Annotated in this window: 37 protein-coding genes (2 of these 37 cut by a window edge); 31 read left to right on the forward strand and 6 right to left on the reverse strand. The window is 44.4% G+C overall.

The window, feature by feature from the left end; all coding sequences use genetic code 11:
• On the forward strand, nucleotides 1–598 hold the 3' portion of the coding sequence (gene tsaD / locus ACTHPG_RS02005; protein ID WP_440387409.1) for a tRNA (adenosine(37)-N6)-threonylcarbamoyltransferase complex transferase subunit TsaD. The gene continues 458 nt to the left of window position 1, outside the view; 598 of the gene's 1,056 nt are visible here — the last part of the coding sequence; its start codon lies beyond the left edge, outside the window; it ends in the stop codon at nucleotides 596–598.
• A gap of 1,418 nt (nucleotides 599–2,016) precedes the next feature.
• Complete coding sequence (locus ACTHPG_RS02010) at nucleotides 2,017–3,573, forward strand: 2-isopropylmalate synthase (protein WP_440387410.1); 1,557 nt, start codon at nucleotides 2,017–2,019, stop codon at nucleotides 3,571–3,573.
• A 567-nt stretch (nucleotides 3,574–4,140) separates the two neighbouring features.
• Here ACTHPG_RS02010 and abc-f read toward each other — a convergent pair.
• A complete protein-coding gene (abc-f, locus tag ACTHPG_RS02015; RefSeq protein ID WP_440387411.1) occupies nucleotides 4,141–6,099 on the reverse strand; it encodes a ribosomal protection-like ABC-F family protein in 1,959 nt (652 codons plus the stop codon).
• A gap of 279 nt (nucleotides 6,100–6,378) precedes the next feature.
• Between abc-f and ACTHPG_RS02020 the strand changes: the two genes are divergently transcribed.
• The 15 genes from ACTHPG_RS02020 to ACTHPG_RS02090 all read left to right on the forward strand — a co-directional run bounded on the left by ACTHPG_RS02020 (nucleotide 6,379) and on the right by ACTHPG_RS02090 (nucleotide 30,793).
• Complete coding sequence (locus tag ACTHPG_RS02020; RefSeq protein WP_440387412.1) at nucleotides 6,379–7,017, forward strand: 5-formyltetrahydrofolate cyclo-ligase; 639 nt, start codon at nucleotides 6,379–6,381, stop codon at nucleotides 7,015–7,017.
• A gap of 15 nt (nucleotides 7,018–7,032) precedes the next feature.
• On the forward strand, nucleotides 7,033–7,536 hold the full coding sequence (moaC, locus tag ACTHPG_RS02025; protein ID WP_440387413.1) for a cyclic pyranopterin monophosphate synthase MoaC: 504 nt from the start codon (nucleotides 7,033–7,035) through the stop codon (nucleotides 7,534–7,536).
• Between the two features lie 37 nt (nucleotides 7,537–7,573).
• On the forward strand, nucleotides 7,574–8,059 hold the full coding sequence (locus tag ACTHPG_RS02030) for a MogA/MoaB family molybdenum cofactor biosynthesis protein (RefSeq protein ID WP_017690080.1): 486 nt from the start codon (nucleotides 7,574–7,576) through the stop codon (nucleotides 8,057–8,059).
• A gap of 208 nt (nucleotides 8,060–8,267) precedes the next feature.
• A complete protein-coding gene (tatA, locus tag ACTHPG_RS02035) occupies nucleotides 8,268–8,516 on the forward strand; it encodes a twin-arginine translocase TatA/TatE family subunit (RefSeq protein ID WP_036611264.1) in 249 nt (82 codons plus the stop codon).
• A 78-nt stretch (nucleotides 8,517–8,594) separates the two neighbouring features.
• The gene (tatC, locus tag ACTHPG_RS02040) at nucleotides 8,595–9,377 is read left to right on the forward strand and encodes a twin-arginine translocase subunit TatC (protein ID WP_440387414.1); all 783 of its coding nucleotides are present in this window, start codon (nucleotides 8,595–8,597) and stop codon (nucleotides 9,375–9,377) included.
• A 478-nt stretch (nucleotides 9,378–9,855) separates the two neighbouring features.
• Nucleotides 9,856–10,137 carry a co-chaperone GroES gene (gene groES / locus ACTHPG_RS02045; protein ID WP_153977313.1) on the forward strand — a complete coding sequence of 94 codons (282 nt, stop codon included), beginning with the start codon at nucleotides 9,856–9,858 and terminating at the stop codon, nucleotides 10,135–10,137.
• Between the two features lie 73 nt (nucleotides 10,138–10,210).
• Nucleotides 10,211–11,845, forward strand: a complete 1,635-nt coding sequence (gene groL / locus ACTHPG_RS02050) for a chaperonin GroEL (protein WP_440387415.1) — start codon at nucleotides 10,211–10,213, stop codon at nucleotides 11,843–11,845.
• Nucleotides 11,846–12,230: 385 nt separating this feature from the next.
• The gene (locus ACTHPG_RS02055; protein WP_440387416.1) at nucleotides 12,231–13,976 is read left to right on the forward strand and encodes a clostripain-related cysteine peptidase; all 1,746 of its coding nucleotides are present in this window, start codon (nucleotides 12,231–12,233) and stop codon (nucleotides 13,974–13,976) included.
• 400 nt (nucleotides 13,977–14,376) lie between these two features.
• The gene (locus tag ACTHPG_RS02060) at nucleotides 14,377–21,195 is read left to right on the forward strand and encodes a hypothetical protein (RefSeq protein ID WP_440387418.1); all 6,819 of its coding nucleotides are present in this window, start codon (nucleotides 14,377–14,379) and stop codon (nucleotides 21,193–21,195) included.
• A gap of 3 nt (nucleotides 21,196–21,198) precedes the next feature.
• A complete protein-coding gene (locus ACTHPG_RS02065) occupies nucleotides 21,199–26,889 on the forward strand; it encodes a dockerin type I domain-containing protein (RefSeq protein ID WP_440387420.1) in 5,691 nt (1,896 codons plus the stop codon).
• Complete coding sequence (locus ACTHPG_RS02070; protein ID WP_440387421.1) at nucleotides 26,886–28,523, forward strand: S-layer homology domain-containing protein; 1,638 nt, start codon at nucleotides 26,886–26,888, stop codon at nucleotides 28,521–28,523. Before ACTHPG_RS02065 ends, ACTHPG_RS02070 begins: the two co-directional genes overlap by 4 nt.
• 325 nt (nucleotides 28,524–28,848) lie before the next feature.
• Nucleotides 28,849–29,085 (forward strand): hypothetical protein, encoded by a 237-nt coding sequence (locus ACTHPG_RS02075; RefSeq protein WP_440387423.1) that lies wholly within the window; start codon nucleotides 28,849–28,851, stop codon nucleotides 29,083–29,085.
• Between the two features lie 227 nt (nucleotides 29,086–29,312).
• Nucleotides 29,313–29,906, forward strand: coding sequence for an NAD(P)-binding domain-containing protein (locus tag ACTHPG_RS02080; protein ID WP_440387424.1), 594 nt, complete (start codon nucleotides 29,313–29,315; stop codon nucleotides 29,904–29,906).
• A 13-nt stretch (nucleotides 29,907–29,919) separates the two neighbouring features.
• Complete coding sequence (locus ACTHPG_RS02085) at nucleotides 29,920–30,357, forward strand: hypothetical protein (protein ID WP_440387425.1); 438 nt, start codon at nucleotides 29,920–29,922, stop codon at nucleotides 30,355–30,357.
• A gap of 88 nt (nucleotides 30,358–30,445) precedes the next feature.
• Nucleotides 30,446–30,793 (forward strand): hypothetical protein, encoded by a 348-nt coding sequence (locus tag ACTHPG_RS02090; RefSeq protein ID WP_440387426.1) that lies wholly within the window; start codon nucleotides 30,446–30,448, stop codon nucleotides 30,791–30,793.
• A 120-nt stretch (nucleotides 30,794–30,913) separates the two neighbouring features.
• On the opposite strand, the gene ACTHPG_RS02095 is transcribed toward ACTHPG_RS02090, so the two are convergent.
• Entirely contained in the window at nucleotides 30,914–31,438 is a 525-nt protein-coding gene (locus ACTHPG_RS02095; protein ID WP_440387428.1) for a hypothetical protein, read from the reverse strand.
• A gap of 341 nt (nucleotides 31,439–31,779) precedes the next feature.
• Nucleotides 31,780–34,899 (reverse strand): glycoside hydrolase family 2 TIM barrel-domain containing protein, encoded by a 3,120-nt coding sequence (locus ACTHPG_RS02100; RefSeq protein WP_440387429.1) that lies wholly within the window; start codon nucleotides 34,897–34,899, stop codon nucleotides 31,780–31,782.
• 126 nt (nucleotides 34,900–35,025) lie between these two features.
• On the opposite strand from ACTHPG_RS02100, the gene ACTHPG_RS02105 reads away from it, so the two are divergent.
• The 13 genes from ACTHPG_RS02105 (at nucleotide 35,026) to ACTHPG_RS02165 (ending at nucleotide 52,408) form a co-directional block, all read left to right on the forward strand.
• Nucleotides 35,026–35,859 carry an AraC family transcriptional regulator gene (locus tag ACTHPG_RS02105; RefSeq protein WP_440387430.1) on the forward strand — a complete coding sequence of 278 codons (834 nt, stop codon included), beginning with the start codon at nucleotides 35,026–35,028 and terminating at the stop codon, nucleotides 35,857–35,859.
• Nucleotides 35,860–36,106: 247 nt separating this feature from the next.
• Nucleotides 36,107–37,042 carry a helix-turn-helix domain-containing protein gene (locus ACTHPG_RS02110; protein WP_440387432.1) on the forward strand — a complete coding sequence of 312 codons (936 nt, stop codon included), beginning with the start codon at nucleotides 36,107–36,109 and terminating at the stop codon, nucleotides 37,040–37,042.
• 27 nt (nucleotides 37,043–37,069) lie between these two features.
• Entirely contained in the window at nucleotides 37,070–37,558 is a 489-nt protein-coding gene (locus tag ACTHPG_RS02115) for a DinB family protein (protein ID WP_440387433.1), read from the forward strand.
• A gap of 187 nt (nucleotides 37,559–37,745) precedes the next feature.
• Nucleotides 37,746–38,033, forward strand: a complete 288-nt coding sequence (locus tag ACTHPG_RS02120) for a hypothetical protein (RefSeq protein WP_440387434.1) — start codon at nucleotides 37,746–37,748, stop codon at nucleotides 38,031–38,033.
• A gap of 156 nt (nucleotides 38,034–38,189) precedes the next feature.
• Nucleotides 38,190–38,543 carry a DUF3021 family protein gene (locus tag ACTHPG_RS02125; RefSeq protein ID WP_440387435.1) on the forward strand — a complete coding sequence of 118 codons (354 nt, stop codon included), beginning with the start codon at nucleotides 38,190–38,192 and terminating at the stop codon, nucleotides 38,541–38,543.
• Between the two features lie 127 nt (nucleotides 38,544–38,670).
• The gene (locus tag ACTHPG_RS02130; protein WP_440387436.1) at nucleotides 38,671–39,195 is read left to right on the forward strand and encodes a GNAT family N-acetyltransferase; all 525 of its coding nucleotides are present in this window, start codon (nucleotides 38,671–38,673) and stop codon (nucleotides 39,193–39,195) included.
• A 383-nt stretch (nucleotides 39,196–39,578) separates the two neighbouring features.
• Nucleotides 39,579–40,424 (forward strand): rhamnulose-1-phosphate aldolase, encoded by an 846-nt coding sequence (rhaD, locus tag ACTHPG_RS02135; protein ID WP_440387437.1) that lies wholly within the window; start codon nucleotides 39,579–39,581, stop codon nucleotides 40,422–40,424.
• Between the two features lie 339 nt (nucleotides 40,425–40,763).
• Entirely contained in the window at nucleotides 40,764–42,581 is a 1,818-nt protein-coding gene (locus ACTHPG_RS02140) for an APC family permease (RefSeq protein WP_440387439.1), read from the forward strand.
• Nucleotides 42,582–42,926: 345 nt separating this feature from the next.
• A complete protein-coding gene (locus ACTHPG_RS02145; protein ID WP_091033725.1) occupies nucleotides 42,927–43,889 on the forward strand; it encodes a carbohydrate ABC transporter permease in 963 nt (320 codons plus the stop codon).
• Nucleotides 43,886–44,707: a carbohydrate ABC transporter permease gene (locus ACTHPG_RS02150; RefSeq protein ID WP_440387440.1), complete on the forward strand. Its 822-nt coding sequence runs from the start codon at nucleotides 43,886–43,888 to the stop codon at nucleotides 44,705–44,707. The genes ACTHPG_RS02145 and ACTHPG_RS02150 overlap by 4 nt, the downstream gene beginning before the upstream one ends.
• A gap of 389 nt (nucleotides 44,708–45,096) precedes the next feature.
• Nucleotides 45,097–46,455 carry an ABC transporter substrate-binding protein gene (locus tag ACTHPG_RS02155; RefSeq protein ID WP_440387441.1) on the forward strand — a complete coding sequence of 453 codons (1,359 nt, stop codon included), beginning with the start codon at nucleotides 45,097–45,099 and terminating at the stop codon, nucleotides 46,453–46,455.
• A 438-nt stretch (nucleotides 46,456–46,893) separates the two neighbouring features.
• Nucleotides 46,894–52,062 carry an S-layer homology domain-containing protein gene (locus ACTHPG_RS02160; protein ID WP_440387442.1) on the forward strand — a complete coding sequence of 1,723 codons (5,169 nt, stop codon included), beginning with the start codon at nucleotides 46,894–46,896 and terminating at the stop codon, nucleotides 52,060–52,062.
• 133 nt (nucleotides 52,063–52,195) lie between these two features.
• Nucleotides 52,196–52,408, forward strand: coding sequence for an immunity 17 family protein (locus ACTHPG_RS02165; protein WP_440387443.1), 213 nt, complete (start codon nucleotides 52,196–52,198; stop codon nucleotides 52,406–52,408).
• 248 nt (nucleotides 52,409–52,656) lie between these two features.
• Here ACTHPG_RS02165 and ACTHPG_RS02170 read toward each other — a convergent pair whose 3' ends face one another.
• Both ACTHPG_RS02170 and ACTHPG_RS02175 read right to left on the reverse strand, forming a co-directional pair.
• A complete protein-coding gene (locus ACTHPG_RS02170) occupies nucleotides 52,657–55,245 on the reverse strand; it encodes a glycine betaine ABC transporter substrate-binding protein (protein WP_440387444.1) in 2,589 nt (862 codons plus the stop codon).
• A complete protein-coding gene (locus ACTHPG_RS02175) occupies nucleotides 55,211–56,440 on the reverse strand; it encodes a quaternary amine ABC transporter ATP-binding protein (protein ID WP_339240348.1) in 1,230 nt (409 codons plus the stop codon). The genes ACTHPG_RS02170 and ACTHPG_RS02175 overlap by 35 nt, the downstream gene beginning before the upstream one ends.
• A gap of 500 nt (nucleotides 56,441–56,940) precedes the next feature.
• Between ACTHPG_RS02175 and ACTHPG_RS02180 the strand changes: the two genes are divergently transcribed.
• On the forward strand, nucleotides 56,941–57,516 hold the full coding sequence (locus tag ACTHPG_RS02180) for a GbsR/MarR family transcriptional regulator (RefSeq protein WP_440387445.1): 576 nt from the start codon (nucleotides 56,941–56,943) through the stop codon (nucleotides 57,514–57,516).
• A gap of 128 nt (nucleotides 57,517–57,644) precedes the next feature.
• Here ACTHPG_RS02180 and ACTHPG_RS02185 read toward each other — a convergent pair whose 3' ends face one another.
• Nucleotides 57,645–57,671, reverse strand: partial view of an AraC family transcriptional regulator gene (locus tag ACTHPG_RS02185; RefSeq protein WP_440387446.1) — the 3' portion only. Its footprint extends 1,599 nt past the window's final position; only the last 27 of its 1,626 coding nucleotides appear in the window; its start codon lies off the right edge, out of view; the stop codon is at nucleotides 57,645–57,647.

The following is a 57,671-nucleotide window of genomic DNA, read 5'->3' on the forward strand; positions in this document are numbered from 1 at the left end:
CGTGCACATGGAATCCGAGGGCAAGTTCAAACTGATTGGTCGTACGCGAGATGATGCCGTAGGTGAAGCGTATGACAAAGTAGCGCGTGCATTGGGCTGTCCTTATCCGGGAGGTCCGCATGTGGACCGGATGGCGTCTGAAGCGGAGAACGTGGTGCCGCTACCGCGGGTGTGGCTTGAAGCAGGCTCATATGATTTCAGTCTCAGTGGTCTGAAGTCTGCTGTACTGAATGCGCTCAATCAGGCTAAGATGCGCGGAGAAACCTTGGAGCCATCTGCGGTTGCACGTGGTTTCCAGGAAGCTGTCGTAGAAGTACTGGTGGAGAAAGCTGTAAGAGCCGTTCGTGAGTATGGTTCAAAACAATTGCTGTTGTGCGGTGGTGTTGCTGCAAACCGGGGATTGCGTTCAGCACTACAAGAGCGTTGCGCGAAGGAAGGGCTTGAGCTGTTAATCCCGCCAATGGAATATTGTACGGATAATGCGGCCATGATTGGAGCGGCTGCGTATCTGAAATGGCAGCGGGGAGAAATCTCTGAATTTGATGCGAAAGCTGATCCTGGACTTTCCCTGGAGCAATGGTCCGTTCAGTCCTTATAGAGGTTGTTCAAAAAGCCCGCTTTTGATTACGAATGATGCCTAGCGACATCATCAGCATCGAATATGGAATTCAGCCGAAATAAGGGGGAGGCTTACGAAGTATGTTTCCTTCGGAAACATTGTAGTTGCTCTCGTAGTTTTGACTACGCTCCGCTACTCCATTTCTAGCTTCATCCCATCTTCTCGGTACTGAAAACCGATCTTTTTGAACACGCACTTATAGTTTATATAAACAGGCCGTTTGAGATTAAGAGTTGACAGCCTGGATGTATAGAATGTATATTAGTTACAAATTTAAACATGGAATTTATCTTCCTGAATGGTTAAACGCGATGAACAGGAACAGTAAGGTCAATCCCGGTCTTAGAGAGCTGCGGTACGGTGCAACGCAGTCGAAGGAAGCCTGAAACTCACCTGGAAGCGGAACGATGGAACACGGTGACTCCCCGGGAGAATCCGAAGGCCGATTATGGCCCAAAGTACATGGTTACGGGTTGCCTCCGTGAATGGGCCGTTGTCGGATGGACCGTTATTACAAGGATTGGCCGACAATACTGAGGGGGCTTTCAGGCTGCTTCAAGTGATCCGGATGTATGTAAGCATCCATGGTTGTCTTGAATGAACAGGAAGGAAGTCAACAAGAGTGGTACCGCGAAGGTGAACAGCCTGTCGTCTCTTGCATTATTGCATGAGGTGGCAGGCTTTTTTTGATTTCTGGAATAAGAATGTATGAAGTTAGGTCATATGATAAATGTGATGAACGGGAGCAGTAGAATGATAAAGCGCTCAGAGAGCTGCGGGGTGGTGCGACGCAGTGGCTTGAGTCACTCGAATCTCGCCCGGGAACGGAGTTGTGGAAGCGTGGGGACGATATCAATCGTCCAATTGTCCTAATGGACAACGACATGTGTTACACAGCAACGGTTAACCCGCGTTATAGGGTGTTTCTCCGAATTCCAGTGATGTTGTGCATGCACACACATCCAGCGGATAACGGAGACGACGAGGTGGATGGAGTCCGGCGCAAGTCTGGCCCATCAAGCGAGAGTGGTACCGCGGAGGGGATAATACCCCGCCGTCTCTTATATGAGATGGCGGGGTATTTGTGTTTGCTGCCGGCAGCAGGGTGGGCATGGGATAAACCATATGGAGATTGAAAAGTGAGAAAGACAGGGTGTAAGTCGACGTATACCCTGTCACAGGCAAGCAGGATCAGCAACGACTAATGGACATCGTACATGAGGTATGGCCATTAGATATCCAGCAGGCATTATTAGACCAAGACCAAGGACTAAGCAACAAACGACATACGCATTTACAAACAAAATATATAACAACATTGATGGCGATCAGCGGGTGTTCTGTGGCTCGTGGATCGTAACAAAGATGAATATAAAATTTGATGGAGGTTGATGAATATGACAACGACTACTAACAAACGCATGATTGAAATTTTTGATACAACGCTGCGCGATGGAGAACAGGCACCGGGAGCGAGTCTGCAACCCGAGCAAAAGATCGAACTGGCACATCAACTGGCTTCTCTGGGGATTGACGTCATTGAGCCTGGATTCCCGATCTCCAGTCCAGGTGAGTTCGCGGCGGTTCAGGCGATTTCGAGACAGTTGCAGAACGTGGAGATCTGTGGATTTGCACGTGCGGTCAAAGGCGATATTGATGCAGCCGTTCAAGCAACAGCGGATGCAGCTCGGCGCCGAATTCACCTGTTTATCTCTTCCTCGGATATTCATATAGAGCATCAGCTGCGCCGTCCGCGCAGTGAAGTGGTGGCTACCGCTCGTGAGATGGTATCTTATGCACGCCAGTTCACGGACATCGTAGAGTTCACTGCGATGGACGCTGCCCGTACCAAGATGGATGATCTGATCGAGATGGTCGAAGTCGCGATTGAAGCAGGGGCCAGCATTATCAATCTGCCGGATACCGTGGGTTATGCCCTGCCACATGAGTATGGCGAGATGTTCCGCCGGGTACGTGAGGGTGCAAGAGGCGGCGATCAGGTTCGATATAGTGCGCACTGTCATAATGATCTAGGTCTGGCCGTAGCCAATAGCTTGGCAGCCATTGCCAATGGGGCTTCCCAGATTGAGGTGACCATCAATGGTATCGGAGAGCGGACGGGGAACTGTGCATTGGAAGAGCTGATCATGGCGCTGGAGACTCGGGGAGATGCCATTGGTGCAACGACCAACATTAAGCTGAATCAGCTGTATGAGACTTCACGTCAGATTAGCCGTGCGATGCACTTCCCGATTGCGTACAACAAACCGGTGGTGGGACGTAATGCATTCCAGCATGAATCCGGCATTCACCAGGATGGTCTGCTGAAGAATCGGAATACCTATGAGATTATGGACCCGGAAGCGCTGGGGATCCCGCGCAGCATGATTATTCTGGGCAAACACTCCGGTCGTCACGCCCTGAAAGATCGGGTTCGCAAATACGGTTTTGAGCCGGATGAGCAACAGATGGAGCAATTGTATGAGGTGTTCAAAGAAACCGCAGACCAGCAAAAAGTGGTCAGTGACGACCAATTATTGCAGATGGTTAGCCAGACCATGAATATTCCTGCACAGGATTACGAACTGGTTGAATTGCAAGTGACGGCGGGCAGCATGACAGATCGAATGGCTGCCGTTCGCATCCGCACAAGTGCTGGAGAACAGTCTTACTCTGCCGTTGGCGGGGGGCCAGTGGATGCGACCATTCGTGCGATTGGTCAGAGTATTTCGGATGACATTGCTTTTGTTGATATGGAGATGCACGCCTTGAGCGGTGGAGAGGGTGCAAGTGCGGAGGCTGTAGTTACCGTGGAGCGTGCAGGACGTGAGTTCCGGGGAACGGCAACACATAACGATATTGTCATGGCTGCCGGTTTGGCTTATGTAGCGGCTTGCAATGCTGCTGGGCTGAAAGCTGAGAGTTCCGAACATCATGAACAAGCACATGCCTAGATCATCTTGATAGATCGTATGTGCAGCAGCAATAGTAACAATCGCGTTTCGCTGTAAACTGCATCGTATGAAGTGAGTAACAACGGGCAGGCCTTGAACGACAGAGGTCTGCTTTTGTCTTTTTATGGTGGAACAAAGAAGAGAGGATAAATGGTTTTGTCAAGGTGTGACTATAGTTATCCACATATCCAGTGTAAATTGTGGGTAACTACCGTGAAGTCAAACCAGTGATGTTTTCGAAACGAAAAGGGTTTAGGGGATAGAAAGACTCTTTACTATCCACAAAGTTGTGGATAACGTGGATAACTTGGTGGATAAATATGGTTTTTGTGTGTAAAAGGCTATTCTACCGCTGTATAATTAAGGTTATTAATGTGCTTGCTATCTTGCTTTGCTGTGGATAAATAAGAGGGATGGACATATAAAAATATTTCTGTTCATTCGAGTAAATTTGACAAAAACCAAAACATGCCCCAGAGCTATAACAAAAAGCTGATCCCAATAAGGAATCAGCCAGAGGTACAACTATATTGTATGGACGCGATTAAGCCATGGTCTGAGTTCGTGCTATTCCATAGCTAGTTCTTCCCAGTCCTCGTATGCCTTGGTGAGCTCTGCCTTGCGTTCCTCCGATTGTTGCTGGAGTTCTTGCAACTTCATATAATCCTGATAGATCTCAGGCAGAGCCATCTGCTCCTCAAGCTCTGTAATCTTCGTTTCCAGTTCCGCAATCTGTTGTTCCAGTGCTTCCTGCTTGCGTTGCCGGTTTCGCTCTTCACGCTTTGCTTGTTTTTCCGCTTCGAACGAAGCCGCTCCGGATTTCTCGGTTGTGGCTGTGCTCAGATCGGATTTGGACGAGTTCTTGGATGAAGCCTGACGTGCCTCAGCAGCTTCGCGTGCGATGTCCTCAATCTCCTGCTTCTTCTCCACATAATCATCATAGTTTCCAAGATAGTGTTCCGTTCCACCTGGATGAAGCTCAACAATCCGTTCCGCCATTTTGTTGAGGAAATACCGGTCATGGGAGATGAACAGCAGGGTGCCCTCATAATCCATTAACGCGGCTTCCAGAACTTCTTTGGCGAACAGGTCGAGATGGTTGGTAGGCTCATCCAGAATGAGCATGTTGGCTTCCTTCAACATCAGCTTGGAGAGAGAGACACGTGCTTTCTCACCGCCGCTGAGGGAGGAGATTTTCTTGAGCACATCGTCACCGCTGAACAAAAAGTTCCCCAGTACAGTCCGAATTCGTGCTTCTTCCATCCCGGGATAGGCACTCCACAGTTCTTCCAGAACCGTGTTGGACGGATTGAGGCCTGTCTGTTCCTGATCATAATAGCCAATCTGTACTTTCGTTCCCCATTGGATATCCCCGGTTACCGGACGTAAACTTCCGGTGAGACACTTCAGCATGGTGGATTTACCAATACCGTTTGGCCCAATCAGGGCAACGGTCTCCCCGCGCCGCAGATCGAAGGATACATTGCGGAACAATGGCGAAGCCTCGTCATAAGCAACAGACAGTTGATCCACACGAAGCACTTCCTTGCCAGACATAACGGCTGTTTCGAAGGAGAAATGGGCTTTTTTCAAATCTCCCATCGGTTTATCCAGACGCTCCATTTTATCGAGGGCCTTACGGCGGCTTTGAGCCCGTTTGGTCGTCGACGCACGTACAATATTTTTCTGGACAAAATCTTCCATCTTCGAGATTTCACCCTGTTGTTTCTCATATTGCTTCATTTGCGTCTCATATTCGGCAGCTTTGAGTTCCATATAACGGCTATAATTGCCCGTGTATTTTTTGGAGCGATGACGTTCGATCTCTACGATGGTCGTTACGAGCCGATCGAGGAAGTACCGGTCATGGGATACCACGAGCAGAGCGCCTGAATATCCTCTCAGATAATCTTCCAACCATGTAAGGGTGGCGATATCGAGATAGTTGGTAGGCTCGTCCAGCATGAGCAGATCGGGTGCCTGGAGCAAAATGCGAGCAAGTGCAAGGCGTGTCTTCTGCCCGCCGCTCAACGTAGCAATGGGGGTGTCTGGCGAAAATTCGCCGAATCCCATCCCGTGCAGTACGCTGCGAATGCGGGTTTCCATCTCATAACCGCCATGGTCTTTGAACCAGTCGGAGCGTTTCGCATAACGTTCCAGCAGGTCCGCGTACTTTTTCTCGTCTTCCATCTGGGCAGGGTCGGCAATATCGCGTTCCATCTGACGCAGATCGGCTTCAGCCTGTGTCAGGTGAGCGAATACGTTCATCATTTCTTCCCAGATGGTGCGATCGGATTGCAGCCCGCTGTTCTGAGCCAGGTAACCAAGCGTCGTTTCTTTGGATTTGAAGATCTGTCCTCCGTCATAAGACATTTCACCCGCTACAATTTTGAGCAAAGTGGATTTTCCTGCACCGTTTACACCAACAAGGCCGATGCGCTCGCGTTCTAATATTTGTAAGTTCACGCCGTCCAGGATTGGATCGACACCAAAACGTTTGATAATTCCGGATACTTGCAGCAGCATAAAATTAAGTTCCTCCATAGGTCCAGTTCTTGATATGACAACTATATCCCAGTTTACATGAAATACAGAGCAATTGCACCGATTGGGAACGCATGGGGCATGTAGTCTTTTTGATCAATCAATGATAAACTGAAAGAAGGCATGTTATTACATGAGGATTTTGCAGAAAATCAATCATTTTAACCATTTCAACAAGATGACAACTGGTCATAACATATACATTTGTTTTTAATGAAAGCTTTTTTTACCTTCCCTATCAACAGGAGGTTATTCAAGGATATGCGGGATCATGCGGAACTGAAAAGCCAGCTTCGATCCAGACTGAGACAGAGCCGTGATCTGATGGATGTGAGCATACGTCAGCAGGCGATGCCTAAGATTAACGATGGAGTGAGGCGGGAGCTGGAGCGCCTTAGACAGGACAAGAATAAGGTCGTGAACAAACCACTCGTCATATTCAGTTATTTGTCCTATGGAAGCGAAGCGTCCACAGCTTTTCTGTTTCAAGAGGGTTGGAATCATGGAGATCTGATGTTTGCACCGAAAGTGTTGGCGAATCCTCCTCGAATGGAGCTACGGCAAGTGACCGGAGAACGGGATCTGGAGCCAGGCATATGGGGGATACCGGAACCCAGGGATTCCTGTGAAGTGCTGTCACCTGAAGATTGGCCGGATATCGATCTCGTATTGGTACCAGGGCTTGGCTACGATCTACATGGAGGGCGCATTGGATATGGCGGCGGTTATTATGATCGTTTTGCCGAGAAGCTTGCAGCAACATGTGCAACGACGGGCAAGAAACCGTTGATGGCTGCGATGGTATTGCCGGGTCAGCTACAAGAGGAGATCCCGATGGACCTGCTCGATCTGCGGATTGATCTGTTGATAACAACCGAAGGTATATTACATATCGAATAAAGGGTTGTGATGTGATTGAGTTCAGAAGTGAACAACGGCCAGGCTTCCGGTGGAAAACTGACCCATTTTAATGAACAGGGGCGGGCCCGGATGGTTGATATTTCGGGTAAGGAAATTACCGTACGTACGGCTGTGGCCGTAACCAAGGTGACGATGAATCCAGATACACTGGAAGCGATTCGGGAGGGCCGAATCGGCAAAGGTGATGTTCTGGCTGTGGCTCAGATTGCCGGGATTCAAGGCGCGAAGAAAACGTCGGACTGGATTCCGATGTGCCATCCGCTGGCACTGACGGGTGTGGATATTCGTTTTCATGATAACGGAGTGGATGAATTACACATTGAAGTTACTGCCAAAACCGAAGGGAAAACAGGTGTTGAGATGGAGGCGCTCACGGCTGCCTCGGCTGCAGCACTGACGGTCTATGACATGTGCAAGGCCATGCAAAAAGATATGATTATCGGTCCGACCATGCTGAATTTCAAGAGTGGTGGCAAAAACGGTGATTACAGCCGATAGGCAATATTTATTTTCATAGAGGAGAAGGGTGATCTTTATGGTGTGGAGAACAGCAATCCTGACAGCCAGTGACAAAGGAGCCCGCGGTGAGCGTGAGGATACGAGTGCACAAGTCATTCGGGAGCTGGTGGAAGAAGAGCTGGGTGGTCAAATCGTGGAGTACCGCATCGTTCCGGATGAACCCGATGAGATTATTGCAGCTTTGATTGAGATGACGGATTATTTTCACGCCGATCTGGTGCTGACGACCGGTGGCACGGAGCTGGCCATTCGTGATATTACTCCGGAAGCGACCCGGCGCGTGATTGAACGGGAAGTTCCTGGTATGGCAGAGGCCATGCGGTACAGTGTAATGAGCAAAAACCGTTCTGCCATGCTGTTCCGTGGGGTCTGTGGCATTCGTGGACGTACGCTGATTGTCAATCTGCCTGGTACACCGAAGGGTGTGCACGAACATCTGGCTGCCATTATGGATCAGCTTCCGGAAGCGTTGCTGATGGTTACGGGTCAGTTCAAGCAATAAGCGAGTACGGACTCTCGGGCATGATATCCAATTAGACATAAACCATGGTTGGTTAGTAAGGTGATATCTCTTATTTGTGAATATTGCGGGTTATGTAAGTGGTTACATCTGTGGTATGATGGGCTTAAATTAAGAACGAGCAGAAGACATCTACGAACATCTGACCGAATATGCGCATCTTTGAAGCTTGAGACGAGGAGGAATATCAATGTTAAGTTCCATTGGACCAACGGGTTTTATTTTGCTGGCCGTGATTGCATTGTTGTTGTTTGGACCCAACAAACTTCCGGAACTGGGACGTGCAGTTGGGCGTACCTTCCGTGAATTCAAAGAAGGCGCTCGCGAGATTATCTCTGAGGATGACTCATCCAATCGCAAAGAGCAGGAGAAAGCAAAACCGCTGGCGGCTGAGAGCACACCTGCAGACAAGCCTGCTGATAAACGCCTGCCGGAATAATCTTGACGGCAATGAAAGAGAAATCCCTTCCTGCCGGAAGGGTTTTGTATTTTAAGCTGGCAATAATGGGGGGCAGGCATGACGCAGCAAATGGAAGAAATGTCGATTACGGAGCATCTGAGCGAGCTGCGGAAGCGGCTGATCTACGTATTAGTTATTTTTGTGCTAGGACTTATTGCAGGATTTCTTGTAGCGGACCCCGTATACCAATATCTGACCAAGTCAGAGTCGGCAAAAGGTTTTGTATTGCATGCCTTCTCGTTCTGGGACGGGATTGGCATCTACATGAAGATTGCCGGTTTGTTTTCACTGATTATTACGCTGCCGTTTACGGTGTATCAGATCTGGAAGTTTGTTAGTCCTGGGCTGAAACAGCAAGAGCGAAAAGCAACGTTGAAGTATGTGCCCTATGTATTTCTGTTATTTCTTATAGGGATGGCTTTTTCGTATTATGTTATTTTTCCGATGGCACTCGCCTTCACAACAGCGATTACAGAGAAGATGGGGCTTGTGGAGACCTACGGGATGAAACAGTATTTCAGCTTCCTGTTTGGCATTGTGCTGCCGGTGTCCTTGTTGTTCGAACTTCCTTTACTTATTATGTTTTTGACAGGACTGCGGATTCTGAATCCCATTCGCCTTCGCAAGATGCGCAGAGTTGCTTACTTTGTTCTGATCTTCATTGCGGTGGTGATTACACCACCAGACTTTATTTCCGATCTGCTGGTGATGATACCCTTGCTCCTCTTATATGAGATCAGTGTGTTATTATCCGCAATTGTATACCGTAAGCAGCTTGCAGCCGATGAAGAGATCGAATCCCGCTACGTTCGTGCCGAGGATAAGAAACATGTGGGTTAGAACATAAGATGGTATCAAAATGGAACACAGGATATCTTCTTCATGTCTGGTGTAAGACTGGTTTACGTGTGAATGAGGATGATCCCTAACTGTAATGTGCCCGGAGAAGACGGTCTGTTCTGATCCGGGCTATTGTTGTAGATTGTTCACCTGCCAGGCAGGACAAGCAGGCATATTATGTTCAACAATGGATACAATGGGAAAGGGACTGTCTGCTAACGTTGCAGAAGGGCTCAAGAATTTCGTAGAATAAGAGTAGCGAATTGCCACATGGAACCAGGCACAGTGGGTGTACTTTGGCTAGGTTCTTGTAAATTCATCGTAAATTCTCGCAGGAATTCGTCAAAAGGACTTGAAATCATGCTTCAAGTTGAGTATCATAAAGTTGGTTGTTAGCACTGAACACTGTCGAGTGCTAATACATATGGCTACAACCTACAATGTAACGTTATATAATTTCAAAAGGAGGCTATTTTTCATGATCAGACCTTTAGGTGAACGCGTATTGGTAGAACCACTGGAGCAAGAGCAAACAACTTCTTTCGGGATCGTACTCCCGGACTCCGCCAAAGAAAAACCGCAAGAGGGTAGAATCATTGCAGTTGGTGCTGGAGCATTGAAAGACGGCGTACGTGTGGCTCTGGAAGTGAAAGAAGGAGATCGCGTTATTTTCTCCAAATATGCCGGTACAGAAATCAAGTTCGAAGGTAAAGAATATTTGATTATGAAAGAAAGCGATATTCACGCGATTCTCGACTAATTCAAATTTAATCGGATAACCGAATCATATAGCAATACCATTTTCCAACAAAAACTAGGGAGGTTTTCTTAACATGGCTAAAGACATTAAATTCAGTGAAGACGCTCGTCGCTCCATGCTTCGTGGTGTGGATGCATTGGCTAATGCAGTAAAAGTAACACTCGGTCCTAAAGGCCGTAACGTGGTTCTGGAGAAAAAATTCGGAAGCCCGCTCATCACTAACGATGGTGTAACCATTGCTAAAGAAATCGAACTGGAAGATGCATTCGAGAACATGGGTGCACAACTGGTTAAAGAAGTAGCAACGAAAACCAACGATGTTGCCGGTGACGGTACTACAACAGCAACTGTACTCGCGCAAGCGCTGATCACAGAAGGTCTGAAAAACGTAACTGCAGGCGCTAGCCCAATCGGTATCCGTAAAGGGATCGACAAAGCGGTTAAAGCTGCGGTTGCTGAATTGCAATCCATCTCCAAACCGGTTGAAACCAAACAATCCATCGCACAAGTTGCAGCAATCTCCGCAGCTGACGAAGAAGTAGGCGAACTGATCGCTGAAGCTATGGAAAAAGTAGGTAAAGACGGCGTTATCACTGTAGAAGAATCCCGTGGATTCGCTACTGAGCTTGAAGTGGTTGAAGGTATGCAATTCGACCGTGGATACATCTCTCCTTACATGATCACAGACACGGACAAAATGGAAGCTGTTTTGGACAATCCGTACATCTTGATCACAGACAAAAAAATCTCCAGCACGCAAGACATCTTGCCATTGCTTGAGAAAATCGTTCAACAAGGCAAACCGTTGGTATTGATCGCTGAAGATATCGAAGGCGAAGCACTGGCTATGCTGGTTGTGAACAAACTGCGTGGAACATTCAATGCTGTAGCTGTTAAAGCTCCAGGATTCGGTGACCGTCGTAAAGCAATGCTGCAAGATATCGCTGCTCTTACTGGTGGCCAATTGATCACGGAAGAACTGGGTCTGGACCTGAAATCCGCTGTTGTGGAACAACTGGGTACAGCTCGCCAAATCCGTGTAACAAAAGAAAACACAATCATCGTTGACGGTGCTGGTAACAAATCCGATATCGATGCACGTGTTAGCCAAATCCGTACACAACTGGAAGAAACAACTTCCGAGTTCGACAAAGAGAAACTGCAAGAGCGTCTGGCTAAATTGTCCGGCGGTGTAGCAGTAATCAAAGTCGGTGCGGCTACTGAAACAGAATTGAAAGAACGCAAACTTCGTATCGAAGATGCCCTGAACGCAACTCGCGCTGCGGTTGAAGAAGGTATCGTATCCGGTGGTGGTACAGCGCTCATGAACGTATACAACGCGGTTGCAGGCGTATCCCTGTCCGGTGACGAGCAAACAGGCGTAAACATCGTCCTGCGCGCTTTGGAAGCCCCAATCCGTACAATCGCAGCTAACGCTGGCGAAGAAGGTTCCGTAATCGTGGAACGTCTGAAAAAAGAACAAACTGGCGTAGGCTTCAACGCTGCGACTGGCGAGTGGGTTAACATGATTGAAGCAGGTATCGTTGACCCTGCGAAAGTAACTCGTTATGCATTGCAAAACGCTGCTTCCGTAGCGGCAATGTTCCTGACCACTGAAGCGGTTATCGCTGACAAACCAGAACCAGCAGGTGCTGGCGGCGGAATGCCTGACATGGGCGGTATGGGTGGAATGGGCGGCATGATGTAATAAAGGTGTAAAAACCTTTAAAGCATTAAACAAATGATAATAATACAAGGACCACTTCTTAATATCTATTAAGAGTGGTCCTTTGTTTTGTATGATGATAAGCGATACTAAGGTTATGCTCGCAAGGGATGACTGGAATAATGAATGTGCAGTTGGGTGCTGATACGAATAAACTTAAGAATATTAAGTGATGTGTAGTTCATCAGGCGTCTGGTTAAGCTTCTGTGATTCCACTTAATTGAATAGGATTTCTGATATGGGTAAGAGTCTGTTCTTCTGGAGATCAGGCTCTTTCGCTGATTGCAGAAGTGAATTGCAAGTACGAACTTAAAGATTTCTTTAACTTTCACACGGGGCTAATCCTCCATGATAGGCTAAAGTAGCTATGCAAAAGCAACGAAGAGAACAATGTTTTCTAGGTTTTATCAAGCCGCGTATTTATCTTTCATATATTAAGAAGGGAATTTTCAGATTGAAAGGTCGGAATGTGATGAGAAGTATCCGAGGTTTAATCATTTTATTATTTTTGTTTCTTGCAACAACTTCATCAGCATCGGCACAAGATACACGCCATGCAGATGCGCTTAACCACTTGGGATTATTCAATGGAACGGAGAATGGCTATGAACTCTCAAGGGTGCCTACCAGAGCAGAAGCGCTGGTGATGATGCTTCGTTTGTGGGGGAAGGAAGAAGACGTTCAGAAAAACACCAACAAAAATCCATTTAAGGATACGGGTTGGGAAAGTTCCTATGTGTCGTTTGCCTATGCCAATGGCATTGTTAATGGAATCAGTGAGCATCATTTCGGAGGTAACCAACCAAGTTCTCTAAAGCAATATAGTGCAATGGTTTTAAGAGTTTTGGGATATTCAGAAACAAAGGGTGACTTTACATATGAAACTGCGGATTCTTTCGCTTCAATCGTTTTAGGAATAGACCTTACAAAAGAAGTTAAATTCAATCGGGGAACTCTTGCAAAAATAAGTAGCTATGTTTTAAACACCAGACCCAAAAACCAAATTTCAACACATGGTCAGATCCTTCGAGAGAAAAATGTGTTCACAACGCAAAGTTTAAACGAGGCAAGATCGATTTTGGAGCAGGATAAAAAAATGGATTCAACGACAATTCTAATATATGCAATTGGTTCTGACCTTGAATCACAACAAGGCCAACTAACCAATGACTTGGAAGAGATGTATCGTGGTCAGCCAAACCAAAATACGAACATCCTGATTCAAACAGGTGGAACGCTCAAATATCACAACAAATATATGACGGATGGAGCATCCGAACGCTTTGAAGTTAGCGATGGACGACTTAAAAAGCATCCAAGCCGCATCCAAACCGCCGCATCAGACCCTAAAACACTAAGGGATTTCCTTGTTTGGGGCAAAGCCGTTGCACCAAGTGAGCGTTATATACTCGTTTTATGGGATCACGGGTACGGTACAATGGGTGGCTTTGGTGCCGACGAGCTAAACGGACGAAAAACGATGAAGGTTTCGGAGCTTTCGCAGGCGATCGCTGCATCAGATATGTATTTCGACTTAATCGTCTTTGATGCATGTCTTATGGGCACAGTTGAAACGGCCTATGCGCTTAGAAACTATGGCAAGTATCTCATCGCTTCTGAAGATTCAATCCCCGCAGCAGGATTGTACTATACCACATGGATCAGTGCGCTGGAGCGAAACCCACAAATTAGCTCGGAAAGATTAGGACGTTTAATTTTAGATTCCTTTACCCTTCATTCGGGGATTGAAGCTAGCATGCAGACAACAATGTCAATGATGAAGCTTTCTCAGGCTGAATCATTGGTTCATGCAATAGAAAATGCAGCATTTGATTTCTCACTTACAAACCTTGCAAAAAAATCAGATCTATTAGGCAAAAACGACGGGGTATTTGATCAATATGATCTTATAGATCTAATGGGCAAATCATCAGAAGTTACTGCTTCTGCTCAAGCACTTGCCTTCGAAGTGAGAAATTCAGCAGGATTTAAAAATCGTAATGGTGTGGGAATGTACGTTCCTAACAAAAAAATGGAACATGCAAATGAAATGAGAGAGGAACTAAAAGCCATCGGTCTTAGTTCAAAGTATCTAGAATCTATTTTTAACTAAAATGAGCCTTAAAGCTCAAATTTAATCAAAACGGTTCCTAGATTCTTCATTAAGAGGTTCGCATAGGTTTACCAAACTTTTGCGGACTCTTTTTTTTGCAATTATGTTCACCAGTCTCGTCAAATCATGCCTTCTTTCAAGGATGATCACAGGCTTTCTAATGTAGTCTTTCTATGAAACTTAAAGTTTTCTTTATATAAGACAGTTCCTGCAATTAATGATGATATGATATGAAAAGATCTGTCACAATTTGTCGAACATGATGTATAAATGCTAATGCGTACACTGCCGGCAGCAGGCGACAGCCGCCAAATTAGCGGATTTGAAAATGAAAATGTAACAAATGGATTGTAAGGTGTTAGGTCAAAATGGCAAGCACAATGAACCGAGGAGGCATTACATGAAGAAGATTTTAAGTTTGATGCTAGTCATTTCACTTCTGGCATCAGTAGCACCTGTTTATGCGAATGTGCCAACAGAGTACACCTATGTGTTCGGTGTGAAAACAGGAGGAAACGAAAATGGAGGAACAGATGATGATGTTCATATGGGTGTCAGTACCTATGATTCTGGGATAGCCTCTGATCATTACAGAGCACTTGGCGCCGCTGCGGCTTGGTCTGATGTGCAACATACATTCAAATTGCAGAATATTCCACCATGGAGAATGAATGAATTGGTTTTTTGGCTGGTTGGCAGTGATGACTGGTACGGAGATTCTGTGGTTCTATGGCTTCCTACTATTAATGGGGGCATAAATCCAACACAGGCGAAGACCATTAAATTAAACACATGGACAAAAGATCAGGGCAGACTTTATCGTGATATTTCAGATGTAACAAAACGGAAATTCACAGCTATGGGTAATGTTGATGTTGGTGGAGGAGAGTTCTACCTTGATACTAATTCATCAGGCTCTGAACTTGTAGAGTGGGACAAAAAGGTTAGAGATCAATATGGTGAATACGACATTATGCAATATGAAGATACTCCAGTGATCAACTATACCGTTTCGGACGATGCTGTAGGTAGAGATTGGTTAACATTTGAAGAGCCAACCAAAACAAATAATTTCAAGTTAGATATTGACCGCAAAAAGCTTCACGATGCAATGGTTGCGCAGAATAAAGCGGAGATATCACTAACCTATAGGGTGGCGCTTCTTGCCCAGTCTACCAACGCTGAAAGCCTTGGAGGGACTTTTGCCCATACAACTTCAGGAAATCCCGAAGTTAAAACCTATTTAACAACAAAAATCGGGCAAGCGGATTACTATTATAAAGATGTTACATATACGTTCTATCGCAGCATCTATGACTTAGGCAATGAAAATATTTCGGAAACAGCTACGTTCTCGCATGCAGCTGACAATCGATTTCTAAATCGAAAATTCACAGATGTGAATATTACCGTTGATGCACTTTCAATTCATAGAAAAACGATGATAAAAGAAATTAAAGAAGAACTTATTACTAATTTTCAAGCAACACCAGTGTTATATCTTGGGAATAGTACTACAACACCACTTACTAATCTTACGATGACCAAACTATTGGGAGCGGATGGTAAACCTAATGGTACGCTTCAGTTTACGGGGAAAGTACCCATGGATGTTAGCGAAGTGGAGAGTGAGGGCATAAGGCTACAGCTTAATGATGTATCTACCTTTTTAACGAAAAATGGTGTAAATCAGCCATATTATTTGGAGAGACCTACACCAGAATCGAATTCAGCACAAAGTTTTTATTTTTCTACTCATAAAGTGGACACAAAAACACCAACGATCAGAATTACCGATGAAAATGGACAGGATCTAACAGGACAAAATTCCATTCAAAATAATGTGAAAAAGGTGCATCAATTTTATATGGTGGCTAGCGAAACACTCTACCCTGAGGGGAATGCCGCTCACACCATCGATAATCAAAACTATTTGACATACGAGCTATACAAGAAAAATGGGGATGTCTATGAACCGACAACGACAAGAATAACCAACTTTGACGGTTTGGGTAGCGCAACGAAAGTTACAGCACCTATTAGTACGGAGGTATTAAGAGGCGTTAGTACAAACTTAAGCCCAATTGATCCTACAGAGGGCGAATTCAAGCTTCGTTTGTATGGATGGGATAAAGCTGACAATTCACTTGGTGGAGATGCTGGATACACAGAGATTGAACATATTAAATTAGATAACCAGGCTCCGCGTGTAACGGTTCACGAAAGTGTAAAGCCGCAAGATGCACAGTCTCGTAAAAGAAATGACTATAGATTTGAAATGGAAGATTATCAACAAAGTAATGGCGGTTGGTCTAGAACGTATTATACGTTTATGAACGGTACGGATTCACCACCTAATACGCCTGTAGATGACATCAAACTTGGATCAGAAGAAATTTCTTCAGTTCAAGGCAAGTGGGCATTTGTAGATTCAAAAGGTGAAAGTTCAACGGCTGTATTATCTGTTCCGAAAGGTGATAGCTTTGACGGTACTCTATATTATTTCACAGTGGACTCATTAGGTAACGATTCAAGAAACGAGCAAGCGTCAAAGTATTATACAAAAACAGTCCAGATCTTTAATGGTTCTGTTGCTGACACACTCATTACAAAGGATACAGGTTCACCAAATACACATTTTGATATCAAATTCGATGTAAGTAATTCAAATATTGAAACGAGCTATAGATGGGTCTCTCATCCTCGTAATGGAACAAGCTTCACACAAAACTTTACTGTCTATGATGCAAGCGATGATGTTGGCGCAGCTGAGAAACGTAATAGCAGCGGAACTGAAGTTTTGATGGACGGTAAATATATACTTGAATATCGAGTTAAAGATAAACGCTCTGGCAATTCATTAGAATTTACTCGAGAGTTCACGTACGACAATAAAGCACCGGAAATTAGTTATATCATTGGAAATCAGCATGATCATTTCAAGTCAACACATCAATTTAAAGTTAAAGTGACAGATGCAAGTGGTATTGCAAGTGCAAGTTATTATTTAGCTAAACCAGAAACAGAAACGAAGATTGAGAATACGCAAAATCATCCGCTAACACTGACAGCAAATAGTGAAGGTGTATTCGAAGTTGATCAAACATTAACAATGACAGGACTTCCTTCGGGTGCTTATAGCATTGTTGTTGTTGCGACGGATGTTCTTGGTAAGGAAAGTAAAAAGATTTCCCCGTACTTTGGGATGAGGTCGGGACCTGCGACCATTGAGTCGTTAGCGCATGCTCAAGCAAAGACGCTAAACGGAATAGGTGCAACCAATGACGGAACATATAAGGTCGATGTTGTATTAAATGAACCCCATGTAGCTTGGACTTCTGAAAGTGCAACGAAATATCAAAATCCAGTCTATTATGCAACAATTGACGGGATGCCGACAGATCAGGGTGTGTTAGTTCCAACTTTTACAGAGAGCAATAATTCAGGCGGTAAGTTTGCATTTACACTAGATACACCTGTGGCACTCAAAGAAGGGATCAATACAATATATCTTCAATTTGGACTTTTAAATCACCCTGCTGACGAAAGGCCAGAGTTTTTAACAGAAACAAGACCTGTCAAAATCTTATATGATAGCCAGGCACCAACTTTCGAATTACCGGACTACAGCACTATTCAGCCAACCAACTCATCAGTAACGGCAAGAATAGTAGCTAATGATGTTGGGACAGGCATTTCAAAACTGACGGTTGAGCCAAAAGATCAGGACAAAATCACCGTTTCTCCATATACAAACGGTGCATTCACAGTAACTGTGAGCGAGAACATTACAACAAACCTGGTACTGTCTGACGAGCTTGGCAATCAGGTTTTAGTACCGATTTCGGTTTCGAATATTGACAAGGCAGCTCCGAATGCAAGTGCATCCAGCGAAATGGTAACCAATGGAGCAAGACAAGATGGCCGGATCACGGTCGATGTTTCAGACAAGAGTGACACAACTGTTTCATTCGCGCTTATTAAAGATCCATCAGCCAGTCATATTCTTACTGAAGAAGATTATGAGCTGTTTAATTCGAGTAAATCAGTAAAAATGCAAAGTAGTCAGCCCGTCGTTAATGGCGAAGGAAACAAACAGACAACATATACGATTGATTTGAAAGGGCTAAGTGGCAACTATGCAATTGGGATTAAAGCAGCGGATAACTCAGGCAATATTACTGAAAAAGTATTCGTTGACTCCAGTGTGAATTTGGTGGACGCGGAGGCATCCATTGTAAGTGTTAACGCAAACCCTCAAATAACAAAAACGACTTCAACGGTTAATGTGACATTCAATGTTCCAGTAACAATCATGCCTAATGCACCAAATGAGGGTGATAAGGTGAATGAAATGGCAAGGTCGAACCAGCTGTATACAGGGCTATTAACAACATCTGTTGAGTATGCGATAGAACATGATCTTGTTATTCAGAACAATAACGAAATTAGTCTATATGTTCAGGATGAGGCTGGAAGGGATCGTGTTCTAAAATTCACACCTACTGTTGAATTCATTCAAGGATTTGAGATTACAGGAAATGTAGAGAAAAATGGAGTTCCTATTCAAAATGGAGGATTTATATCCTATACGCAAAGCGATAAGCTCACCTATGTGATTGATCCTAATCCTAATTATTCCGGACAATTTTTCTTTGTTGAGAATGCCGTATTGTCAGGATTAGAACTAAATGCGGAGCTAAGTGTAGTTGATCCTTCATTTACAGAGGTAGAAGGAAGAACGGCTTATTCCAAGCTTGTATTTGAAGCGCTAAGAGATGGGAAGACAACTAAGTCAGCTTACTTCGAGGTCTATACAACGGAAGGAGTTGAAGCTGATCGGATGGAAGATGCGTATGTTGCTATCTCAGTCGTTGATGAAACTGCAGCTGTTACTGATGTGGTGTATTCAACTACTGAGCCAACAAACCAAATTGTGAAGGCAGTGCTTTCAATATCTGACCCGGAAAGCGGGATTATGAAACTGGAACGCTCATATGATGGGACAAACTTTGAGCAAATTGACTCCATTGCATCTCATACCGAAAGATTTGAACAGAATGCAACGGTATATTTCAAAGTAACGAACCAAGCGGGAATAGAAACAACCGTACCCGTTACAGTTTCAAATATAGATACAACGCCAATTGCAGAAGACGTACACTACAGAGTGGAATACACCTACGAAAACTATCTAGGGAATTGGGTTCCAATTCAAGAAGGCAAGGCCTATAGAAGAGTAATGGCAACCATTAAGCCGATCAGTGATCAGAAAACTCTATCGATGACTAATAACAATGCTTCATTTTCAAGAATTCTAACTGAAGATGTTAATTCATTCACCTTTGAGTTTAGAGATCAGGCAGGAAACACAAATTCTCGTACGGTTAGCTATAAGCTTTTTGACAACACGATTGGTCAAACCTCTTATGTGTTATCCAACACAGCAAAGACGAATCAAAATATACATGCAACGATCACATTAACAGACGATTCAGGTGAAATATCATTTGCAGAGGTTAAGAAGGACGATGTCGTGTACCCATTCAAAGGTGAGCCACTTGAGAATGAATATATCGTTGAACTGGATAGCTCAGGTATCTATTATGTGACAGCGTATGACTACGCAGGAAACAAGTGGGTCACTCCAATAACTGTCTCAAATATTAACAAAGTAGCGCCAGTTGCAACTGCGAGAGCGTACAGCACGCTACCAACTGAGATTACTACACAAAGTGTAAATGTGGAGTTGACACAGTTTAGCAAAGATATCAATACAATTAGGGTCACAGGTGTTGAGCCAGTAGGCAGCTTGACCTATAAAGACATCGTTCATATCCCTGGTACCAAAGCAGTTCGCCTTAGAAAAAATGGTACAGTTACGATGTCCTTTGTCGATGACTATGGTAACGAAGGTCATGAGATTATTACGGTTTCCAATATTGTATCTTCACCACCACAAGTTACCGCAACCGCAACATTAGCCAAAGATAAGTTAAGTGTTGATGTGACATTTGACCAAATTCGGGATAGTGATGGCGTTCCGCTCGACATCCTTAGAAATATGAAAGATCTTACCGTTTCTTATAAAGGATATGAATATGCACTTTCAACAGCGGTTGAAAATGAAGATGGGGATGAGGTGTCTTATAAAGATACTGTCATCAATGTTAAAACGAATGGGGAGCATGTCTTCCAAGTTAGAGACAAAACAGGATTAACGCAAAAAATTCTGCTAACGATTGAAGGAATTGAAGTAGGAGCACCAAAGATTAAAGAAATTCATTGGTCTTATAAATATCTTGTGAAAAACGAAGCTGGTGAGTGGGTAGAACAGGATTATCAAAATAAGATTACGGTTGGCGTTGATACATCTGGAAAGGAAGAAGGATATGTTGTCGGAACGGATAAAAATCCAATAACAAATCAGGATGTCACTGTCACTGTTAAAACGGACAAAGATACGAAATCCGTTGGAGGAAACGACGTTTGGGAACTAGATAAGTCCATGAACTATAGCAACAATGGACTATATGTATTTAATCTTCAAGGAAGAACGGGAGAGCAGGCTTCGTATGGTGTTGACATAGGTCTCATCGACAAAACAGCTCCGGAGTTAACACTTGAAAATGGCGAAGAGCTCATCTTCATTGAAGGAATGACTCCTCAAAAAGATGCTTCAATTGCCTATAATAAATCGAAGCTTCTTGACTTTGCAGCATGGGATATGGTTGCCAATAAAAAGGTTGATTTAACTGACAAAGTTACCATCAACTACGATGTTGGCGGGCGAGTATTTAATCCGGACAACATCTCGGCGAATGAATTTAATCGCTCTAATCCTTACTATATAGACTATACAGTAAGAGATGACGCAGGAAATCAAACGACTATTCGTCGTACAGTTCGTCTTGTAGGTCTTTATGACACCATAGCGCTTGTGAACGGAGTCATGCCTGACAGTTCAAATGTTGCAACGGTGATTGGAAACAAAGTTGAGATTTCACTGAAAAACTTTGCTGGAGTATCGTATGCACGTTATGAAAAAGGCAGTTTGACACAAGGTCAAATGAAAACAAAAGGAACGGTCCTGCGGGAGAAAAACGGAGTGTATACCATTGATAATGTCTCAAACGGTTGGTATACCATATATATTCAAACGGACAAGCGTGATTATTTCAATATTTCTGTATATGTTTCAAACAAAGGAGGGAAATAGGCAATGATGATCGATCGTCGATTAAAACGCGGCATAGCTGTATCCCTTATTCTAGCGATGTTATTCACTCTTGTTAGTTTCCCATTGAGTGCAGATGCAAGCAGTGCGAATTATTCAATTGCAAACGACTTTATGAAGTATTCTATCAATCCAAAAACAGGTGGATTTTCGATTGAAACCGTGGATGGTCATCCGCAAAAAGCGTTTGACAACAATATTCCGCTTCTCTATAAGGAAGATACGGCAAGAAGTAATGGAACATCCTTTACTACCGTTCGTATCGATGGAAAAGATTATATTTTCGGTCAGGAATATGGATGGTTCGGAATAGATACCAAGCTTCATGAACCTGTTGTCTCTGAGCAAAATAGACTTTTGACGATTGCATGGGATATCAAGGGTTACACGATCACACAAAAGGTTTCCATTTCTACTGACCCTAATAACTCGCGGGTTGGAAACGTTGGTATTTCATATGATGTGGTCAATAATAATAGCAAAGCGGGAACGGTAGGTATTCGTCTCCTTCTGGATAACGCACTTGGTTCAAATATTGATGCACCTCATGTGCTCGTGAACCCAAAACAACCGACCATCGTGGAAACAGAATACAGCGGTGAAAACCTGCCGCAACAAATCAGATATGTGGATTCTCTTTCAGCTTCAGACAAAATGGCCTACGCCCTTTTGTCTGGTTGGAGTGGGAACAAAGATGTAAATGTGGATAAAGTTATTGTTGGACATTGGGTTAATCTTGCAAATACAAGATACGATTATACACCGAATCCTAACGTTGACTTTACGAACTATTCAAACAAGTATTTAGTGCCTGATACGGCGACAGCATATTATTGGAATGAAAAACCCATTGAGGCAGGGGAAGTGAGAATTTCAGAATTGTTATATGGTGTGGGTAACTTTTCTGATCAAACACAAAAGAAAGAGGTAGCAATCGGGATCCAGACAGATAAAGTTCAAGTGAATGAAGGCAAAGATGGATATCTAAACGATGGTAAGTTTAAAGCGACAGTAACCATTGACAATAGTGTTACAGGAGCTAAAGAACTAATAGAACCGGTGGTTACCCTTACTCTCGATGAGGGACTTACTTTTGCAGCGACGAATACAAGAGAATATACGGTGAGAATTTCTGGTGGATTAAACATTGGTACTGTATTTGACATTCCCGATCTAGAAATCATCGCAGAGAAACAATCCATGATTACGGCAAAGCGATTAATAGTTTCGTTAAACGCAACGGCAATTATGGATTCAAGCACACATAAATTGGTTGAGTATAGTGCGAATTCAAACATTTTAATTCCCGCGATTGAAGGAGAACTTCCTAATGTCTCATTGAAACATATTTTCCCTTCGGCAGTTTTTAATGAAGGAGACAAAAATATAACCGTTTCTGGAGATATGAACGAATTGAAACAAGCGATTACAGGAATTGATGGATGGGATCTTTATCTTGTCTCTGCATCAAGCGGCGCAACTACGTTAATCGACAAAAGAAAAATAAGTTTTGTTGAAGATGGTCAAGCCCTTTCGTTCTCGACCAATGAAAATTTGCCCGTTGGAAAATATAACATTGAATTCAGATTTACAAATCAACAGTTAATCAGTGCGTTTAAAGAAAAGATTATTTCTACAACTCAAATAGATGTAACTAATAATCTGGCGGATAAAAGTGCAAGCTACGGAATTGTTTCACTAGTTCGAATAACAAACTCTTCTAATAATAGACAGTTATATGATTATGTAAATTTTGAAAACGAAGATGTAATGAAAAAATTTATCGAGGGTAGCGTCACTAGAAATGGTATTGTTCATAACAATATAAAATATGTAGAAGATGAAACCGAAATTCTATTGACCGTTCGTGGGAAAGTCAGGCTAATGGGTACGGGTGTTAATCGATATTACTCTGCCAGTAAAGCCGATGGCGACATTACGATTAACAACATCTTGACGTATGATAGCAACACGCCACTTAAGATGACGGTTACGGACGCTGGCGCAAAATTAGAAGGCGATGGCACCATAAAAGTCATAAACTCTGTTAATGTATGGCATAATAAATGGTTTTTTGAAGTTAATAATGGAGTGAAATACAGCTTGAATGGTGAAGCTGTTTCCGAGGATGAGGCTGAAGCATTAGAACTGAAATTTGGAGATGCAGGTTCTATGCTACAAAATATTGCAGGATTTTTAATCAACATCAAGTACGGTGTCATGACTCAGGATAAGGAAGACTTCGGAATTAGCTTCGGCGGAAAGATTTCAATGCCTTTAAAAGCAGCAGATAAGAATAATGGTGAAGAGCATTATGACTACAAGGGCTCCCTTACTGCCGAGATTAGTGATATCCGCTATGGTAGTAAAGATAAGAAAATCGGTTTTATTGGTGTCAATACGACACTAGCTGTAGCTCTGCCAGAAGATATACTAGGTCCATTAGTAGGAAATAAAGTGGGTGCTATGGCAGAAGTAACAATAGATACGATTGATGGAATCTATAAGCTGGATTACGGAGTTGCTCTTACCATGCTAGAAGTAGAAGGTTCGCTGGCATTTAAAGAGGTTCCTATCAATAATGTTCCAAATATCATGCTTGACGAACTTACATTCTTCTTAGCAAGTAATACGACGAAAGTTCCGATTGTTACGCCATATGTATTTATGACAGGTCTTGGTGGAGGTTTCGGAAATCTTGCAGAGACCATTTCGGGAACATCAGACGGTAAACTTCCCCCCATCACACTTCATCTTCAAACAAGGTTATTAATAAATCTGGTTATTGTAGGTGACTTCAAGCTGGAAGCAAAACTATCCGGTCTTAGTCTTGAAGGTACGGGTCGGTTGGCAAAAGACGATGAAGGAAGATTACTTAATCTTGAAGCAGGAATGAATGTTCAGTGGATATCACCATTTCAGCTAAATGCCTTTGGTAATATTAGTATTCATGCCGGGGCGGTTCGTGGTGGTATTACGATTAAAATTACTGAAGATTATTTCTATGGTTATGTATACGCAGGATTCTATATTCCAACTTCAGTCCCCATCATAGGAGGAAAGGAAATTGGAGGCGTTGAGGCAGCTGTTTCATCTGACTTTGTTGGTGCAAACATGAAAGTCATCGGCGTGAAATTTGGCTTTATCTATTATTGGGATGGCGATTTTAACTTTGGTAGTTCCATCAATCTCGCTTCTAGAGGAAAAGCTGTACACTATGTTCACTCGGAAGAACTGGATGCGAACGGAAATCTTGTGCCTACCACTGCATTATATGGAACGAATATGAGAAGGCTCACGACAAAGGAAATAGCTAAAACTAGAGCCGGAGATGGCATTACAAAAGAAGTGATCCCGGCATCAAAAGATTCACTACTGTTTGAAATCCCACTTCGTGGCCATGTCAAACCTTCTGCATCTGAAATCATAGTCACTAATCCAGCTGGTAATAGATTGACAATGGTTGAAGACGATAATAAGGGAAATGGAAACTATCTTGTTCAGACTATGAATGGTAAAAATACGTTGTATATTTCAGTGATTGATCCAGCTCTTATTGTTGGTGGTAACTGGTCCATTTCAGTGACAACACCAAATGTGTATATCGACAATTTTGAAGTAAACAGTGTTGAAAATATCCCGGAGCTTACAGGTATTAGAACTACTCATAGTAGTAATACGAGCCGTGAGCTTGATGTGTCTTGGACAACAGACGGGCAAAGTGCATATTCAGGAGCAGTTAATGTCTATGTCACCAAAGATCCATCCATTATGCAAACCATTGAATCAGATAACATGCAAGACACATCATCATTAATTAGTATTGGTAATCTTGAGCTGGATGAAATTAAATCAGGTTCTCATGTCTTTACACTTCCGGAGTCTTTCCCTGAAGGGAAGTATTATGTGGTTGCAATGCTTGTTAACCATCTGGGTGGAATGAGTAAGCAGATCACTGCATCTCCAATCACTTTTACCAATCCATTACTTCCACAAGAACCTAAATCAGTAACAGCGGAATACAGTGGAGATGGATACGTGAAAGTTAACATCAATGGAAGTGACCAAACTGCAACCCATTATTTTGTGGCGATTGAAGATGAGAACGGGGTTGAGATTGAGAATTCCTTTGGTCAGTTCCCTGTAGGCAGTGAAATTAGGTTGAAACCATTAGAAGACCAAACCAACCTCCCTCTATTAAAGGAAGGCAAGAAGTATTTTATCAAAGTAAAATCCGTTAAAATTGTCGAGTCAGCACTTCATGCTACGGAATATTATAGCTCTACCAAGGTTGCATCATCGCAAAGCTTTGTTATGCCTGCCATGGGTAAACCTAAGCTTGTCAGTGTTGAAACCAATATCGACAAATCAAAAGAAAATTATTATTTAAGGACTGGACAATTAGAGGCAACGTACACGTTCGATCGACCGGTCAAAATGACATTGACCCTGAACAAGGAAAACAAGAACACGCCTGAAGAATTTAAGACGGTTTGGTCATTTGAAGAAAACCTTGAAGACGGTGAAAATTTGATTGACTTTACTGCAGTTAGTGAAAATCGAGACACCATTCAAGGTAGCAGATCATCAGGAGCAATAGGTGTTACTGTTGATACAAGTGCCCCCATATTACTTTTAGGTGAAGAAGTAGAGCCAAGCCTTGATAAGGGGCTGGTTGATAATACAGTCAGCAATCAAGTTGTTTTTGTTAGTTCGGACTCAAGCTACAGCTTCCATGGGCTAACAGAGGTATCTGCATCATTAACTTTAGATGGTAGTTCAGAAGGTATTGTGATCCATCCAGACGGCACATTTGTCGTTAATCGTAAGAGTTCCAGTCAAGAACCAAACGAAACTTTACAGCTTAAAGCAGTTGATAAAGCTGGAAACGAAACGGTTGTTCCCGTTTATCTTGTGAATCGTGAATTGTCAGAGTTTGAGAGTATTAAACTTATATCTGACCTTGAGAACTCGCAGAATCAACCTGATGTGATCGAACTTGGGATTGGCGGAAAAACAGTGCTTTCTGTTAAAGGTCTTCGTCAGGGTGGCGAATTGGACTTAAAAGAAGAAGATATTGTATGGGATGTTCTATATAATCAGAACATTATCAAGATTTCACAGGATGGTACCATTGAAGCTTTGGCTCCAGGCGAAACGGCAATCAAAGTTGGTTATAGACTTTCTGCTTTTGAAGATGAGAATGGGAAAATAGTCTATAAAGAACTATCAGATGTAATCAACATTCGTGTGAAAGATCTTGGATATCGTTATGAAGTTCGACAATCACAAGGATTCTCGTTGTTCACCATATATACGGAGATCAATATGGGTAAAGCAACAGTTGTGATTGATGGCAAGAAACAAACGCTCTTGTATGACAATCTTAAAAAAGCATATATTGGTTCTTCAAGAGAACTTGTCACGGGTGAACAATTAACAGCCAATCTTGTTTTTGAACCAACGTTGAAATCTCCTAATCTTCTTCGTGGAGATACGAATGGTAGTGGGGCTGTAGATCGAGCAGACGTTCTGGCGACGATAAAAGCGATATTAAATAATGTCTACAATGGCTTTAATTCTTCTGAAGACTGGATGAGATCTGATATAAACGGTGATGGTGTTGTTGATATTGTAGATGCACAACTCATACTAATGGAGGCACTGAGACGATGATGAAACAATTGAAAATAATATTGTGCATGCTACTTCTGGTAGCTACTCTACCATCATACGTCTACGGGGCAGACGATGCTGCTGACCTTAGTTATCGTGTGGACATCACAGTAACTGACAGCTCTGGTACTCCAAAATCTTCATTTGATGTTGGAGAGAACATATTTGTGAAACTAAGTCTTGCATATACTGGTGCGGGTAAAGCGCCGGTATATGGTTTTCAAGGAAAGCTACACTTTGATTCTTACGTTGTAAAAAACACAAGTGTCAAAATGGAAAAGGACATTTCAATGAATTATTCCTATGGTGACATCAATTATGTATTTCTCGATATGACCGCCAACGGTAAAGATGATGAAATCATGAAAAATATCGGGACTGCTGTCTTCCAAGCCAGAAATAACGGAACGTTCGATTTTTCTTTAAGTAACTTTCTCATCACGAATAAAGATGCAACCCTGAGGGGAATTGAACCGTTTGAAGATGTACAAATTGTGGTCGGTTCTGGTGTAAAGGAAATCTCTAAGTCTTCACTATATGAAGACATTGAGGCTGCAAAAGCTTATCTTGCTTCAGTTACGATTGCGGATAATCCCAAAGTCATATATTATCCAGACTTTTGGTATACAACAAAATCCGCTCAAAATCTAAGAAGTGCGATCTCTAAGGCTGAGGCTGTTTTTGAGAATGAAAACGCGTTGGATACGGAAATTTCTGAAGCAATAGATTTGCTTGAGATTGCATTTTCTAATTTTGAGAATTCGAAAATTGTAGGCCCGAAACGTTGGGTTATCACGGACGAGGATTCTAATGCTTCTAATGGTGGTTCTAGTGGTTCTGAGGGCCCTAAACATCAGCTTAACTATACGGTTAACGCTTCTGTGAAAGGTGGGAATGGTAAAATTGCTGATGGCTTTGAAAATCAAACGATTCGTGCAACAACCTCTGCCACGATCAGAGTGATTCCTGATGAAGGGTTTGAAACAGAATATATCATTGTCAACGGCGAAAAATTCATAGGTCGTGACATTTATACCATTCCAGAGATTAGTCGTGACACAACTGTAGTTGTTACATTTGTAAGAAAGACTCCTTTTACAGATATAGCACATGACGATTGGTTCTATTTTTCTGCAAGATATGTTTACAATGCGGGGCTATTCACAGGAACTTCTGAAACTGAATTTTCACCCTCAAAGAACATGAGTCGTGCAATGCTTGCTACTGCACTATATCGTATGGAAAATCAACCTAATGTTAAATTTGCAGATGTTTTCTCAGACGTTCAAAGTGGTCGTTGGTATTCAGATCCTATTATTTGGGCAAACGAAAGCAAGATCGTTAACGGATATGGTAAGGGGAGATTCGCTCCTAATGTTTCAATCACTCGTGAGCAAATTGCGGTGATGCTCTATCGATACGCAGAGAGTAAAGGGTTGAGCCTGCAGAGTGAAATTTCAACCCTTAGCTTCAAAGATGCAGATAAAATTTCGGCCTTTGCCAAAGAGTCAATACATTGGGCTGTGTCAAAGGGCATTATGAATGGTAATTCTGATCTGACTCTAAATCCTTCTGGTCTTGCAACTAGAGCAGAAGTTGCTACGATGATTCAAAGGTTCAAAGAATTAGAATAAATTGAACTAAGATTAGTTCAATTTATATAGAAGAATTTTAAGTTGATATAAACCAAACTGACATAGAGCTTTTCTTTGTCGGTTTGGTTTTTTTCTGTGAACCTTTGGTGTCACACAAAAGTGGTCTCATCCAACAAGTTTGGTGGCTTGATGTAATAAAGGTGATTTTGATTTATGTTAGCTCTGAGAGAGTAGTATGCCTTGCTGAAAAGGAACTGGTATTTAAAGATCCAGCACAAAGAAGAAATGTCGAATATTTTAACTATGATATATTATGTTTATTAGATAAATAATAAATGCACAACCGACTTGAGGAGGAAATGATTTGAGAAAGGGTACAAAGTGGACATTGTTGATTCTGGGCTTGATGCTCGCTGCAATTTTTATCAACTTCTTTATGAATCTATATAGCTTTGCATATGCACTGATTACGGTGCTGTTGCTTGCCTTTATGGGCTGGGGATTCTTAGCAAAGTTAAATAATGATGTTCGTCAGCATGAAGACTATCATAGAAGAGAGCATCAATCTGCCATCGATGATATCGATAGATACACCAGATAATAATAAACGAACGTATCAAACTCGAGCACATACCTATTAAAGATACATTACAAGCATCTTGCACTGAAATGAGTAAAGACTCCCGCGAGGGAGTCTTTTTAATGTCGATTTCTTGAAAAAAGTAGTGATCATTTCTTCACTTGCTAAACAGACAGATGTTAAGTAATATTAATATATGAATAAGTGCTCATATGTTAATGCATGAAACGTTAATGGAGATGATACCTATGTACGATGTATTGGTTATCGGGGCTGGGCAAGCTGGGTTGGCAGCAGGTTACTACCTTCAGAGATCGGGGCTAACTTTTTTAATCGTTGATGCTGCCTCATCTGTTGGGGAATCTTGGCGTAAACGGTACGATTCCTTGCGTCTTTTTACTCCACGAATGTATGATGGTTTACCGGGAATGCCACTTAGTGGAAACGAAAATGACCTACCTAGCAAAGATGAAATTGCAGATTATTTTGAAAACTATGCCAAACAAATGAAGCTTTCAATAAAGTTAAACTGCTCAATCTCCCGTCTCTCCAAGCAAGATGAAGTGTACTATGCTGAAACCAATGATGGAATAATGGAAGCGCGCAATATTATCGTTGCCACGGGACCTTTCCAGACCCCAAATGTTCCACCTTTTGCAAAGTCATTATCCAAGAATATAGTTCAACTTCACTCATCCGAATATCAAAATATCTCTCAATTGCTCCTTGGGACAACAGTAGTTGTAGGCGGAGGGAATTCAGGCGCCCAAATCGCTGCAGAGTTAACATCAGATGATCAACAAACGGTTATACATATCCATAGCTCGAGATATTACCTTTAGGCCTTTGCATATCATGAAACGAAGTATATTCTGGTATTACGAAAAGCTCGTAATATTACGTGCAAGTGCAGATCGTATGGTTGGAAAATGGTTGCGAAATCAGCCAGAGTACGACTATGGCTATGAGTTAAAAGAATTGATGACCCAGGGAAAAGTTAATATGCGCCCACGTGCTGTAAATGCAATAGATAACCGTATCCTCTATGAGGATGGGAGTGAGACACGAATAGACAATGTGATCTGGGCGACGGGGTTTAAGCGTAATGATGGTTGGATCGATATCCATACTGCTTTTGATTCCCAAGGTGGAATTATACACGAGAGAGGCGTATCACCGGTTGCTGGACTGTACTATGTAGGACTACCTTGGCAAACATCACGAGGTTCTGCATTGTCGGGATGGGTCAAGTACGATGCTCAAAAGATCGTTAGTCATGTGATTCACAGGTAAGATACATCATGCTAAGGGCAGCTGGTAGGGATCATTAGCAAATATCAGATCTCACATTTTTGGGTATATTCCTAAAAGGAGGGATTTTATGAAATTGCTTAAACTGCCAATGATTCTTTGTACGATATTACTTTTATGTATTTTGTCAGCTTGTGGTGCGGATGATAGGTTACACGGAAAGAGCGATAACTGGGATGTGTCTCTTCAGAGATCAACAGGAATCTATAGTATCACCTACATCGGCGATGAAAAGCGTATAAAGGATTTTGTGTTTGACCTTACCGGTAACAACATAAAACAACAGGGGAAAGCACTTGAAGAACAGGGGGTCCCGTTCAGGATGTCGGGAACGGTGACTGAGGCGGAGAAAACGAAAGACCCGATTACCTTTAAAATGACTTGGAACAATCAAAGCGAAACTGTAACTTTTGAGTAAATCTCACATGGCGGAGGTGTTCATCATTGGTTGGTCATTACTTCATCATTTCTACAGTACATATTATATATCTAGCGTTAGGCCGTTCATTATGGGAGCGGCCTTTTTCACAATTGCGTCTCACTTCGCAACAGTTATTTCAAAAGTAGAGTGGTCATGATCTTGTACGCTGAAGCGATATTCTAATCCATTTCGAACTGTCACTCCATTAAAATCAAGCTGAGTCACATCGCGATCCAATAGACCGATATCCTGAATGACATCTTGTGCATCGTTATACGTATACTCACTATGGGTTGTAAGAATGAGTGTGGCGATCGCGGTTAACAGAATTCCACCTGTGGGTTGGCCCGGATCACCAGTTGAGTATAAGCTGATTTCCTGAATGCTCCGATCTGCATTCAATACACCAACCATACGCAATTCGTCATTAAAGACATACTCGAAAGCACCACTGCCTTTCTCGGAGGAGTCTTGTATATCCAAGCGGGTAATACTTAAGCCATTCAGTCGGTATTTGCCCACGGCACCATTAAACTTATTTTGGAATTCATCGGTAGTCATATGGAGGCCAGAAAGTCCCATCAGAGATGAAGGGGGCTGATCTTGTCCAGGCTGAGCAGAGTTCGAAGATAAAGTCAGCATGCCGTACAACCCTATTGAAGCTATTGCGAAGCATAATGCCGATGGGATCATATGTCTTATCGTTATCCGGTGATGTTTTCGCATGGAGAAGATCATCAAAACAAGAAATCCCAAGAAAGTAAGTAAGCCAAGAATAAAGATGACTGTGAAAAGGTATTGCAAATTCTCACCTCGTAATAGACTGGTTTTTGAAATAGTACTGAATCCATTGTCAACGGGCACAATTCAGGAGAGCACATCATTTATTATAATGTTCCCATGGAAAAGTTCAAACTCCCAATGCTCACTATCCCAACAAAAAAAAGCACTGCCGGCATACTGCCAGCAGTGCTTGCTTGATGTTATACAGGTCTTACCGTAAAGGTGAAGTGATACGCTCGGTTGGCCGGCAAGGTGTATTCAGCATGGGTACGTGCGCCCCAACTGTCATCTCCACCGACACCCATTTGTTTGTAATTGATACGTGCTACAGTCTGCGTGCTCTGAGGCAATTTATACACATGGTCATTGGCTTCCAGTTCCTCAGGTGTCCACGGTAATGCATTAATTTCATATGGGATGTTGGCTTCAATATGCAGACCACGTTGACCATCCGCTGACGTAATTTCAGCAAAGCGTACATCGGTTTTGTTACCACACTCTTGTGGTTTCAGATATGGAACGAATTGATCCCGAACCGCACCTGTGTAATAACCGAGACGTGCACTGGTCAGACGGTCTGCGTAGTTGTCGTGCGGCCCTCTGCCGTACCAAGAGATTGTATCCAGGCTGTTACTCAGTTGCATCAGCATACCGAACTCCGGCAAATCAGGTAAGCCCTCCCCTGGAACAAGGGTTTGGCTGATTTCCAACACGCCATCTGGATTAATTCGGTACGTGATGGACAGCGTACATCCCGGATGTTGATCCCATGTGTAATCAGTCGTCACGAGGATGCCTTGTTCGTCTGTGTGGTGCTCGAAGCGAATTAATCTGCTTGTAGCGTGAGCATCTCTCCAGAAGGCGGATCGCTCATTCAGGCGGTTCCCCATATCATTGTCTGTCATGGCTCGCCAGAAATTCGGGCGGACAGGAGCCAGCAATTGCTCCTGATTATTGATCTGATAAGAAGTCAACGCACCAGTAGCCGGGTTGAAACTCAACGTGACTTTGCCACCAGCTACTTTCAATTCATCTTGCTGACTCTGAACTTGTAGCTCATTACCCTGTCCTTGGTGTACTGGTTGGATTGGACTCAGTCGCGGAGATACCACGAATTGATCCCAGGCAATCTCATGACCTGTTCCTGCCCATTTGGTTGCAACTTTGGTAACCAGAGATACAGTGAGCACCGCTTCCTTGAACAGATCGGATGATGGCGTGTAAGGGATGCGCACTTCAGCCGTTTCCCCTGGAGGTACCGCGATGTCCAACGAACCGTTTTCTACAGATACGCCGTCGTGCGTTACTGTCCATACGAGCGAATAGTCGCTGAGATCCGTGAAGAGGAACTGGTTTTGGATACGCAGCAGGCCGCCTTTGACATCAATAGCTTCCATACGAACGTTCTGATAACACTTCTTCACTTCTTCGAGCTTCGGCGTAACCGTCTTATCGGCCAGAATGAGCCCGTTTCCGCAGAAATTGCCATCATGAGGGGATTCACCGAAATCTCCGCCATATGCGAAATATTCCACACCGTCTGCCGTCGTGGTACGAATGGACTGATCAACCCAGTCCCAGATGAATGCACCTTGCAACACATCATATTTATCGAACAATTCCCAATACAGATGCAGACCTCCGCAAGAGTTACCCATGGCATGGCTGTACTCGCAGATAATATAAGGTTTCTTCGGTCCTTGCATGCGAGCATAATTCTCCACATTTTCAGGGCTGATATACATCGTCGATTCAATGTCGCTTGCCGAATCGGAAGGGCGATAATGGAAGGTCCCTTCGTAATGAACGAGACGGGTCGGATCGACTTGTTTCAGATAATCGTACATGGCGATGAAGTTATCGCCGCCGAAGGACTCGTTACCCAGAGACCAGATAATAATGGACGGATGGTTTTTGTCCCGCTGGAACATGGAGTTACAGCGATCTATGACGTTGTTACGCCATTCCGGCTTACTCGCTGGGATGTTGTTTTCATTCATTTCCTTTTGCCCATAGTACCATGTGCCGTGAGTCTCCAGATTCGTTTCATCAATGACATAGAGGCCATACTCATCACACAGTTCGTACCAGAGTGACTGATTCGGGTAATGGGATGTGCGTACTGCGTTAACGTTGTAGGACTTCATCAGCTCGATGTCACGGATCATGTCTTCCCGACCAATGGCTCGACCGGTATCCGGGGAAAATTCATGACGATTCACGCCTTTGAATACAATGCGTTTGCCGTTGATTTGCATCAGGCCGTCCTTCAGTTCAAACTTGCGGAATCCAATCTTGCTGCGAACCGCTTCCAGCGTTTCACCTGTTTCATGCTGAAGGGACAGCACAAGGGTATATAGATGAGGGGACTCGGCGCTCCATAAGAGCGGCTTTATAACCTCTGCTGACAACTGGAATGAAAGTTCATCCTCACCCTGGAACGTAACGGCTGCAGTAAGCGGCTGCTTCAGTACAGTCTGCTGTTGTGCATCATAGAGCTGCGCCTGAACGGACAATCCGGCAAGAGCCTGCGCAGCATTATGATTGAACAGTTTCACATCCAGTAGCAGCTCCGCATCCTGATACGCGTCATCGAGTTCGGTACGAACAAAGAAATCGGCAATCTGAACCGGTGAAGGTGAGTGCAGGTACACGCTACGGAAGATGCCGCTTAGCCGCCAGAAATCCTGATTTTCCAGCCAGCTCGCATCACACCAGCGATATACCTCTACAGCCAGTTTGTTCTCACCTTCGGTCAGATACGGTGTAATATCAAATTCCGCTGGAGTGAATGTGTCTTCGCTATAACCGACAAGCTCCCCGTTGACCCATACATAAAAGGCGGATTCAACACCCTCAAAGTGCAGGAGGACAGGCCGGTCTTTCCAGTCAGCAGGAACTGTAAACGTACGGATGTACGAACCCACCGGATTATAGCTTGTTGGTGCAAATGGTGGCTTCAGTTCAGGCTCACGCTCGACCCACGGATACGTCATGTTCGTATATTGGGGATAATCATAGCCTTGCAGCTGCCAGTTGGAAGGAACAGCAATCTCGTCCCATTCACTGGCATCATAGTTGTTCTCGTAAAAGGATGAAATCCGTTGCTCCGGTGTCTCCGCAAAGGCAAACTTCCACTGACCATTCAGTGATGCGTACCATGGCGATGCACTGGACTCATTGGATAACGCTTCTTCCACAGATGGAAACGCTACCATAGACGCGTGTGCGGGTAGACGGCCTACTTGAAAAGTCTCGGGATTGTTGTTCCATTCCGGGTATCCATTTGCCGGAGGGGTGTATACCAGTTTCTTTCGCATAACAGCAACTCCTTCTGAAATGTTATAATATTGTCATTATAGAATTGAATGATGACTTAGAGAATAAAGAATATTGCCCATATATATCACAATATGAAACTAACGATGGAGAAAGTGGTGTACTGGATGGATACCCGGATTTTTTTTGGCAAAACAGAAGAAGCTGCTCGCCTGCCGATCTATATGACCACGGTTGGTTACTGGGAACATCAATACGAAACCGAGCGTCCAGAGGGTTTCCCGGATTATCAGATCCACCAGATTATACATGGCCAGGGGAGACTGATTATACAAGAAGATGAGTATATTGTCGGACCAGGTGACGTTTTCTTCCTGTATCCTGATGTCCCGCATCGTTATATGCCCATCAGTGACCGCTGGGAGCTGGCTTGGGTATCGTTTCAGGGGAGAGAGGCCAGCCAGCTATTATCTTATGCGGGGATAACGGGTTCACGCGTGTGCAGACTCAGGACAGCCACGTTGCTACGTGGCCTGGAGCAACTTCTGGTTAGGGAAGAGAATGGGGATACGACGGATTACGCAGATTACGATGTGGAATGCTCCAAACAATTATATGCCCTGCTGCTGGATTTGAAGCCTCTGCTCATCGAATCCGCCAATTATAATGATGAATTGGAGCGCTTGAAGCCTGTGCTGCGTTATATCGCAGAGCATCTGGATCGTTCACTCTCGCTGAAGGAACTGGCCGATGTGGCTGTGGTCTCTCCCCAATATTTGTGCAGGCTGTTTCAGAAGGCGCTACATACCAGACCTGTATTTTACGTGAACCAGGAACGAATTAATCGGAGCAAACAGCTCATGTTCAGTGAGAGGGAACTCCGCATATATGAAGTTGCTGATCGGGTGGGTTACGAGAACGCCAGTTATTTCTGTGCGATGTTCAAGAGGCATACAGGCATGAGTCCCGAACGTTTTCGCAAACTGCACGGACTGAATTGAAATTCTGAATACTGTTATTCATATTGAATTTTGATCTGTTATTCATCCCAATTTCAGTTTCTATTAAGGTTACGAAGGTAAGATAAGTCTTGTAAACCCCTTCTCGTGTTAAATAGATGTGTGACTGGCCCTATCGGATTGTCCTCCGGTAGGGCACTTTTTTTCTTCATTTGTTCGGTTGATGGTATGATAGATGATAGATGAATACATAATGTGTAACCAACTCTAGTGATCGGAGGATTGCATAGTGGATCACAGCTTGCACCCGTTGTTTAAGCCGATTCAGATGAATGGAACGTATTCTAACAGTTATTATGTTGAGAAAATACCCGCTCCCGGCTTAATGGCCTATGTAGCCTGTTATTGGGAATCAGGATCTCTTCCGTACACACATGAGCAGGGCGTTATGGGAGAAGGCGAAGAGCCATCGGTGAAGACTGTACCTGCCCGGGTATTGCCGGATGGTTGTACGGATATGCTGATTACATACGACCCGGTCTGTTCCGTGCATACTTATGCTTACTGTGGCAATTATACACAGCCGTTCATTGTGCCTGAGCCATCGGATGATGGTTACCCTGCTGGAGACTACACCTTTGGTGTCCGGTTCTTTCCAGGTGGAGCGCATGCCTTCCATGGCATGCCTCTGGAATGGTTTACGGATAAGCGAATTCTTCTTCAGGAATGTTGGCCGGAGAAGTTGAACGAGCTACAGGAGCGGATGGCTGGAACGAATGGTTTTGCAGAGCGGGTAGCGGTTATGAATGCGTACTTGAGTCCGTTGTCCGTGCAGACAAGCACATCTGAGGACGATCTGATGAAAAACGTGCTGCACCGCATCTTTATAGAGGGGGGACGTCTGAGTGTCCGGGAGCTGGCGATGCGTGAAGTGATTAGTGAGCGGCAGTTGCATCGCAAGTTCTCGGAATGGGTCGGGATCAGTCCCAAACGATTCAGTGAGGTGGTTCGTTTTCATCGTGTACTGAGCGATATTCATCAGGGGAACACGGCAGACTGGGCCATGCTAGCCCAGAACCATGGTTTTTTTGACCAGGCCCATCTGATTCGGCAGTTTCGCAAATTTTATGGAGACACTCCGTTGACGGCAGCCAGAGAGCATGGCAGGATGTTGTCCGATTTGTACAATAGATCTGTAACACCTTCAGTTATACTAAAATCGTGAGAATAAAAGATAAGGGAGACATCATATATGAATGGAACATTGCAGATTCGGGATCATTTGTTACATGAATTGGAAACCGGCGTACGGACGGGGGCTTCGTTAATTCGCTTGATCCGTTCGGAGGATTGGTCTTATCGTCCACAGGAGAATATGCGTTCATTGGTGGAGCTTGTCCATCATTTTATCCAGATCACTGCATCGGATCTTGCCATCATGCAGGAACAGAGTGAAGCTGAGGTTGGGCTGGTGGAGAATAGCTTGTCCGGAATTCAGGATATCGAGAAGTTGGAAGCAACGTTGTGGAGCAATTTCGAATCCTACAAAGCCTATATCTCGGGATTAAGCGAAGACGATTATCTGAACCGCTCTACCAAAGCTTTTTATATGGAACATGGTCACTTGCAGGCACAATGGCAGATTGAAACCTTAACGCATGTGTTCCATCACCGTTCGCAGCTCTATAACTATCTCAAGCAACAGGGCCATGAATTAAATTTCTTCATGCTGTATGCGTAGTTAAACTTGTAATATTAAAGTAAGCTGAGCTGGCTCCATCGGACGTTCCGGTGGGGCTTTTTGCGTACAGTCGTCTATCAATCTATGAAGTCTATCAAAATTGGACACTATGACACGGGTATTCACCGTTACTTTAATAGATTCCAAGCATAGAATACCGTATCAAAGCAAAAGGAGGTGATTTCAAATGGCCATCCTTTTACCATTACAGTATTACAATCTTCCGGCTGGCGTAGGCAAATCCTACTACGAAAACCTGGCTGGAGGCACCAATGCCAGCGCTACAGTGAACAACTTTGGACCGTTTCCGGTATCTCTCGTAATCACTCGTGTTAATGCACCCGTAGTCACTTACACGGTTCCAGTAAACAGCAGTCTTACGATTTCTGCAGGTGATGTCCTGGTTTTTGCATTACAAGCGAACCTTGGAGGCGCAGCTTCCGGAACAATTCAATTCGCTGTAGCAGACTTCTAATTGGTGTAATACAGTAGATTGACCTCTGCCGGACATGTTGTCGGCAGGGGTTTTTCTTTTTTTTGTGGATATACATAGATTTAAAGTAATATTGAACTATATAAGTTCAAATAACGAAGTAATTTCTCTTCAAGAAAGAAGGTGAGAATTTTGGTAATGAGAGCACTCTTAAGAGGTGGAATACCATTCGTCATTATGAGCATTATTGCTCTATTACTTTATTCTCAAGGGAAGTTTTCTGATGCTAAAGGTACATTTGTTGCAAGCCTAATCGCTCTTTTTATCGGTGCTGCATCCGTTATCTATAACATAGAACATTGGAGTTTGACTAAACAAAGCGGTGTTCATTTTATGGTGATGGTCGTAACAATTTATCCTATCCTTATACTAAGTGGCTGGTTTACGATTACATCTGTAGCCGATGCATTTATAATTTTTTTGCTTTTTGTTTTTGTTGGGCTTATTCTATGGTCTGCACTGTTTACGTTAGCCAAAATTTTTTCTTGGTAAATAATAAATGCGTATTACCTTTAAACATTAGTAGCGTCTTTATACAGCTTGTTTACTTTGGCAGTCATTCGATTAATTTAAGGTATAGGCGCACGCAGACTTGTGTTGGCATACAGGAGGTTAGTGGATGATGAAGAGAACGATTTTATTTGAAACGGAACGACTGGAATGTGCGACTTGGAACGAAGGGGATCGTGCACTGGCGTTTGCGCTGTGGGGCGATCATGAAGTTGCCAAGTGGATTAGCAGCAATGGATTTCTGAGCGAGGATGAAGTCGAAGCGCGATTAACACAGGAAATCCAAAGGCAGGAGGAAGCAGGAGTGCAATATTGGCCCTTTTTTGAGAAAGAGTCAGAGGTGTTTGTCGGTTGCTGTGGCCTGCGTCCATATTCTCCAGAAGAGGAGATCTATGAGTTGGGATTTCATCTAACCCGGGATCACTGGGGCAAAGGGTATGCGCAGGAAGCGGCGCGGGCAGTAATTGAGTATGCCTTTGACGAAATGAAAGTGAAGGCACTCTTTGCCGGGCATCATCCGGATAATGAAGTATCACGTCACATCTTGATCAAGCTGGGATTCGAGCACACAGGTGATGAACGCTATGAACCAACTGGAAAGATGCATCCATCCTATGCGCTGCAAAGTCCTTGAATATCTTTCGATATGGACAGGCCTTAGCGTATTCTCTTAAAGTGAATCAGATCAGATGAGGTACACGGTCCGTCCATACTGTGTTAGCTTGCTTTTCATGCTTTTTTTATTTCGCTTTCAGCTTCTATTAAGGTAACAGAGATATGATGAATCTTGTAAACCCCTTCTCGTGTTAAATAGATGTGTGAATGACCCCGCCGGGCGCCGGTGGGGTATTTTTTTCGTTATTTTCAAATAAACAAAACTAAACAAAAATAAATAAAAGTTAATTCCTGCGTTTGTTATTGACTATCAAAGATAAACAAAGGTATAATGAATGTGAAAAAAGGAACTTACTTTGTACGTGGCAAGCCATATTATTTCAACATAAGGAGAGATTGATCATGAACGTGACCCTTACGAATGACACAACACAGGCTGCAGGTTTCCATATTCCATTTGTCCGTGAGATGGCGGAGATTACACAACATATGTGGAAAAATGGTTGGGATGAGCGAAATGGCGGTAATGTCAGCTATCTGTTGGATGAAGAGGAAGTAGCCCAATATATCGATATCCATCATGTAATTCGCAAGATCAAACCGGCATTTTCGGTGCAGGAGCTGGCAGGCAAGTATGTTATCGTGACCGCATCGGGCAAATATTTCAAAAATGTACTCGCTGATCCCGAGAGCAATCTGGGATTGCTGCGTGTATCGGAAGATGGTCAGGAGCTGGAAGTGCTCTGGGGATTGAAGTCGGGGGCGAATCCAACGAGTGAATTACCTACGCATTTCATGAGCCACATTGAACGTCTGAAATTGGACCCGAACCACCGGGTTGTTATGCATAACCATGCCACTCATGTATTAGCCATGACGTTTATCCACGAGTTGGATGAGGCAAAATTCACCAAGACCCTGTGGCAGATGTGCACGGAGTGTGTGGTTGTGTTCCCGGATGGGATCGGCATTATTCCATGGATGATTCCTGGGTCGAACGAGATTGGCCGCGAAACGGCTGAGAAAATGAAAGAATACCACGCGGTCATCTGGCCGCAACATGGCATCTTTGGAACAGGAACAACGATTGACGAGGCTTTTGGTCTGATTGAGACCATTGAGAAGGCAGCCCAAGTGTATATGCTGGTTGCCGGTCACGAGATCCGGCAGAGAATTACGGATGAACAGCTGACTACACTGGCGCAAGCGTTTGGTGTCACCCCTCGTCCCGGCATTTTGAACAGCTAAATAGAAGCTAAAGAAAGAAGCTAAAGAAAGAAGCTACACAGGTCTGGACAAGGTCGATGCAGGGAAATTACATTGCTGTAAAGTCAACGCATACATCAAGGAAGTGGTCTTGGGTTCATTGAACCGAAGGCCATTTCCTTTTTTTTGACGAGCAAACGCCGTTTTGGTTCAAAAAAGATCAAATTGCTGAAAAAGGATGGCTTTGTTATCGATTATTGAATCGTAGAATGCATTATCACGCGCTGGCGAATTTCGGGTGAAATGACGTATTGTCAATGGCTCCGCGATTTTGCATAATAACAATGCTTCACAGATGAGAGACGGAAGGAAGTTATGATCATGCTTGGCAAAATGAAGAGAATCTTAATAGGCAAGCCAATGAAATCGGCTGAACTGGATGGAGAAAAATTGGGGAAATGGAAGGCACTTGCCATCCTCTCCTCTGATGCCCTATCGTCCGTTGCCTACGGTACGGAACAGATTTTGCTGGTGCTCGTTGCGGCCGGATTCGCCGCCCTTTGGTACTCTGTTCCGATTTCGATCGCCGTGCTGGGATTACTCGTCATTTTAATTTTTTCCTATCGCCAGACGATATTTGCTTATCCAACAGGGGGCGGCGCTTATATCGTAGCCAAGGATAACCTGGGTACAACATCCAGTCTGATTGCCGGAGGGTCTCTGCTGGTCGATTATATTCTGACCGTTGCAGTAAGTTCGTCCGCAGGCACCGATGCGATTACGTCGGCGTTTCCTATGCTGCATGACTACAGTGTTGTGATTGCACTCATTATGATTATTTTTCTAACCATTATGAATTTGCGGGGAGTGACGGAGTCAGCGTCTGTGCTGGCGATCCCCATCTATCTGTTTATTTTTTCGATCGCGGTTCTGATTATCTCGGGCGGAGTCAAATTTCTTGCCGGGGGCATGGAAGCAGCTGCACCTGAATTCGGAACAAGTCTATCCCATGTGAGTATGTTTCTGTTACTGAAAGCATTCAGCTCTGGCTGTTCGGCCTTGACTGGCGTGGAAGCGGTAAGTAACGCGATCCCGAACTTCAAGCAGCCTGCCGAGAAAAATGCCGCGGGTACATTACTGCTTATGGGTTGTATATTGGGAGCGATGTTCATCGGCATCACCTTACTGGCTTATGGGTACGGAGTGAAGCCTGATCCCAAAGCTACGGTTATTTCCCAGATTGCCGAAGCAACGTTTGGCAGAGGCACGATGTATTTTATCATCCAGGGTGTAACGGCGCTGATCCTGTTCCTGGCAGCGAACACAGCATATTCGGCTTTTCCGCTACTATCCTTCATGATGGCGAAGGATAAATATATGCCGCATGCATTTATGGTCAGAGGAGACCGCCTTGGTTTCTCAAACGGAATCATTTTTCTCAGTGTGATGTCTGCGTTATTGGTGGTCGGATTCAAGGGAAATACGGAAAGCCTGATTCCGCTCTATGCGGTAGGGGTGTTCATTCCATTTACCCTCTCACAGCTCGGCATGATGATTCGCTGGATCAAAGTCAAACCGTCTGGTTGGCAGATGAAACTGCTGGTTAATACCGTCGGTATGCTGACCACGCTATCCATTACGCTGATCTTTATTTTCACCAAGTTCACACAGACATGGGTCATCTTCATCTTTTTGCCGCTCGTTGTCTATGTGTTCATGCGTATTCACCGTCACTATTGCAACATTGCCGATGAGCTGCGTATTGATATCCAGGTGGATAAGCCAGCCAAAAAAGGCAATACCATTGTCATTCCAGTTGCGGGCATTACGCGGGTCGTCATGAATACGATCAGTTACGCCCAGACGATGTCGGATCACGTGGTCGCACTGTACATCGGATTCGATGATGAGGCCATACGCAAGATGGAGCAGAAGTGGGAAGAGTGGAATCCAGGCGTTCGTCTGGTTGTGATCAAATCGAGGTACCGCAGCATTATGGGGCCGCTCAAGAAATTCATTGATACCGTAGAGTGGAAAACGGCTGAGACCGATCACATCACCATATTGATTCCGCAATTCATTACCAGACACTGGTGGCAAAATGTACTGCATAACCAGACCAGCTTCATGATTCGGGCTTATCTGATCAATTACAAAGACGTGATTGTCACCACGGTGCCCTATCATCTGAATCGTTAACTCGAACGGTTAATGGCTTCACCCCGTTTTGGAAGAATTACAGATTATTGTAAAATGAGTCGCGTTCCTTAATAGACAAACGTTCATATTCCATTTACACATCGAACCGCTAGGATATCTCCTCAAAAGGAGTGTTCTTGCGGTTTTTTGTGATGAGATCCGGTCCGGATACCGCTCTCGAATGGATGCATATTTGCGTAAAGTCCCTTGTCCATGATTAACGTTACGTTGATTCAGAATGAATTTTGCTGTGACATTCGACTCTTACACTAGATAACGTGGTGCTGAAGTGGATATAACATTTCACACACACTGAATGCGTGAAACAAGGGGGAAGAAAATCCGATGAGTGAGCTTGATAACCGGATCAGCTTGCCCGCTGCCAAGCGGCGTGTATCCGGTACGAGTGAGCGCCGGACAGCCTCGCTGCGTGTGCAGCGAATGCGGGAGAATATGCTGGCCTATGGTTTCCTGGCACCATCGCTGCTTTTGTTTGCAGTGTTTCTGTTTTACCCGATGTTTAAGTCCGTGTATCTCAGTCTGCATTCCACAGATCCGACGGGGCAGATTGCGGCTTACGTGGGGCTGGACAACTTCAAGGCGGTGTTCCAATCGGGATTGTTTATGCAGGGCATGAAAGTGACCTTACTATTTGTCCTGTTTACAGTACCTACGGGTATGCTGGCTGCTCTGATTCTGGCTGCACTGACCCACAACCGGTTCAAGGGAATGCGTGTATTCCAATTTGTATTCTCTCTGCCCGTGGTGTTATCCGTCGGCTCGTCAGCGGTGATCTGGAAGTTTCTATTCCATCCGACCCTGGGCATGCTGAATTATCTGCTTGGCAAAGTAGGCATTGACCCAATTCCCTGGCTTACCAGCCCGGACTGGGCACTGATCTCGATCTCCATCATGACGATCTGGATGAACCTCGGGTTCAACTACATTATTCTATCCAGTGGTTTGGCTGGCATTCCGGATGAAATCTATGAGAGTGCCAAGATCGACGGCGCAGGACCTTTGCTGACGTTTCGCAAAATCTCGATGCCGCTACTGTCACCAACGTTATTCTTTGTTACGGTCGTATCGATCATTGGTGCTTTTCAATCGTTCGGTCAGATCAACATTCTAACCCGGGGTGGCCCGATGGACAGTACGAATGTATTCGTCTATTCCATCTATCAGGAAGCCTTCGTTAATTTCCGCTTTGGTACAGGTAGTGCGCAAGCACTGATCCTGTTCGTGGTGATTATGCTGCTGACCCTGATCCAGTTCAAGTGGGTAGAAAGGAAAGTGCATTACCAATGAGTGCGACATGGACCAAAACGCTGTTGTATATATTACTGACGATCTGTGCAGCACTTGTGCTGTATCCGGTGATGTACACCTTTTTCATGGCCGTGATGACGCCGGAAGATGCGAGCGCTTATCCGCCGCATATCATTCCGAACTCCATCGATCTGTCCAACTTTAGCGAAGTATTCGAGATTGTTCCGATCGGTCGATTTATCGGCAATACCTTTTTTGTCGCAGGACTGACAACACTTGGTCAATTGATTACAGCGAGTATGGCCGCCTATGCTTTTGCGAAAATGCAGTTCAAAGGCAAAAACGTCATTTTCAGCATGTTTGTCGCAACGATGATGATTCCATGGGAAGTAACGATGATCCCGAATTACCTCACGGTTCGCAGCTGGGGGTGGCTGGATAGTTACCAGGGGCTTACCGTACCGTTTCTGGCAACGGCGTTTGGTACATTCCTGCTAAGACAATTCTTCATGCAATTGCCCAAGGAATTGTTCGAGGCGGCGAGAATCGACGGTTGTGGTCATATTCGCTATTTCATATCGCATGTCTTGCCTTTGTCTCGCCCGGCACTGGGTACATTGGCAATCTATTCATTCTTAAGCATGTACAATTCATATCTCTGGCCGTTGCTGGTGACAAATACACCGGAGATGAGAACCGCACAGATCGGAATCTCGATGTTGGAGTTCCAGGAATCCACAGCGTGGAATCTGGTATTTGCCGGAACCGCAATGGTGATTCTACCTTCCTTACTACTCTTGATCTTCGGCTTGAAACAGCTTGTCCGCGGAATGGCCGCAGGCGCACTGAAGGGGTAAGGACAGAAGGTTCTGCAAGTCAATAAGTGTAATGGAAGATCTGAAGGTTTTGATCTTAAGTTTTTAACCTAAAGGTTCTGTATTAAAGATTTTGATTTAAACCTTGTATCTTCGCACAAGGTCTACGGTTTGGATACCAGGAGCGAATAAAATGAGGCTCGCATTTTCAATAAGTCTCTTGAAGAGCTGCAAAAGTAGTGAAGGAGAAGAATCGATTCTGAAGAAGCGAAGCGTTCGCCTTTATGACCGGATTTTCCCCTTTGAGAGGGGGAATGAAAAAAATCCGGGGATAACAGCGATCAAAAGAACGATTCATATCCGGAACGGCCATCTTGCAGCACCTATGCACTTATGATTACGCGAGCCATATAAAAGGAGAGCGATTTCGTTTGAAAAAAAGAGGAACCTTTGCATTAATGTTGGCTGCACTCATGTTGGTCATCTCCGCTTGCGGAACAAAAGCTGAAACAAGCAGCCCGGCGAGTGGAGCTCAAGCCGAAGCGGCTGCCGCCGAAACAACACAACTGACGTGGTGGCATTCCATGTCTGGCGCAGGAGAGAAAGCCATTAACCAGCTCGCTTCCGACTTTAATGCCAGCCATCCGGACATTCAGGTGAAGCCCATCTATCAAGGGAAGTACGATGAGAGTCTGAACAAACTCAAAGCATCCATGGGCTCAGACAGCGGTCCTGACATTATCCAGGTCTACGAGATCGGTAGCAAGTTCATGATCGATTCAGGCATGATTACGCCAGTACAACAGTTCATCGACAAGGATCAGTTCGACCTGTCCCAACTGGAACCAAACATCATCCGATACTACACCATCGATGGCAAATTGAACGCCATGCCGTTTAACACATCGAACCCGATCCTGTACTACAACAAGGATATGTTCAAAGCAGCAGGTCTGGACCCGGAGAACCCGCCGAAGACGTATGAAGAGTTTGAGCAGGCGGCAAAAGCACTTGCGAAGGACGGCAAGCCAGGTGCGTCCATGGCAATCTATGGCTGGTTTATGGAACAATTCATTGCAAACCAGAATGCAGATTATGTAAACAATGGAAACGGAAGAACTGAAGCAGCTACAGAGTCTCTGCTGAACTCCGAAGCAGGCGTGAAGACTTTAACGTGGTGGAAAAAGATGATCGACGAGAAAACCCTCTCCAATCTGGGACGTAGCACAGATGATACAACAGCAGCATTTACAGCTCAGCAGATCGGTATGACCCTCGATTCCACGGCGGGACTGCGCAAAATCGTAGAAGGTTCAGGTGGAAAGTTTGAACTGGGAACAGGCTTCCTGCCTCGTCCAGCAGATGCCAAAGAAGGCGGCGTTGTGGTGGGTGGAGCGAGCCTGTACATCATGAATAACAAATCGGAAGCACAACAACAAGCGGCATGGGAATTCATCAAGTATTTGGCTACACCAGAGGTACAAGCAAACTGGAGCGTTGCGACAGGATACTTCCCTATTACGACAGCAGCCTACAATGAGCAAGTATTAAAGGATAATATGGCGAAGTACCCGCAATTCCAGACAGCAGTCGATCAATTGCACGCTTCCGCGGATTCGACAGCAACATCCGGCGCATTAATGGGTGTATTCCCTGAAGCGAGACAACTTGTCGAAGGAGCGATTGAAACGGTGCTGAATGGACAAGGTACACCACAAGAAGCATTGGATGCAGCAGCCAAACAAATTACGGATAAAATCGCACAGTATAACAGTACGGTGAAGAAATAATTGTAATTGCAGGTTAATTTCACATTACAACCAGATGCGGCGATCACTCCTGATCGCCGCATCTGATTTTGGTTATTTTAACCTGTAAGACTTAAGTTGGGTTTTTCATGATGTATGGAGTCACATGTGTTATCACAAAATGTCGAAAGAAGATATAGTTCATATCTTTTATGTTAGTTTAAATGACGTTAATTAGTTTTTTGTGCACAGGCATGAGAGATATAAGGTTCAAAAAGTCACAAAAAGGACCTATTATTAGTCCTGTTTGAAAGGAAGTTATAAGATTTAGTTTATTTTTGTAATGTACATGTTCTATTTTCTTTCATAATGAAGAAATATTGTTTACACAAGTCTATTATTCAGTTATCTTATATCTGAACTAATGTACAAGCTGTCTGAACAAATGATTGTCAAGTTGAACACATGGGGGTAGGACGAATGAACAACAAGCAATTGAAGTGTTGGGCACAAGGATTTCTGATTTTTGTTCTTATCGTTACAGGTGCTGCACCGATAGGTGGATTAAGTAGCATCGCATATGCAGATGAGGTAAGTGCAGTAACGGAACAGCAGCAAACAACTGATCGGGAGACCTCCATATCAGATTCTGTTCCAGCTCAAGAAGCGTCAGATCTGGAGGGGACAGAGTCTCCGTCTACCGAAGAGAATAATTTGGATGAAATTGAAATTGATGAACCAGCCGAGACGGATAACTCAGAAGTGCAGGAAGCAGAAGGGACTGGAATTATATCCATTGCTGATGCGCGAGTACTTGCACCAAATACAAATGTAGCCGTTTCAGGTGTCGTAACGTACAGTGAGCTTTCTGGAGAATTCACGAATTATTATATTCAAGACGAAGAAGCTGGCATTGTAGTCCGAGCGAAGAATCAAGTTGACGTGGGGGATCGCATTGAAGTATATGGTCCAATTACCCATTACAGTGGACTCGTTCAGATTGAGAAGGATAAGTCAGGTTTTACCGAAGGATACATGAAGGTAACTGAGCAAAATGTAACAATCCCCGAACCTAAAAATATGGTGTCCACAGACTTTGTAAGACCAGCAGATCAAAGTAACAAAGGTCCAGGCGAAAAGTATGAGGGAATGTTTGTCGAAGTAAGAAATATTCAGGTAACACGGGGCAGTAGTTCGACATTCTACGCTACAGATAGCCATGGTGCCGAGATGACGATTTATGCCAAAAATTCTCCTACAGCGCTAACGGTCGGCAAAACCTACGAATATGTGCAAGGTGTTCTGACCTTCAACAGTAATTACGGATTAGAGATTTTACCTAGGTCAGCCTCAGATGTTGTAGAAAATAGCCTGTCTGTGATGGCAAGTGTTCCATCCGGCGGGATTCCCCGAAACAATGAAGTCACATTAACCTCTCCAGCCAAGGGAGCAGTTGTACATTACACCACAGATAATACAGAGCCTACTTCTTCTTCCACTGTGTATAGTAGTCCCATAGGGATTGATCAAGACATCGTAATCAAGGCTGTTGCCATTCTTAATGGACAATCCAGTGCAGTATACACCTTTACGTATCAAATACTTCCTGATAAAGAAAACTTGCGTATTCATGATATTCAGGGCGCAGGACATACCTCTGTTTTTAACGGATACGATGTTAAGGATATTGAAGGTATTGTTACCTCCGTCAGTACCAGCAGTTTTTACATGCAAGAGCTTCCGGATGAAATGGACGATGATCATCGGACATCCGAAGCCATTCAGGTATATAAACCGAGTCATGGAGTTATCGTTGGCAACCAGGTGAAGGTATCCGGCAAAGTTACGGAATATGGTGCGGTTAACGAATTAACCACCACACAAATTACGGCGAATACCATTGTAAAATCGATCGAAAAAGTCGATCTTCCTGCACCTGTGAAGTTGGGTGTCCATGGACGGGTCATTCCAACAGTCATTGATTCGGACTCTTTTGCAGAATTCAATCCCGAGACGGATGCGATAGACTTCTATGAAAGTCTGGAAGGCATGCGTGTTGAACTGGAAAATCCCGAGATTATAGGTCCGTACTCCAGTCAACCGGGTTTGGCTGTTGTTGTGGATAATGGTGAGAACAACCCGCTTCGCACACCTAATGGTGGGGTTATTTTGAACGAGAACAAGAAAGGTGTAAATGAGAGTGATCTCAATCCGCAGCGTCTGTTTATCAGCAAGAAACCTTCCAAAGCCGTAAAAACAGGCGATAAGTTGGATGGTAATGTAATCGGAGTGATGACATACTCTAGCGGCAATTTCAAGGTGAGTCCTGAGGGGAATTTGCCAGCAGTTATCCCGGGAATCACAAAGCAAGCCACTACTTCCATTGAGCAAGCAGCAGACAAACTGACCATTGCCACGTTTAATGTGGAGAATTTCAGCAAAAAAGATGCAACACGAGCCAATAAAATCGGCAAAATCATCGTGGATAATCTGAACACGCCAGACATCATTGGCATTATGGAAGTTCAGGATAACGATGGCGATGCCAACACAGGTACAACAGCAGCTAATGAGAGCTTCCAGACTCTAATTGATGCAATCAAAGCGAACGAAGGACCAACCTATCGGTATAGTGAGATTTCTCCGGAGAATAACAAGGATGGTGGGGCACCGGGTGCCAATATTCGTGTAGGGTTCCTGTATCAACCGAACCGTGTATCGTTGGCTACCGGTATCGGAAAAGGAGACGCTACGACAGCGATCACAGTCAAAGCTGACGGCAGTCTCTCTAACAATCCAGGTCGTATTGCACCGGGAGACGAAGCGTTCGCCAGCTCTCGCAAACCGCTTGCCGCGGAATTTGAATTCAATGGTGAACGTGTGGTGGTGATTGCCAACCACTTCAATTCCAAAGGTGGAGACCTGAAACCGTTTGGAAGCATACAGCCTGCCGCTCGAAGCAGTGAGGTTCAACGTGCGAAGCAAGCTGCATTGGTGAATGGCTTTGTGAAAGATTTACTGAACAAAGACCCTGAGGTAAACGTTGCTGTTCTCGGTGATTTCAATGACTTCCAATTCTCAAATACCTTGAACATTGTTGAGGGTAATGAACTGGACAATCTGGTAAACGAACTGCCAGAAAATCAGCGCTACTCCTACATCTATGACGGTAACTCTCAGACACTGGATCACATCTTGGTGAGTAAAAACCTGACTGAGACAGCAACCATCGAAGTGGTACATGTGAATGCCGATTTTGAGACAGCGGATGGGCGGGTGAGCGACCATGATCCACTACTCGCACAATTAAGTATTGGAAAGCCGGTGGAAGAAGGGGACTTCTACCTGCGTGTACTGCACACGAACGATACCCATGCACATCTGGATAATATTCCACGCCGTGTAACGGCAATCAAGGAAGCGCGCAACGATAACACGTTGGTTCTGGATGCAGGGGACGTTTTCTCAGGCACATTATACTTTAATCTGTTTAACGGTCTGGCTGATCTGGAGTTCATGAACATGATCGGATATGATGCGATGACCTTCGGTAATCATGAGTTTGATAAAGGTCCAAGCGTATTGAAAGCATTTATTGAAAAAGCTGAGTTTCCATTTGTAAGTGCTAATATTGATTATTCAAAAGATACGAACTTACGTAGTTTGTACAACAATAGTATCGGGAATCCGGGTGAGAAAGCCGAGATCTATCCAGCGATTATTACGGAGGTGAATGGTGAGCAAGTCGGTATTTTCGGACTGACGACACCGGACACGGTATCCCTTTCTTCACCAGGCGATGACTTGAAGTTTGCGGATTACAAAGCAAGTGCACAAGCAACTGTGCAGATGCTGCAAAATGAAGGTATCAATAAAATTATTGCTTTGACTCATCTCGGCTACTCAGAGGATCTCAAATTGGCTGAGGCCGTAGAAGGAATCGACATTGTGGTAGGTGGTCATTCACACACCATTCTGAACGCACCCGTTTTGGTAGATAGCCATGCGGAACCAACTTTGGTTGTGCAAACCGGGGAATATGACGTTTCTCTTGGTCAACTGGATGTTACGTTTGATGAAGCTGGTATATTGAAGAAGTGGAAAGGCAAATTGTTGAGTCTGGATGCCAAAGATGCTGCCAACCAATTTATCTATGCGGATGATGTGGAAGCCGCAAACAAGCTGAAAGAATATGCGCCTCAGTTGGAAAAATTCAAGAAAACCGTTATCGGTAAAACGAATGTCTTCCTGGATGGAGAACGTGGCACTGTACGGAAACAGGAAACCAATTTAGGAAATCTGATGACAGACGGCATGCTGGAGAAAGTGAAATCCATTGTGCAGGAGAACGATGTCAAAGGATACGTCGCGATCCAGAACGGCGGTGGCATTCGAGCTTCATTCCAGACAGGTGATATTACGCTGGGTAATCTCCTGACTGTGATGCCATTCGGGAATAATCTGTCTGCGTTGAAAATGACGGGCAAGGAAATCACAGCTGCGCTGGAAAATGGAGTAAGTGGTGTGGAAACGGGAGAAGGGCGCTTCCCGCAAGTGGCAGGCATGCGGTTCTACTACGATTCCACGAAACCAGGCGAGAAAATTGATGCCACGACCAACACCGTAACTCAAGTTGGTCAACGTGTAGTCAAAGTTCAAATTAAAAATGCAGATGGGACGTACTCGGATATTGATCCGAATGGTTATTATATCGTTGCTACCAATTCATTCATGGCTAATGGTGGAGACTTCTATCGCGCTATGAGAACGGCGAAAGATGATAATCGATTCTACGAATTGAATATTGTCGATTATGAAATCTTCCATGAACATCTGGACCGTGTAGGTACAGTCGATCAAAAGACGGAAGGACGCAGTACGGATTTGAAGGGAGCGCCACTTCCGGGAGACGGGAATGGAAGCAATCCTGGTAATGGGGGCGGTAATAATGGAAGTAATCCGGGCAGTGGTAACAGTGGTGGAGGGTCTACAACACCTACTCCGCCTGTAACTCCAACCACACCGACTACACCAAGCAATCCTACGAACCCAACTACGCCAACCGGTCCTGATAACGGGGGAGGTACGAATCCGACCACTCCGGTCGTAGAACTGAAAGATATCGGGAACCACTGGGCCGCGGGTGCTATTGAACAGGCCATTTCCCGGGGAATTGTGAACGGGTATCAAGATGGTAATTTCCGTCCGAATGCACCAGCGACACGTGCCGAATTCATTGTTATGTTGGGCAGAGCATTTGAACTTCCAGCCAGCAACAACAAGACACTGACATTTAAGGATGCTGCCGGGATACCTGCTTGGGCGCAATCTTTTATTGCTCAGGCAGTGGAGCAAGGGATCATTAGCGGGTATACGGATGATACGTTCCGTTCATCCGGCAAAGTAACGCGGATAGAGATGACGGTTATGCTCGTCAGAGCACTCGGTCTTCCGCTACAGTCCAATCCGGCACTGAGCTTTGCGGACGCAGATAAAGTACCGACATGGGCTGTTCCATATATCGCTGCTGCTTATGATGCAGGATTGGTGAAGGGGAAAGGGCAAAATAGATTTAACCCACTCGCCGAAGCAACGCGTGCGGAAGTGGTGACTATGCTATTGTCAGCAAGTGAGTTGCAAAAACAATAAAAGTCAGGATACAGACGGTATAGAACAGCTTGCAGGCTTCCATCTGCAAGCTGTTTTTTTACTAATCATGCCTGTTAATTTTCACCAAGTGAAGGTATAGTAGACAGGATTATATGGAAGGAGTGTTGACGTAATGCAAGATCAACCCGTTTTAATCGCACTATTTGCCATAGCGGCAGGAATCTTTAGTTTGCTCGGAGGAATGAACAACTGGGACTGGTTTATGAAGAGCTTTCAAGCAGGGATCTTTGTGAAGACCATTGGACGGCAGGGTGCAAGAGTGGTATACGGTATTCTCGGTGTTGTCCTGATTATCATTGGTGTACTACTGTTACTGATCGGATAGTTACTGGGAATAATCAAACTCACCAAGGTTCATCTACATATGGTGTTCATTAGCGAAGGCGAAGTAAGCGGATAGGTGTGAAGTGGCATAGAAAAAAAGTGTGTGAGTGTTTGAAGTGACAGTATGAGACTAAGATTGTATATCAGATCATATGAGCATACCTGGAAAAATCATAGCTAGATGAAAAAACCACCGAAAAATTTCGGTGGTTTTTTTACCAAATTCAGGTTTACCCATCTCAATTTGGTTTAATTATCTTTTAAATCTTTAACGGAGTTGATATCCATGTAAGTTGGCACAACCAGTCCTTGTTTAACTCCAGTCATGCTGACCGCAATATCGTCAATCTGGTCACCATATGTTTCCCAGTAGTCACCGTGTGTCAATGGGAGCCATACAGCTGGAGAAGCGTCGATATCTCCTGCTGCCAAGCCTGCCCACATCGGTCCGGCTTCGACTTGAAGGGCTTTGACATTGTAACCGAGATCATTCTCAAGTACATACTTTATTAGGTTCGTACTTGCAATCTCGGAATCCCAGGCAACATATCCAAGACTGAAATTGTCACCATTCACTGGCGTCAAACCATCCGTCCATTCTTTGACCTGGTCTGGATGTTTTTCCGCATAAGTCTTGGCAGCTTGTTCAGGTGAAACGCCATCTTGAATATCAATCATGATTTCACTCATTTGATCTGAATTCCATTTGAAGCGAGAGAGGAATTCGTAGGCAACCGGATGAGCTTCCTTGATTCCTTTTCGTCCAACCGTGTGAACTTCTTCTGCATCCCCGAAGATTAAGTCGGGATCATCCAGATATTTCAGATCATACTTGTTGAACATCCAGTGAGGCGTCCAGCCTGTAACAATAATCGGCTCTTCGTTCTTATAGGCTTTGTCCAGAGATGCAGTCATTGCTGCTCCAGAGCCTTCAACGAGATTCCAGTTCGACAGTTCATAATTTTCAATCGCATTTTTGGTTGCTTTCATCAGACCTGCACCCGGGTCAATCCCCACGATCTGGTGATTCACCTCTTCGCCGACATTGGCATTAGCCGATGGCGTGGAAGAAGCGGCACCTGTCTCCAGATCTGCAATTGAGTTTACTTCAGTCATGTAACTAGGAACCACGAGGCCTGTACGTACACCTGTCATATTGGCACCCAGATCGTCAACCTGGTCTTTGTAACGTTCCCAGTAGTCTGCGTGAGTCAATGGCAGCCAAGCTGCTGGAGAGGCATCTACGTCGCCTGAGGCAACACCCGTCCACATGGGTCCAGCTTCGACTTGCAGAGCATTAACTTTATAACCCAAGTTGTTTTCCATCACATATTTCAGCAAGTTGGTACTTGCGATCTCGGAATCCCAAGCCACATAGCTAAGTTTGAATGCATCACCGTTCACCGGAGTCAGACCTTTGGTCCACTCAGCAATCTGATCCGCATGTTTCTCAGCATAGGCTTTAGCGGCTTCTTCCGGGGATGTGCCATCCTGAATGGCAGTCATCATTTCACCCATTTGATCCGACGTCCATTGGAAACGGGACAGGAATTCAAACGCAACAGGGTGATCTTCTTTCAGACCTTTACGGGCGATGGTATGAATTTCTTCCGCATCACCGAAAGATTTCTCAGGGTCTTCCAGATATTTCAGATCATATTTGTTGAACATCCAGTGCGGAGTCCAACCTGTAATAATGATTGGTTCTTCATTTTTGATCGCTTTGTCCAGCGTGGCCGTCATGGCTGCACCAGAGCCTTCAATAAGAGTCCAGTCTGTCAGTTTATAGTCTTCGATCGCTTTTGCAGCGGACTTCATGATCCCAGCTCCTGGATCGATACCAATAATCTGATAATTTACTTCTTCACCTACAGCATTGGCTGTGGAGTTGTTGCCGCCAGCGGAAGTTGTACCACCAACGAAGTATTGTGAGAATCCAGCTACTAGAATAAGGAATGTTGCAGCAGCCGTGATCCAAGCTTTTTGTTTTGATGTAATGCGAGAGGTCTTTTTGCGACCAGGCATAAACAGATTTTGAGTAAAACGGTCCAGTACAATCGCGAGTACAACCACAGCAAGACCGGCTTCGAAACCTTTACCGATTTGAAGCTGTGTTACCGCACGATATACTTCCGCACCAATACCTTGTGCACCGATCATGGATGCAATAACAACCATGGACAGCGAGAGCATGATGGTCTGGTTAATACCGGACATCACGGTAGGCAAAGCGAGTGGAAGCTGTACTTTGAACAACTTCTGCATGGAAGTCGAACCGAATGCGTCGGCTGCTTCAACCAATTCGCCAGATACCTGTCTGATACCCAGATGAGTCAGACGAATTGTGGGTGGAATCGCAAAAATAACGGAGGCAATAACACCTGGAACAACACCAAGGCTAAAGAATGTAACCGCAGGAAGCAAGTAGACAAATGCAGGCATTGTCTGCATGAAGTCAAGCAGCGGTGTAATAATGCGTGCTGCGGTTTTGCTGTATGCCAGCCAGATTCCGACCGGGACACCAATCAGAATGGAGATCAATCCTGAAGTGATAACCAGACCGAGTGTGTCCATGGATTGGGACCAGTATCCCAAGTTATCCACCAGCAAGAATCCGATAACCGTAAATAGTGTCAATGGGAGGCGACCCACGAGGAACGCTAGAACACCCAGTATCGCAATGAACAGAAGCGGATGGGGCAACATGAACAGCCCGGAGAAGAATCCGACTACTGCCTGAATAACAACAGAGATTACATTAAACAACCCGGAGAGCGAGGAGCTCATCCAGTCAACGATGGATTCAATCCACGATGCTAGTGGTATTTTGGGAATCATTCACAAGTTCCTCCTTTACTGCAACTTCACCGCTAAGTGCACCCAGCAGGGCACCGCGGACGATAACACCTTGCAGACGGCCATTCTCACCAACGACAGCGAGAGGCACATGGGCTGAACTTACCATTTCGAACAATTCATGAATCAGGGTCTCAGGCGCCACGGTCGGCCCGTCCGTGATCAGAATGTCGTTCAATACTTTATTTTCGCGCATCGCACGGGTTGCATCTTCAGCTGTAATGACACCAAGCAGTTTTTTCGAACGGTCAATGACAAACAAGTTGGAAATACCACGTTCGCGCATTAATTCGAGGGCAACACGAGGACCACGATCTAGCGTAATTGTTTCCGGGCGACGCATGACGTGAGAGGCAGTAAGAACCTTGGACAGATCCACGTCTTCGACGAAGCGGGCCACGTATGAGTTGGCCGGTTGAATCATAATTTCTTCCGGTGTACCAATCTGCACAACTGCGCCGTCTTTCATGAGAGCAATCCGATCGCCGATGCGCAGCGCTTCGTCCAAGTCATGGGTAATGAAAATAATCGTCTTTTTCATTTTATCCTGAAGCTCAATCAACTCATCCTGCATATCACGACGAATTAATGGATCAAGCGCACTGAAGGCTTCGTCCATTAATAGTACTTCCGGGTCATTCGCAAGTGCACGGGCCAAGCCTACACGTTGCTGCATCCCGCCACTAAGTTCATCTGGCATTTTATCTTCCCAGCCTTTGAGGCCAACCAGCTCAAGTGAGGTTTTCGCCTTCTCGCGGCGTACTTCCTTATCCACTTTTTGTATTTCGAGTCCATACTCCACATTATCAAGAACGGTACGGTGCGGGAATAACGCAAACTTCTGGAAGACCATGCTGATCGTTTTCCGGCGCACTTCGCGCAATTGTTCTTTGTTCATTTTGCGCAGATCCTTACCATGGACCAGGATTTCCCCGGATGTTGGTTCAATCAGACGATTGAACATCCGAACCAATGTGGATTTACCACTACCGGACAGCCCCATGATAACGAAAATTTCGCCTTCCTTAATATCCATGTTGACCCGGTTGACACCAACCGTTATCTGTTTTTCTTTGGCCAACTTTTCTTTACCCCAACCTTGCTCCAGTAATTGCAGACCTTGCTCGGTTTGGGGGCCAAACAATTTACTTACGTTTTTCACTTCAAGTATGGTCATGTTTTCACCCCTTCTGATGTGTTGTGCACTTCGAACGGCTTTCAGCATCCATAAGCCCATACACTTATGCGCCCAGCCACGAAATCCGGTAATTGTTGCTTCGCTTCCCGTCTTTCTGGGTAACGTTTTGTATTCTAACAATACTTACCCCGTATAGCAACCGAATAAACAGTACATAATGTTTGTACAGTAAAAACTGTACAAAGTTTTCCTCCCATATGCTCCGTCATTCTCCTTATTCTGCCTGATAAGGTTCCTTTACATTTGATATCGCTTTTTCTACAATAGAAAATGAGCTGAATTGAAGCTGAATTTTTTGGTTAAAAGATAGTCATAGGCAAATGTAGCCTGGTAAAGTTCCCATTTTCATACATTGGGTGAACGAAAGCCCTCTGGCATATAGGATGTCCGGCCGGATGCTTTCCCATGTAAGCAGGACTTTTAAAGTGTTGCAATTATTTTGCCAAGACTGTGGAATGTTCAGAATGGAGGTTGCAAGCATGGGCTTGGACCATTTACAAGAGGAACAGCAGGCAACCGTGCTGAGAATTCGTAAACGCGTTATTGAAGCCATTGGACGTAATATGGATCTTTACGGCGTTACGTTGTCTACGGGACACTTATACGGATTGCTATTTTTTGCAGACAAGCCAATGACCCTTGACGATATGGGACGGGAAATGGAAATGAGCAAAACGAGTATGAGTACAGGTGTACGAACACTGCTGGATTTGAAAATGGTAAACAAAGTATGGAGCAAGGGCTCCAGGAAAGACCTATATGAAGTGGAATATGACTGGCATCAGACATTTACGGATTATTTTGCGATTAAGTGGAGAAAAGCCGTGGAGAGTAACCTTCAGATTCTGCGGAAATCCATTGACGAAATGAATCGCTTAATTGAGGATCTGGATGAGCAGGCAGATGCTGAACTTATCCACATTCTGATGGAAGACAAACACAAGGTTTTGCAAGCGGAAGCATATTACAAATGGTTGGATCGGTTGATAGATACCATGGAAGATGAAGAGATATACAAGCTCGTTCCGAAGGAAGAAATCAAGGAACATTCATAATTACATGCAAAGGGCCCTTTCCGGATAGGAGAGGGCCCTTTAATTTGTTGTATATTCCTGACATATATTAATGAAGGAAACACGATGGATGAAATAACGAGGCACATCGGTTGAGCTGGTGGGCTCGGTTAATGTCCGATCAGACCTGCACGAGG

The organism is Paenibacillus sp. SAF-068 (assembly GCF_051967555.1).
In the GTDB taxonomy this organism is placed as follows: Bacteria; Bacillota; Bacilli; order Paenibacillales; family Paenibacillaceae; genus Paenibacillus.

Bases quoted from the DNA above. Each gene is read 5' to 3' on its own strand.
- ACTHPG_RS02010 (WP_440387410.1), top strand. From the start codon at position 2,017: ATGACAACGACTACTAACAAACGCATGATTGAAATTTTTGATACAACG.
- abc-f (WP_440387411.1), bottom strand. From the start codon at position 6,099: ATGCTGCTGCAAGTATCCGGAATTATCAAACGTTTTGGTGTCGATCCA.
- ACTHPG_RS02020 (WP_440387412.1), top strand. From the start codon at position 6,379: ATGCGGGATCATGCGGAACTGAAAAGCCAGCTTCGATCCAGACTGAGA.
- ACTHPG_RS02030 (WP_017690080.1), top strand. From the start codon at position 7,574: ATGGTGTGGAGAACAGCAATCCTGACAGCCAGTGACAAAGGAGCCCGC.
- tatA (WP_036611264.1), top strand. From the start codon at position 8,268: ATGTTAAGTTCCATTGGACCAACGGGTTTTATTTTGCTGGCCGTGATT.
- tatC (WP_440387414.1), top strand. From the start codon at position 8,595: ATGACGCAGCAAATGGAAGAAATGTCGATTACGGAGCATCTGAGCGAG.
- groES (WP_153977313.1), top strand. From the start codon at position 9,856: ATGATCAGACCTTTAGGTGAACGCGTATTGGTAGAACCACTGGAGCAA.
- groL (WP_440387415.1), top strand. From the start codon at position 10,211: ATGGCTAAAGACATTAAATTCAGTGAAGACGCTCGTCGCTCCATGCTT.
- ACTHPG_RS02055 (WP_440387416.1), top strand. From the start codon at position 12,231: ATGCAAAAGCAACGAAGAGAACAATGTTTTCTAGGTTTTATCAAGCCG.
- ACTHPG_RS02060 (WP_440387418.1), top strand. From the start codon at position 14,377: ATGAAGAAGATTTTAAGTTTGATGCTAGTCATTTCACTTCTGGCATCA.
- ACTHPG_RS02065 (WP_440387420.1), top strand. From the start codon at position 21,199: ATGATGATCGATCGTCGATTAAAACGCGGCATAGCTGTATCCCTTATT.
- ACTHPG_RS02070 (WP_440387421.1), top strand. From the start codon at position 26,886: ATGATGAAACAATTGAAAATAATATTGTGCATGCTACTTCTGGTAGCT.
- ACTHPG_RS02080 (WP_440387424.1), top strand. From the start codon at position 29,313: ATGTACGATGTATTGGTTATCGGGGCTGGGCAAGCTGGGTTGGCAGCA.
- ACTHPG_RS02085 (WP_440387425.1), top strand. From the start codon at position 29,920: ATGAAACGAAGTATATTCTGGTATTACGAAAAGCTCGTAATATTACGT.
- ACTHPG_RS02090 (WP_440387426.1), top strand. From the start codon at position 30,446: ATGAAATTGCTTAAACTGCCAATGATTCTTTGTACGATATTACTTTTA.
- ACTHPG_RS02095 (WP_440387428.1), bottom strand. From the start codon at position 31,438: ATGCTGACTTTATCTTCGAACTCTGCTCAGCCTGGACAAGATCAGCCC.
- ACTHPG_RS02100 (WP_440387429.1), bottom strand. From the start codon at position 34,899: ATGCGAAAGAAACTGGTATACACCCCTCCGGCAAATGGATACCCGGAA.
- ACTHPG_RS02105 (WP_440387430.1), top strand. From the start codon at position 35,026: ATGGATACCCGGATTTTTTTTGGCAAAACAGAAGAAGCTGCTCGCCTG.
- ACTHPG_RS02115 (WP_440387433.1), top strand. From the start codon at position 37,070: ATGAATGGAACATTGCAGATTCGGGATCATTTGTTACATGAATTGGAA.
- ACTHPG_RS02120 (WP_440387434.1), top strand. From the start codon at position 37,746: ATGGCCATCCTTTTACCATTACAGTATTACAATCTTCCGGCTGGCGTA.
- ACTHPG_RS02125 (WP_440387435.1), top strand. From the start codon at position 38,190: ATGAGAGCACTCTTAAGAGGTGGAATACCATTCGTCATTATGAGCATT.
- ACTHPG_RS02130 (WP_440387436.1), top strand. From the start codon at position 38,671: ATGATGAAGAGAACGATTTTATTTGAAACGGAACGACTGGAATGTGCG.
- rhaD (WP_440387437.1), top strand. From the start codon at position 39,579: ATGAACGTGACCCTTACGAATGACACAACACAGGCTGCAGGTTTCCAT.
- ACTHPG_RS02140 (WP_440387439.1), top strand. From the start codon at position 40,764: ATGCTTGGCAAAATGAAGAGAATCTTAATAGGCAAGCCAATGAAATCG.
- ACTHPG_RS02145 (WP_091033725.1), top strand. From the start codon at position 42,927: ATGAGTGAGCTTGATAACCGGATCAGCTTGCCCGCTGCCAAGCGGCGT.
- ACTHPG_RS02150 (WP_440387440.1), top strand. From the start codon at position 43,886: ATGAGTGCGACATGGACCAAAACGCTGTTGTATATATTACTGACGATC.
- ACTHPG_RS02160 (WP_440387442.1), top strand. From the start codon at position 46,894: ATGAACAACAAGCAATTGAAGTGTTGGGCACAAGGATTTCTGATTTTT.
- ACTHPG_RS02165 (WP_440387443.1), top strand. From the start codon at position 52,196: ATGCAAGATCAACCCGTTTTAATCGCACTATTTGCCATAGCGGCAGGA.
- ACTHPG_RS02170 (WP_440387444.1), bottom strand. From the start codon at position 55,245: ATGATTCCCAAAATACCACTAGCATCGTGGATTGAATCCATCGTTGAC.
- ACTHPG_RS02175 (WP_339240348.1), bottom strand. From the start codon at position 56,440: ATGACCATACTTGAAGTGAAAAACGTAAGTAAATTGTTTGGCCCCCAA.
- ACTHPG_RS02180 (WP_440387445.1), top strand. From the start codon at position 56,941: ATGGGCTTGGACCATTTACAAGAGGAACAGCAGGCAACCGTGCTGAGA.